The organism is Streptosporangium sp. NPDC000239, assembly GCF_040300765.1.
Classification (GTDB): domain Bacteria; phylum Actinomycetota; class Actinomycetes; order Streptosporangiales; family Streptosporangiaceae; genus Streptosporangium.
This window is the reverse complement of sequence record NZ_JBEPEI010000023.1, coordinates 57524-111867: the sequence shown is the minus strand read 5'-3', so window position 1 is coordinate 111867 and position 54344 is coordinate 57524. Positions and strand designations below refer to the sequence as shown.

Genomic DNA, 54344 nt, shown 5'->3' with positions numbered 1-54344 from the left:
AGGTCGCTGAGCCGATCGACGTCGCCAAGGGAGACGACGGTGCTGTCACCGTCAGCCGCCCCAACGACGAGAACAAGGTCCGTGCGCTGCACGGCCTGTCCCGCACGCTGATCGCCAACATGGTGACCGGTGTGACCCAGGGTTACTCCAAGACCCTGGAAATCGTGGGTGTCGGTTACCGCGTGCAGGCCAAGGGCCCGACTCAGCTTGAGTTCGCCCTCGGCTTCAGCCACCCGGTGATCGTGGACGCCCCCGAGGGTGTCACCTTCCGCGTCGAGAAGCCGACCCTGTTCCACGTGGACGGCATCGACAAGCAGAAGGTCGGCGAGGTCGCCGCGAACATCCGTAAGCTGCGCAAGCCCGACCCGTACAAGGGCAAGGGTGTGCGCTACCAGGGCGAGGTTGTCCGCCGCAAGGTCGGAAAGGCTGGTAAGTAGGCATGGCTGGCAAGACTGCGTTCGGCAAGCACACGGCCGCCCGCGCCGTCTCGCGGGCCCGCCGTCACGGCCGAGTCCGCAAGAAGGTGGTCGGTACGGCCGCGCGTCCGCGCCTGGTCGTCAACCGCTCGACGCGGCACCTGTTCGTGCAGATCGTCGACGACTCACAGGGCCACACGCTGGTGAGCGCCTCCACCATGGACGCCACCCTGCGCACGGTGACCGGTGACAAGACCGAGAAGGCGAAGCAGGTCGGCGAGCTTCTCGCTCAGCGGGCCAAGGCTGCCGGGATCACCGCGGTCGTCTTCGACCGTGGTGGAAACCGTTACGCGGGCCGCCTGGCGGCTCTCGCGGACAGCGCCCGCGAAGCCGGGCTGGAGTTCTGATGGCCCGTACTGACAAGAGCAACGAGAAGAGGAACCACTGATGGCTGGAGCTCCGCGTCGCGGTGGCGCCGCCGGTGGCGAGCGGCGTGACGGTCGTCGTGACGATCGCCGCGGTGGCAGCGCTGACAAGGGCGTCTCGTACATCGAGCGCGTAGTGAAGATCAACCGAGTGGCCAAGGTCGTGAAGGGTGGTCGTCGCTTCAGCTTCACCGCCCTCGTCATCGTCGGTGACGGCAACGGCATGGTCGGCGTCGGCTACGGCAAGGCCAAGGAAGTCCCCGCGGCCATCGCCAAGGGCGTCGAAGAGGCCAAGAAGCACTTCTTCCGGGTGCCGCGCATCCAGGGCACCATCCCGCACATCGTGCAGGGTGAGGAGGCCGCCGGCGTGGTCTTCCTGCGCCCGGCCTCGCCCGGTACCGGTGTCATCGCCGGTGGCCCGGTGCGCGCCGTACTGGAGTGCGCGGGCATCCACGACGTGCTGTCCAAGTCGCTGGGCTCGGACAACCCGATCAACATCGTGCACGCCACCGTGGCCGCTCTGAAGGGCCTCAGCCGCCCCGAGGAGATCGCGGCCCGCCGTGGCCTGCCCCTGGAGGACGTCGCTCCCAAGGCGATGCTCAAGGCTCGCGCCGAGGGTCTCGCTGAGGCCGCGGCGGCCAAGGCGGTGAGCTAACCGATGGCACGTCTGAAGATCACTCAGGTCCGCTCGAAGATCGGCGGCAAGCAGAATCAGCGTGATTCGCTGCGTTCGCTCGGTCTCAAGCGAATCGGCGACGTCGTCGTCAAGGAGGACCGCCCGGAGATCCGCGGCATGGTCTCCGTGGTGACGCACCTGGTCACCGTGGAAGAGGTCGACTAGACATGGCAGAGAACACTCCGCTCCGTATCCACCACCTGCGTCCGGCTCCTGGCGCCAACAAGGCCAAGGTCCGCAAGGGTCGTGGTGAGGGCTCCAAGGGCAAGACCGCCGGTCGTGGCACCAAGGGCACGCACGCGAGGACCGGGGTTCCCCTCGGTTTCGAGGGTGGCCAGGTTCCGCTGCAGCGTCGCCTGCCCAAGCTGAAGGGCTTCTCCAACGCCCTGTTCAAGACGACCTACCAGGTCGTCAACCTGGACAGGCTCGGCGAGTTGTTCCCCGAGGGTGGCGAGGTCACCGTCGAGGCCCTGGTCGCCAAGGGCGCGGTTCGCAAGAACCAGCTCGTGAAGGTCCTGGGCACCGGTGACATCTCCGTGGCGCTGAACGTGCAGGTGCACGCCTTCTCCGCCAGTGCCAAGGAGAAGATCGCCGCGGCCGGGGGCTCTGTCTCCGAGCTGTAGGACATGGAATTTCACGCATGAAAACGAGGCGCGGGGGCTCATTATGGGCCCCCGCGCCCGTAGTGCGTTAGAGTTCGCTGGACAGCGAGACTCAACTCGTTTCCGTGAGCTCGTTGACACGAGATAGCAAAGATGGACCACCCCCGCACCATCGCTGACCGACATCGCCTTTCAGGCGCGCAGGAGGGCCCGTGCTGACCGCGTTTACCCGAGCGTTCCGTACGCCGGACCTGCGCAATAAGTTGCTCTTCACCTTGGGCATCATCGCGCTGTTCCGGCTGGGTTCGGTGCTCCCGACCCCGGGTGTGAATACGGAGAACATCAGCCGCTGTCTCAGCCAGGCTCAGGCTGGGGATGCGGGCAACATCTACGGAATGGTACAGCTCTTCAGCGGTGGCGCCCTGCTGAAGCTGTCGGTGTTCGCGCTCGGCATCATGCCGTACATCACCGCGAGCATCATTCTGCAGCTCTTGGTCGTGGTGATCCCGCGCCTCGAAGCCCTCAAGAAGGAGGGCCAGGCGGGCCAGACCAAGATCACCCAGTATACGCGGTACCTCACGGTCGGTCTGGCTATTCTCCAGTCGACCGCCTTCATCGCCCTCGCGCGCACCGGCCAGCTGTTCCCGCAGTGCCGTGAGGAGATCCTGCTCGACAAGAACAACATCTTCTCGATCGTCACCATGGTGATCATCATGACCGCGGGCACCGCGGTCATCATGTGGCTGGGCGAGCTGGTCACCGACCGCGGCGTCGGCAACGGCATGTCCATCCTGATCTTCACCCAGGTGATCGCGGTCTTCCCGGTCGAGCTGATGACCATCGCCCGCACCCGCGGCATGTTCGTCTTCAGTGTGGTAATCATCACAGGCATCGCGATGATCGCCCTGGTCGTCATGGTCGAGCAGGCTCAGCGCCGGGTCCCGGTGCAGTACGCCAAGCGCATGGTCGGCCGCAGGATGTACGGCGGCACCTCCACCTACATCCCGCTGAAGGTGAACCAGGCCGGCATCATCCCGGTGATCTTCGCCTCCTCTCTGCTCTACCTTCCGCAGCTGGTCACGACCCTGTTCAGCAACGCTCAGGAAGAGCCGAACGCGGTCGTGCAGTGGATCCAGCAGAACCTGGTCACGGGCGACACCCCCGCCTACATGATCACGTTCTTCCTGTTGATCGTCTTCTTCACCTACTTCTACGTGTCCATTACCTTCAACCCCGTTGAAGTCGCCGACAACATGAAGAAGTACGGTGGGTTCATCCCGGGCATCCGTCCGGGCCGCCCGACGGCTGAGTACCTCAACTATGTGCTCACGCGACTCACCGCTCCTGGCTCGCTCTATCTGGGGCTGATCTCCATGGTGCCGATCGTCGCACTCGCCCTCGTCGGCGCGACCCAGAACTTCCCGTTCGGAGGGACGAGCATTCTGATCATGGTTGGTGTCGGCCTGGACACCGTGAAGCAGATTGAGAGCCAGCTGCAGCAGCGCAACTACGAAGGCTTCCTGAAGTAGTGCGTCTCGTCCTGGTCGGGCCCCCCGGAGCGGGTAAGGGGACACAGGCCCAGTTCATCGCATCGAACCTGTCCATCCCGAAGATCTCGACAGGTGACATCTTCCGCGCCAACGTCTCGGGCGGCACGGAACTCGGCAAGCTTGCCAAGGAGTACATGGACCGTGGCGACCTCGTGCCCGACGAGGTCACCATCGCGATGGTCCGCGACCGCCTCTCGGAGAGCGACGCGCAGGACGGTTTCCTGCTCGACGGCTTCCCCAGGAACGTGCCCCAGGCCGAGATCCTGAAGAAGATGCTTGAGGAGTTCGGCGTCGCGCTGGACATCGTCCTTGAGCTCGTGGTCGACGACGAGGAGGTCGTGCGCAGGCTCGCGGGCCGCCGGACCTGCAGCCAGTGCGGCCGCATCTGGCACGTCGACTTCGACGACAAGAAGGACGACGTCTGCGACGCCTGCGGCGGACGCCTCTACCAGCGCGACGACGACAAGGAGGAGACCATCAGGCACCGCCTGGAGGTCTACCAGGAGCAGACCGCTCCTCTGGTCTCCTTCTACGCCCAGGAGCGCATCCTGGTCGGAGTCGACGCCACCGGTCCGGTGGAAGAGGTCACCCAGCGCGCGATGGAGGCGCTGAGCCCGTACACCGACTAGGGACACTTGTCTCCCCGGCACGCCATCCATGGCAACCCCATGGGTGGCGTGCTGTCGTTTAGGGCACAATCGGGGGAATTGGGCTCCCCGACTGCCCGTTGAATCACCCCAGGGGGTGCACACGTGTTCAAGAAGAACAAGCATGGAATTCAGATCAAGTCGCCCGAGCAGCTGGAGAAGATGCGGGCAGCGGGCCTCGTGGTCGGCCGCACGCTGCAACTGCTCCGCGAGAACGTCCGGCCGGGCGTGACGCCGCTGGACCTCGACGGCATCGCGGAGAAGGCGATCCGGGACGAGGGTGCCATCCCCTCCTTCAAGGGCTACCAGGGTTTTCCCGCGACGATCTGCGCCTCCGTGAACCACGAGGTGGTCCACGGCATCCCGAGCGACCGGCGTCCGCTTCGCGAGGGCGACGTCATCTCCATCGACTGCGGCGCCATCCTGGACGGCTGGCACGGAGACTCGGCGATCACCGTCCCGGTCGGAGAGGTCGACCCCAAACTGACCGAACTGATGCGGGTCACGGAGGAGGCCATGTGGCGGGGCATCGCCGCGCTCACCGTCGGCCGCCATCTGTCCGACATCGGCCACCAGGTCGAGAAATACGTCCGTTCCCAGGGTCGTTATGGCATCCCCCAGGAGTACGGCGGGCACGGTATCGGCACCGAGATGCACATGGACCCCTGGGTGGCCAACCATGGCAAGCCGGGCAAGGGTCTGCGTTTCGAGCCGGGCATGTGCTTCGCGGTCGAACCGATGGTCAATCTCGGCACCGACAGGACCAGGGTGCTGGCCGACGACTGGACCGTCGTCACCGTCGACGGGAAGGCCTCGGCGCACTTCGAGCACAGCGTTGCCGTGACACATAATGGACCTTGGGTACTGACCGCTCTTGATGGCGGAAAAGAGCGGCTTGCCGAACTGTTGGGCGATGCGGGATAACACGTACCGCCCGCTGATGAGCGGATGTGGTCGACCATGATGCCTGGCCCGGAGATGCGAGCCTCTGACGGTGACCGCGACAAGGTCGCGGGAGTGCTGCGTGAGCACTACGCCCAGGGCAGGCTCACCGGCGAGGAGTTCGACGAGCGGCTCGAACGGCTCTACTCCAGCAGGACCTACGGAGAGCTGGCCAGGCTCACCTCCGATCTTCCCGACGTCGACCTGAGGCGGATGACCGCCGCCCCGGTCCCGGCGAATCCCTCGCGTGAGGCCCAGCGCAGGGGCGTGGCGGCGATGTGGGGCTCCTGGGCCGTGGCCAGCGGTGTCAACTGGGTGATCTGGCTCATCATCGGTGTCACGAACGGCCTCGACTTCCCCTACCCGTGGCCGCTGTGGGTCATGGGTCCGTGGGGCGTCATGCTGCTGGTCGCCACGGTCCTCGGCGGGCGGGGCGGCCACCCGAACCGGTGACGCCAGAGGTCCCATACGCGAAAAGCCCTCTCATGATCCGGTCATGAGAGGGCTTTTCGCGTTGTGTCAGTTCTTTACCGCCGGAGGCAGTTGAGGCTGGTGAGAAGGGGTAGGTGATCGTTGCCGGGGCACCGTCGTGAGGTGGGGGTGGATGATGGGCCTCAGACGAGACCCTGTGGCGGCGGTGAAGGTCCTCCTGGGCGCCGGAGCGGTGATCGTGTTCGCGGGAGGCGCCGCCGTACCGGCCGATGTGCGGGTCACGCCTTCGACGGTCACGCCCGGACAGTCGGTGGCCATAGCCGCGGGGGGCTGCGTCGCTCCGGCGACCGCCTACTCGGCCGCCTTCGCCTCGACCTCGGCGCGACTGAGGGGCAGGGCCGAGACGATGCGCGGGACCGCCCGTATCAACCCCCACGCCGCACCCGGTACCTACGCCGTCACCGTCCGCTGCGTCAGGGGCGGACCGTATGACGGCACCTTCGTCGTCGACGAGCCTCGCCCGGTCCTCGCTCCGGACACCGGGGGCGGCGGCCTGGCGATGCACGCCCCCGGCGGCGCCACCCGCACCGCCTGGCTCTTCGGAGCCCTGGCCATGGTCGTCACGGTCCTCGGATCGGCCCTGGTGCTGACGCGCGGGCACCGTGGACAGGGCGGCCACTAGACCTCCGTGCCCGTCCGGAACCGTCAGCGCGCGGCATCGGCGGGGCCGCGCCCCGGCCGGGCACGGATTCATCCACCGTTTCGTCCTGTTGTGGGCGCTGGCTCTCGCGGCGGGCTGCGGCTCCGTACCGGGAGGCGAGGCTGTGAGGGGTCCCGCGCGCTCTGTGGCGGCCCAGGCCGGGTCGCCGCCGGGGGAGCGGGCAATGGGCGGGCCGGGCTGGCCCGCGCCGATCACACGCCCGCTGGGCCGCGCGGAGCCGACGCGCGTGGTGATCCCGCGCATCGGGGTGGACGCCCCGCTCGTGGTGCTCGGCGTGGAGGGGGACGGCAGGCTCGCCGTACCGCCGCTCGACCACGCCGACGCGGCCGGCTGGTACGGCGGCGGCCCGGCCCCGGGGGAGTCCGGCTCCGCGGTCATCGTCGGCCATCTCGACACCAGGACGGGACCGGCGGTCTTCGCCAGGCTCGGCGAGCTGGACCCCGGGGACGCGGTCGGGGTGGTCCGTGCCGACGGCACCGTCGCGGTCTTCGCGGTCGAGCGCGTCGAACAGGCTCCGAAGGACCACTTCCCGGCCGAGCGGGTGTACGGCCCGACGGACGGGCGGCGGCTGAGACTGGTCACCTGCGGGGGCAGCTTTGACCAGGTGAGCCGCTCCTACGCCGACAACGTGATCGTCCACGCCCGGTACCGGGCGGGGTACCGCGCTTCGGATCTGCGGTATTCTGAGTAGCGGTTGTGTCAAGGTACCGGCCGTCTGTTTCGCATTTCATCGCCCGGTGCCGTACACTCCTTCTTCGGTTCACTATGACTCATTGCGCATCGACGGTGTCGCAACCGTCGCTCTCATCGAAGCGCTGGGTCGCGGCTGCGTAGTGTTCCAAGAGCCTCAGACGACCGATCAGTGAAACGCGAGGGACATGGCCAAGAAGGACGGCGCCATCGAGATCGAGGGCACTGTGGTTGAGTCGCTCCCGAACGCGATGTTCAGGGTGCAGCTCGACAACGGCCATAAGGTCCTGGCCCACATCAGCGGGCGGATGCGGATGCACTACATCCGAATCCTTCCTGACGACAGGGTTGTCGTCGAACTGAGCCCCTACGACCTCAGTCGTGGGCGGATCGTCTACCGATACAAGTAAGCGTCTGAGGGACGAATAAGGACTATGAAGGTCAAGCCGAGCGTCAAGAAGATCTGTGACAAGTGCAAGGTGATTCGCCGGCACGGTCGCGTCATGGTGATCTGCGACAACCTGCGCCACAAGCAGCGTCAGGGCTAGTCCAGAAAAGGCCCACACGGAGTCCGCTCATCAGTGGCGGACTCGACCCATGTCGGGCCACAAAGTAATCGCGCCCCACACTCGCGCAGGCGACCTTCGGGTCGTACCACGCGGGAGACCCCCGGTCGGAGGCCGGGGCCCTCACCCCGGGCATGGGGAGGGGAAGCGGGGCGTAGGACCTCCGCCACAACGAAGGAGAATGCCCGACCATGGCTCGCCTGGTTGGCGTCGACCTCCCCCGCGACAAGCGGCTGGAGATCGCTCTCACCTACATTTACGGAATCGGCCGCACCCGCGCGCTTGAGACCCTCAAGGCCACCGGCATCAACGGTGACCTGCGGGTCCACCAGCTCACCGACGAGGAACTGGTGCCGCTGCGCGACTACATCGAGGCCAACTTCAAGATCGAAGGTGACCTCCGCCGTGAGGTCCAGGCCGACATCCGTCGCAAGATCGAGATTCAGTGCTACCAGGGCATCCGGCACCGCCGTGGCCTCCCGGTGCACGGTCAGCGCACGCAGACCAACGCGCGCACCCGTAAGGGCAAGAAGAAGACCGTGGCCGGCAAGAAGAAGCCCGGTAAGAAGTAGTCCGCGTAGCCGCAGGACCGAACACCTCAGGAGTGAAGGCAAGCAATGCCTCCTAAGAGCCGCCAGGGTGCCCCGAAGAAGGTGCGCCGCAAGGAAAAGAAGAACGTCGCTCACGGGCACGCCCACATCAAGAGCACGTTCAACAACACGATCGTCTCGATCACCGACCCGAACGGGAACGTGATCTCCTGGGCCAGCGCCGGCCACGTCGGGTTCAAGGGCTCCCGTAAGTCCACCCCGTTCGCCGCGCAGATGGCCGCCGAGAACGCCGCCCGCCGCGCCATGGAGCACGGCATGCGCAAGGTCGACGTCTTCGTCAAGGGTCCCGGCTCCGGCCGTGAGACCGCGATTCGTTCGCTGCAGGCGACCGGCCTTGAGGTTGGCTCCATTCAGGATGTCACCCCGGTGCCGCACAACGGCTGCCGTCCGCCCAAGCGCCGTCGCGTCTGACGCCCAGGAGAAGATAGAAAATGGCTCGTTACACGGGTGCGGACTGCAAGCTCTGCCGCAGGGAGAAGACCAAGCTCTTCCTCAAGGGCAAGAAGTGCGAGTCCGCGAAGTGCCCCATCGAGATCCGTCCTTACCCGCCGGGTGAGCACGGCCGCGGCCGTCCGAAGGAGTCTGAGTACCAGCTCCAGCTTCGTGAGAAGCAGAAGACCCGCCGCATCTACGGCGTCCTCGAGAAGCAGTTCCACAACTACTACGAGGAAGCCAACCGCAAGTCCGGCAAGACCGGCGAGAACCTCCTCCAGATCCTGGAGAGCCGTCTCGACAACGTGGTCTACCGCGCCGGCTTCGCCGAGTCCCGCGACGCCGCCCGCCAGCAGGTGCGCCACGGCCACATCCTGGTGAACGGCAAGAAGGTCGACATCCCGTCGTACCGCGTGCGTGAGCACGACATCGTCGAGGTGCGCGAGAAGGCCCGCAACCTTCTGCCCTACGAGGTGGCCCGCGCCACCGCCGGTGACAAGACCTACCCGGCCTGGCTGGGTGTCGCTCCCGAGGCTCTGCGCGTGCTGGTCCACCAGCTCCCGGTCCGTCAGCAGATCGACACGCAGGTCCAGGAGCAGCTGATCGTCGAGCTCTACTCCAAGTAGTGGCTTCGAGGGTGCCGTACGGTTCGCCGTACGGCACCTATGCTGTTTATCCGAGCGACGTCAAATAGCGGGCGTCGCCATGCAGGGGGAGTTTCCACATGCTGATCGCTCAGCGTCCCACTCTCCTCGAGGAATCCCTTGAGGAGACCCGCTCCAAGTTCGTCATCGAGCCGCTGGAGCCGGGCTTCGGTTACACCATCGGCAACTCGCTGCGGCGCACGCTGCTGTCGTCCATCCCGGGCGCGGCCGTGACCAGCATCCGCATCGAGGGCGTGCTGCACGAGTTCTCCACGGTTCCCGGGGTCAAGGAGGATGTCACCGACATCATCCTGAACCTCAAGGAGCTGGTCGTCTCCTCCGAGCACGACGAGCCCGTGGTCATGTACCTGCGCAAGCAGGGCCCCGGTGACGTCACCGCCGCCGACATCGCGCCCCCGGCCGGTGTCGAGGTGCACAACCCCGAGCTGCGCATCGCCACGCTGAACGGCAAGGCGAAGCTGGAGATGGAGCTGACGGTCGAGCGTGGCCGTGGCTACGTCTCCGCCGCGCAGAACAAGCAGCCCGGCCAGGAGATCGGTCGCATCCCGATCGACTCCATCTACTCGCCGGTCCTCAAGGTCACCTACAAGGTCGAGGCGACCCGTGTCGAGCAGCGCACGGACTTCGACCGACTGATCCTGGACGTCGAGACCAAGCCCTGCATGAAGCCCCGCGACGCGGTGGCCTCCGCGGGCAAGACCCTCGTTGAGCTGTTCGGCCTGGCCAGGGAGCTCAACGTCGAGGCCGAGGGCATCGACATCGGCCCGTCGCCGACGGACGCGGCCCTGGCCGCCGACCTGGCGCTGCCGATCGAGGAGCTGAACCTCACCGTCCGCTCCTACAACTGCCTCAAGCGCGAGGGCATCCACACCGTGGGTGAGCTCGTGGCCCGCAGCGAGCAGGACCTCCTGGACATCCGCAACTTCGGTGCCAAGTCCATCGAAGAGGTCAAGCAGAAGCTGCACGAGATGTCGCTCGCGCTGAAGGACTCCCCGCCCGGATTCGACCCGAGCGCGGTGGCCGGTGGCGGCTACGACGATGACGACAGCGCCTACGTCGAGACCGAGCAGTACTGATTTTCATCTGACGGGGGCCGGCCGACCGGCCCCCGGCCTGACCGCGGTACCTCGTACGGCCGCGGCGGGTTAACTCTCAAGGAGAACGAAATGCCCAGGCCCACCAAGGGTGCCCGTCTCGGCGGCAGCCCGGCTCACGAGCGGCTGATCCTGGCGAACCTCGCCACCCAGCTGTTCCAGCACGGCCGGATCAAGACCACCGAGGCGAAGGCCAAGCGTCTGCGCCCGCTGGCGGAGAAGCTGATCACCAAGGCCAAGAAGGGCGACATGCACAACCGTCGCCAGGTGCTGACGGTCGTGCGTGACAAGAGCGTCGTGCACCACCTGTTCACCGAGATCGCGCCGACGTTCGCCGAGCGTCCCGGTGGCTACACCCGCATCACGAAGGTCGGCCTCCGTAAGGGCGACGCCGCCCCCATGGCCGTCATCGAGCTGGTGTCCGAGCCGCTGAACACGGTCACCACCACCCGCCAGGCCCCTCCCGCCGCTCCCGCCGCCACGGAGGAGCCGAAGGCCGAGGAGACCTCCGCGGTCGAGGCCGCCGAGGCTCAGGCGGAGGAGGCCCCCGCGGCCGAGGCTCCCGCCGAGGAGACCGAGGGCAAGAAGGACAACGCCTGATCTTCCAGGCTCTCCGGACGGGTCCGGCTTCCTCCACACCGGAGGTGCCGGGCCCGTTCTTCTTTTCCCGGGTCCTCCCGGGGTTCTTTCACCCGGGGTTCTCTCAGGAGGGACGACATCGTGGTACGGCTGCGCCTTGACCTCGCCTACGACGGCACCGGCTTCTCAGGCTGGGCTCGGCAGCCGGGGCGCAGGACGGTCCAGGGGGAGATCGAGGAAGCGCTCGGCAAGGTCTTCCGGTTGCCGGAGCCCCCGTCGCTGACCGTGGCGGGACGGACCGACGCCGGAGTGCACGCCAGAGGACAGGTGGCCCACGTCGATCTGGAGCCCGAGGTGTTCGGCGCGCTGGACAGCAGGCACCAGGCGGTTCCCCTTGAGGATCCGGTCGCCGACCGGCTGCCCGTCCTGATCAGGCGGCTGGCCGGGATCCTGCCCGCCGACGTCAGGGTCCACCGGGTCACCGTGGCCCCCGAGGGCTTCGACGCCCGCTTCTCCGCGATGTCGCGACGCTACGCCTACCGGGTCTGCGACGCCCCCGGCGGGGGCGACCCGCTGCGCCGTCACGAGGTCGTCTGGTATCCCCGCCCTCTCGACCTGGACCGGCTCAACGCCGCCGCGTCGGCGCTGCTGGGCGAGCACGACTTCGCGGCCTTCTGCAAGAAGCGCGAGGGCGCGACCACGATCCGCGAGCTCCAGCGGCTCGACTGGGTCAGGGAGGGGGACCTGCTGGTGGCGACGGTCGTCGCGGACGCCTTCTGCCACTCGATGGTCAGGGCGCTGGTCGGGTCGCTGCTGCCGGTCGGGGAGGGGCGCCTGCCGGTCGACTGGCCGGGGCAGGTGCTGACGCGTGCCGTACGGGACTCGGCGGTGCATGTCGCGCCCGCGCACGGTCTGTGCCTTGAGGAGGTGCGTTACCCGGAGGGGGAGGCGCTGGCGCGCCGGGCGGCGCTGACCCGGCGGGTGCGCACGCTCGGAGCCTCCGAGGCGTGATCCGGTCGCCCGGCCGTACGGCGGGCGCGATCTGGTCGGGGCCGTGAAGTCTCGGGTGAACCGCGTCGTTCGTCGCGGTCGGTCGCGGGGCCGGCGCCTGCGATCTGTTGACGGTGGGGACGTGATCGGCTCCGGTTGCGTTCGCCGTGGTCCGGTCGGCCGGGCCGGGTTCATCGACCGTCCCTCATGACCGCCCTGGGAAGCACCGGGCTCGCGTCGGTCCGGCCGGAGGCCGTCAGGGTGGTCCACGCGGTGACTTCGTCCCTGTCGCGATCGGAGAACCGTTGCTGTACGGCGGCAGCCGGTCGGACGTGCGGTCGCCGGCTTTCGCCCGCCTCAGGGACTCAGATGGTCCGGCGGCGAGGCGGAACCACGCGATGACGAGGTGATCTGTCATGGAGACTTCGGGCCGTGGAACATCGTCTGGCAGGGTGAACGCCCCGTGGGAATCCTGGACTGGGACTACGCCCGGCCCAGGCCGCGACTGCACGACATCGCCTACGCGCTGGAGTACGTCGCGCCGTTCCGCGACGACGCCGAATGCCTGCGCTGGCTGCGTTACCCCACGCCCCCCGACCGGCGTCACCGCCTGGAGCTTTTCGCCACGGCCTACGGCCTGACCTCGACCACGGGTCTGATCGATGCGGTCATCGACGTTCAACGAGACGTCATCGAGCAGGTACGCCGACCACCAACGGCTTCCTCGACGAGGCGGGCATACGGCTGGCATGGAGCCGAGCCAACCGCCACCTGCTCGAATAGCACGATCGACGACCGCAGCGCGGCCACGGCGCGGGGCGGCACCTGCCACCCGCGACCGTCCCGCGCGTGCTGCCTGGTCGTACGGCGGGCGCTGTCCTCAGGGGTGGCCCGCTCTTCAGGGGCGGTCTGCCGTGTGACCGGTGCCGGTCAGCTGGTTATACGGCGTTCGATGACCTTGGCGGTCTCGTCGCGGAAGGCGCCGCTGACCTTGCCCAGGTGCTTCTCCTTGGCCGTCGGGGTGTGGCCGTCGCTGAAGGTGGCGTAGCTGAAGACGATGTAGCGTCCCCAGACCAAGCCGGCGGCGTAGCCGCCCGCGATGCCGACGCGTTCGGCTCCGCTGCCCGAGCCTCCCGGCAGGCCACGGAACCACAGGTTGCTGCCCAGGTTCTTCGTCCGGTCGACCTCGACGGCCGACTGCAGGGTGGGCAGTACCGCGATTCCCGTGGTCACGGCGTACTTGCGTTTGCTGTCGACGTACGTGGCCCGAAGCACCTGGCGGCAGTCCTGGGTGGCCAACGTGTTGGCGAACCTGCCCGCCGCGGCCTCGTCACACTTGTCGGTCACCTCAGTCTTGACCCGGACGAATGTGGCACCGGCCAGGGTCACCTTCTTGGTGAAGGCGTCGGCCACGGTCATCTTGCCCGGGTCTGTCTTCTCGGAGTTGAGGATCTCGGTCTTGATCGGGTCAGGCTCGGGAGGGGCGTTCGGGTCGTCGGTGGGTTCGACGGGCGGGGCGGTGGGGGCCGGGGTCTCCGCGCTGGCCGACCGCCTGGCGTTGAACGACTGGTAGGCGAAGAAGGCCCCGGTGCCGGTACCGCCGACCACGACGGCGACCACGGCCGCGAGCAGGACGGTGTTGACGCGCTTGCGCGGCGGAGCGGTGGGGAGCGGCGGAATCTCCTGGACGACCGCGGACGGTGGGGTGAACGGCCCACGCTCGACCTCGGCCGGCGGGCGCGGGGCCGACGGCCTGCCAGAAGGGGGATTGCCCGCCGGGGCGGCGAGCGGCGCCGTGACCACCGGTATGCCCCTGGGCGGGGTCGGATGGTCGCCCTGCTCGGGAGGCGGGGCCGACGTCCTGTCGATCACACCGGGCGCGTCGGCCCCCAGGGGAACGGGAGCCTGGTCCGGCGCGGCGTTCTCCACCGGGGGCGGGCCTTCGAGGCCGGGGGCCTCCTGTTCCCGCCCCTGAACGGGAGGTTGGGGGGCGGCGTCCGGCCGGGGCGCCGGGGAGCCGGAGTTGTCCTGCGCGCGCCCACGACGCACGGGGAGCGGGGCCTGGTCGCTCTTGCGGACCCTGACGGTGCTCTCGTCGTCGGCGATTGCGCCCTGTGGCGTCTCGTTCTCGGCGCCCTCGGTCCAGACAGGCTCTCCGGAGGCCGCGGGCCACCGCGAGGCGTCGTTGGGGTCCTGTCCGGGGGAGGGCCACACCTGCATCCCCGCGGCGGCGGCCGTGAAGGCCGGAGGAGGCTGCCAGGACGGCGCGTCGGGCTCGACCGGCGCCGCCGTCGGCGGGCGGTCCTCCTGCTGGGGCTGCGGAGGCGCGCCGGGCGGGGTGCCCTGCGGGGACGTGTTGAACGGGGTGTTCTGCCAGGACTGCGGGGGCGTGTCGCGCGGAGCGTCCTGCCAAGGCTGGGAAGGGGCGTTGACGGGGCCGCTCTGCGGTGGCGTGCCCCAGGAGAGCGGCGGTCCCGCCGGTTCGGCCGGAGGAGCCCACGGTGTCTGGCCCTGTGGTTCTCCGGTCACGGGACCCCATGGCTGCGGCCCCGGCGGCGCGGGCGGCGCGGCGGGGACGGGAGAGGCCCCAGGCGGTGATTCAGGACGTGGTTCAGGCAGCGGTCCGGGCGGGGCCCACGGCTGGGCCGGAGGGCCACCGGGGACGGGCGGTGCCTGCCACGTGGGTCCCTGCTGGGCGGGCGGTGTGTTCCAGGGCGGTCCTGGAGGCTGGGCCGGCGCGGGCCCCGGCTGACCTGCGGGGGACCACGGCGCGGGACCGGCCTGGACGGGGGGCTGCCCCTGCGGCACGTACGGGGTGGGGGTCGGCCCCTGTGGTGTGTTCAGGACAGGGATCTGTCCCTGGGGGGCGATCTGAGCGGAGTGCTGTCCTTGCGGCGCGTTCGGGACGGGAGGCTGCCCCTGGAGGACAGGCCGGTCCTGCGGTCCTGATGGTTCCTGAGGTCCGGCCTGAGAGGGCGGCGGTCCTGGACGCGTGTCGGGAGCCGGGGGGGTCCAGGAAGGCGGGGCGCCCCACGACGGCGGAGCGGCCGGGCCGGACGGCTCACGGGAGGCGGCGGGGCCGCTCCATGGCCGGGTCGGCGGCTCTTCGGGGGAGTCGTTCCACGGTGGAGCGGGTTCCCCGGGGGCCGCCGACGGCTGCGGCGGCAGGCCGGAGGCACCGTTCGGGTCTCCCTGCCCGGGGTTCTCGGTCCAGGAGATGACGGCGGGCACCGCGGGGGAGACGTCCGGCCACGGCCGGGCCGGAGGCTCCCCGGTCCCCCCGGGAGGGGAGACGCCGGGGCCGTACGGCTGAGCGGTCCCGCCCGGGTGCCGTCCTTCCTGCCGGGCACCGGGCCACGGGGTGGGAAGGTCGTCCTCGGGGTCGGAGAACCAGTCGTAGGGCGTGTCGCCGTCGCCGGGCACCACCCATGGCTGGGCGGCTCCCGGCGAGGACTCCGGCCATGCCGGAGACTCGCGGAGCTGGTCGTCACCTGTGAGGTCTGTCCGCGGCACGTGCGGCGAAGGCTGACCGAAACTCGGCGGGGGCGTCGCCGGTGCGGCCGAACCGTCGGCTTCGCGCTTGTGCTCGGACCCGGATTCCTGGCCACGCATAGGTGGAAGAGTAGCGACAGCCAGAGATCATCATGTGGGTATGGGTGTTCCTGGCCGGATCGCCCGCCAGTTTTATCCGGGGAAGTTGCCGTATGAACCTTTGGTCAGGGGCGCTTTCCGGTCAGCGAACGGGATTCGAGGGCCGGGGTCACGGTGGCGTCCACGGTTCCGAAGGCCGCCTGGTTGAGCCGCTTGACCTCGGACTTCTTGGGCAGGTGGCCGTCCTTGAACTGGAACCAGACCATCACGGCGTAGTGCCCGTGCCGCCACCCTCCGGCGAACGCCTCGCCGGAGCCGAGAGATTTGGTGACCTTGTCCTTACCGGGCAGCGCCTTGAGGTACTCCTTGCGCGACTTGCCCGCCCCCGCCGAGACGACCTTGGCAGCCGCGGCCGACGTCTTGAGGTTGGCGACGCCCACGGTTCCGATGATCTTCCCGGAGGCGTCGCGGAAGCTGGCCCGCAGCAGCTGGGTGCACTTGCCCGCCGCCAGCGCCTTCTGGAGCTTGTCGCCGACCACGGCGTCCTTGCACTTCTTGTCCACCCTGCGGACCGTCATCAGATAGCTGCGGCCGCCGTAGGAGACCTTCTTGCGAGGGAACAGCTCGTTGAGCGTGAGCGCGTACGGATCGGTCTTTCGGGCGGCCGCGAAGCCGAACTTGCCGCCGGGAGGCTGGGGGACGACCGGGGCGCTTGAGCTCCGTGTGGGGGCGGCCGTGCCGGGGGAGGGCGTGGAGTCGGAGTTCACGAGCATGGTGAGGCCGACGCCACCCGCGACGAGCACGGCGAGCGCGCCCAGCACGACGTACAGCGGCCGCCGCGAGCGCGGACCCTCGTCGTACGGGCTCCACATCTTCTGCCCCCGCGACATCTTCTGGCCCCGTTCCGGGGGCTCGGGGGCGGAGGGGCCGGAGGCGTCGGGGGCCGGTGCGGGAGGCCGTGCCCCCGGAAGGGGGCCCGGCACGGTGCCGGGGGCGGAGGTGCGTCCGGGGGCCGTGCCGTACGGCGGCGTCTCGGCGGGGCGCTCTCCCGTGCCGGGGCCCTGCGGAGCGGGGTCGAACCAGTGCTCTCCCCGTGCGGGCGGGACCTGAGCCTCAGGGCCATCAGGCTGGACGTACGGCTGGCGGCGCGGCGGTTCCCCGGGAAAACCCATGCCGCAGAGACTAGCCCGCTCCCCGGGCCGGTTCACTCAGGAGTAGCCGAAGTCCTGAGTCCACCAGGGGCCGCTGATACCGCCCATCACGCCCACCCCGGTCGCCTTGAGCGAGCAGTTGAGGATGTTGCCCCGGTGGCTGGTGCTGGCCAGCCAGCCCCGTACCGCGTCGGCGGCCGTGGCGAAGCCCCGGCCGATGTTCTCCGCGCCTCCGTTGCGGTAGCCCGCGTCCTCCATCCGCTGCCAGGGCGAACGTCCGTCGGGGGAGGCGTGGGAGAAGACGTCGCTGGCGGCCATCTCGGCGGAGTGGGCCCTGGCCGACTGGACGAGCCGCCTGTCGACCCGGAACGGCGCGCATCCTGCCCGCCTGCGCTGGACGTTGACGAGCCTGACGAACTCCCTCTCCAGGGAGCTCAGCGGGGCGGCGGAGGTGACGGTGTTCTCCCTGCCGCCGATGTTCTGGTTGTCCCCGCCGATGATGTAGCGAGGGCCGTTGTCGGTGCCGAGGTCGTCGAGGGGGGCCCGGGGCAGGTTGGTGGCGCGGGGACTCGGGGACGTGTTCGGCCTCGCGGGAGAGGGGGTGGGACGGATGACCCGCCCGAGAAGGGGACGGCCGGCGGAGTATCCCTGTTCGGCGGCGACCGTCTGCGTCGGTCGTGCCGGTCCCGCGTTGTTCAGATAGATCTTCGGGGTTTCCTCGTCACGGCTTCCCCGCCCGATGAGATACCCCAGGAGCAGCACCGTCATCAGGCAGGCGAACAGCCCCATACGGCGCAGACCGGTCCGCTGGGTGTCGCGAAGGTGAGGGAGCTGCCACATTCCGCTGCCAAAGATAGAGATGTTTGTGCTGAGGAAGAAGAGAATGTCAAGAACGTGTTGGAACCGTTCTATGAAGAACGAGAAGACCGATCGTGGCGGTGGTCCGGCGGGGTGACGCCGTACGGGTAGACTGCTCGGGGACACCGGTGGGACGCGGCCTGGTTTTGACCCGTGCTCGTCCGCGCCGGTACCCTGCTAGTTCGTTGTGTGCGAATTGGTCCCCTCGGTGGACCGATGCGCGGCGCGTCCGGCGTCATCTCCTGCGTCTTGGGAGACGGAAGGTCCGGGCTGTCGTGTGCCCGCACCTACCGACCATGTTGCTGTCATCTCCGACAGCGCCGAAGACGCGAGCAAAGAAGGCATACGACCGTGCGCACGTACACACCCAAGCCTGCCGAAGTCGAGCGTCAGTGGTTCATCATCGACGCCACCGACATCGTGCTTGGCCGGCTGGCCAGCCACGTCGCGATCCTGCTCCGCGGTAAGCACAAGCCGATCTTCGCCAACCACGTCGACACCGGTGACTTCGTCATCGTCATCAACGCCGACAAGGTCGCGCTGACCGGCAACAAGCTTGAGCAGAAGAAGGCGTACCGTCACTCGGGCTACCCCGGTGGCCTGCGTTCGATGACCTACGGCGAGCTCATGGAGAAGCGTCCCGACCGCGCCATCGAGAAGGCCGTCAAGGGCATGCTCCCCAAGAACGCCCTCGGCCGGAAGATGATCAAGAAGCTCAAGGTCTACTCGGGTTCCGAGCACCCGCACCAGGCTCAGCGCCCGACCCCCTTCGAGCTCACCCAGATCGCCCAGTAGCCACCGGCTGACTATCGCCAGCAGCGTTGGCCGGACGGCCTGCGCCAAGAAGGAAAGTAAGAGGAGAACCGTGGCTGAGCCCACCGGTGTCGAGACGCCCATCGAGGGCGAGCAGGAAACGTACTCCACGGAGGAGTTCCCCTCCGAGTACACCTCCGAGTCCACTGTCAGCGGCGAGGCCGCCGTCCGTAAGCCCATCACCACGGGCAACTCCTACGGCACCGGCCGCCGCAAGGAGGCCGTCGCCCGTGTCCGCATCGTGCCGGGCACCGGCAAGTGGACGATCAACGGCCGTCCGCTCGACGTCTACTTCCCGAACAAGGTCCACCAGCAGATCGTCAACGAGCCCTTCGTGACGCTCGGCGCCGAGGACCAGTTCGACGTCATCGCCCGCATCGACGGCGGCGGCGTCACCGGCCAGGCCGGTGCCCTGCGCATGGGCCTGGCCCGCGCGCTGGCCATCCTGGACGTCGAGGTCAACCGCGCCCCGCTGAAGAAGGCCGGCTTCCTGACCCGTGACGCCCGCGCCACCGAGCGCAAGAAGTACGGCCTCAAGAAGGCCCGTAAGGCTCCGCAGTACAGCAAGCGTTAAGTTGGGGCGCCTTTTCGGCACCGACGGGGTACGTGGGGTCGCGGGTCGCGACCTCACGGCCGAGCTCGCCATGGACCTGTCCGTGGCGGCCGCTCATGCCCTCGGCGATGCCGGGGCGTTCAACGCCAGCGTCGGGCGGCGTGGCCGCCCGGTCGCCGTCGTGGGCCGGGACCCGCGGGCTTCAGGAGAGTTCCTGGAGGCCGCTGTGGTCGCCGGCCTTGCGTCGTCTGGCGTGGATGTTCTCCGGCTCGGCGTGCTGCCAACCCCGGCGGTCGCGTATCTGACCACGGCTCTCGGAGCCGACATGGGCGTGATGATCTCCGCCTCCCACAATCCCGCTCCGGACAACGGGATCAAGTTCCTCACCCGCGGCGGCTACAAGCTGCCCGACGCGGTGGAGAACGAGATCGAGGAACGGCTCGGCGAGAAGTGGGACCGCCCCGTCGGCTCGGACGTCGGCCGTGTCCGCGAGGCGTACGGCGAGGCCGACCGTTACGTCTCCCACCTGCTGTCCACGGTCTCCGGCCGGTTGGACGGCCTGAACATCGTCCTCGACTGCGCGCACGGGGCCGCCCACATGGTGGCGCCCGAGGCACTGCGCAGAGCCGGGGCGACCGTCGAGACCATCGGGACCCGTCCTGACGGTCTCAACATCAACGCGGGCTGCGGTTCGACCCACCTGGACAAGCTCCAGCAGGTCGTGGTCTCCAGAGGGGCGGACCTCGGTATCGCCTACGACGGGGACGCCGACCGCTGCCTGGCGGTCTCGCACACCGGAGAGGTCGTCGACGGCGACCAGATCATGGCGGTCCTCGCCACCTTCATGCACGCGGAGGGCAAGCTGGTCGGCGACACCGTGGTGGCCACGGTGATGTCCAACCTGGGCTTCAAGATCGCGATGCGGAACGCGGGCATCGACGTGATCGAGACGGCCGTCGGTGACCGTTACGTGCTCGAAGCCATGCGGGCCGGTGGTTACAACCTCGGTGGGGAGCAGTCGGGACACGTCCTGCTGCTCGACCACGCCACCACGGGGGACGGTCTGCTGACCTCACTCCACCTGCTGTCGGTCGTGGCCCGTACGGGCAGGCCGTTGGCCGAGCTCGCCTCGGTGATGACCCGGCTCCCGCAGATCCTGGTCAACGTCAAGGATGTGGACCGCGCCAAGGCCTCCGCGCCCGAGTTGTCCGCGGCGGTCGCCGCGGTCGAACTGGAGCTGGGGGAGAACGGACGGGTGCTGATCCGTCCGAGCGGCACGGAACCCATGATCCGCGTCATGGTCGAGGCCTCCTCCGCGGAGCAGGCCGAGCGGATGGCGGGCCATCTGGCCGACGTCGTCCGTACGGCCTGCGTCTGAGGGATGTGACGGCCGGTCCGTGAGGGCCGGAGCCGTGGCGATCGTCGCCCGGCGCGCCTGGCGCGCCGGGCGTTTCGCCGTTCACGGGGGTGCGCCGCCGGATCGCCGTGCCGTCCGGGGCTCTTTCGCGGACTTTCTTGTTTCGCTTTCCCAAGGGCCGTGTTCCGGTACTTGAGGTGTTCCGTGGCACGCCATGGGACTGGTTTTTCGGTTCATCGCTGATATGTCATCGATGGATTCCGCGATTGTCGTTGGCGATTTCTGCGCCTTCGGGTCACGGCCACGCCACGGCCCGTTCGGACGATGAGCGGTGGCCGATCGGGGAGACGCCGTAGGCGGCGCGGAAGGCACGGCTGAAGTGGGCGCTGCTGGCGAAGCCCCAGCGGGCGGCGATGAGGTGGATCGGCTGGGAGCGCAGGGCGGGATCGGCCAGGTCGCGGTGGCAGTGCTCCAGGCGGCGTTGGCGGATCCAGGCGGCCACGGTCAGGCCCTGTTCCTGGAAGAGCTGGTACAGGTGGCGCACGGAGATCTGGTGGGCGGAGGCGATGGCCTCGGCGCCCAGCGTGGGATCACCGAGGTTGCGCTGGATGAAGGCGTGGATGCGCTTCTGCAGCACCTGCCGGTCGGTCTCCGGCGGCAGGACGGTGTCGAGGTGGTGGGCGCACACTGCGGCGAACAGGTCCACGGTGACGGCAGAAAGGCGGGTGGTGTCGGCTGCGGTGTAGCCGGAGGTGTGCTGTACCAGCGCCTCCAGGTGGTGGCGTAGCAGGGCGCCGACACCGTCACGGGCGGGCAGCAGGGTGGCGGCGAGAGAGGTGAGCCTGTCGGCGGGTAACGGGAGCACGGCCTTGGGGATCTGCAGGACGACGCCCTCGAAGCTGCCGGTGTGGTCGGCGACGATACGGCCGTGATAGGGGTGCGAGGTGTCGCAGAACGACATCTCCCAGGGGCCGGCGGTCGTCTGCCTGTCGAACTGGGTCGTCTGTGTCGCGCCACGCCGGGCGAACGAAAGGCAGTACGTTTCGGGGTCGGACCGGCGGACCAGCGCGGAGGTGCGGTACAGACGCAGGGGCGGGCAGGTCATCACGTGCACCTGCACCGGGCCGAGGGCGAGCACGTGTGTGGTGGCGCGGAAGTCGGCCTCCTGGTCGCTGCGCGCCAGGACGGGCACCAGGGCCCGCGACGTCGTCTCGTGCCACCGGGCGAACCGGTCGGAGGCGGGGAGCTCCTCGGTGCGGAGCACGGTCCCGATCATCGCCGGTTCTCCGCGTGGCGTTTCGTACCTGTCGAAAGAAGTGTTACCGGTCCCTCGTTTTCACCGATGTACACGAAACAGGCCCCTTCGCATCTCAGATTCTGCGGGTTACCACACTGGTTGGATGCGGGCGACCGATGGATTGTTGGGAGAACCGGAACATCCGGGCCTGCCCGGCCTCTGCGGCGGCGTGATGACACGGAGAGAAGGGCCCCACTCGTGGACCGTCCCGGGACGGCTCACAAGTGGGGCCCGGTTGTGCGTCAGGGACCCTGGCCCGTCGACGGTTCCGGCAGGCCTCGCAGGGGTCGCCTACTCGTCGCCGGTCAGGGAGAAGGAGCGTAGGCGTTGGCCCGCCCAGAGGACGGCTCCGGCGGTGATCAGCAGGAGGGCGGTCGCGGCGAAGCCGATGGTGAGGTCGCTGGACAGGAACGACGAGGACGAGACCTGGTCGGCGACGGTCTGCGCCCACTGCTGGATGGAGTATCTCCTGGCACCGGGGACGAAGTTGCCGACCACGCCCTCCCAGATGAGCGCGTAGGCGATGCCGACCGTCACCGCGTGCCTGGTCAGGACGCCGAGCAGCATGAACAGCGCCGCGTAGGCGAAGCCCCCGGCCAGGGCGCCGATCGCGAAGCCGAACGCGATGCCGGACTCGAAGCCGACCAGCAGGTAGGCCGCGACGAGGGTCGGCACGGCGGCGAACACCGCCAGGACCGAGGCGGCGACGAGGAACTTGGTCCGCGCGACGGCCGGGCGGGAGATCGGCTTGGACAGCAGGTGGACGATCGTTCCGTCGTCGATCTCGGGGGCGATCACACCGGTCCCGGCGATCAGGCCGAGCAGGGGCAGGATGGCGCCGAGGGCGAACTTCTGCATGAACTCGACCGCGATCCGCTCGCTTCCGCCGCTGATCATCCGCAGCAGTACGGCCAGGGCGATCAGCAGGACCGGCAGCAGGACCAGCAGCCAGATCCTTCTGCGGCCGAGCAGCGCGCGGTAGGAGATTCCGGCGATGACAGCGTTCATGGGTCAGCTGCTCCTGTTGATCAGGTAGGAGAAGACGCTCTCCAGGTCTTCGTCGGCGGGGGAGATCTGCCAGATCCGCACGTCCGCGTCCCTGGCGACCCTGGGCAGCAGCCAGGTGAACCGCCGGAAGTCGACCGCCTGCACCTCAAGGCCCGTCTGGGTGAGGGAGACCGAACTGGAGGAACCGTCGGCGATGAGGGCCGAGGCCAGCCGTCTGTCGTCGCTCGACCGGACCCGGAACACGTGGGGCCGGTCGGTCATCCTGCGGCGGATCTCACGGAAGTCGCCGGTGGCCGCGTGGCGGCCCGCGACCAGCACCTCGATGTGCTGGGCGACCCGCTCGACCTCCTCCAGGATGTGCGAGCTGAACAGGATGGTCTTGCCCGCGGCGCCCATGGCGCGCACCAGGTCCATCAGGTGCATGCGCTGACGTGGGTCCATGCCGTTGAACGGCTCGTCGAGCAGCAGCACCTGGGGGTCGTGCACGAGCGCGGCGGCGACCTTGATCCGCTGGCGCATGCCCTTGGAGTAGGTCTCGATCCTGCGTTCGGCGGCGGTCTCCATCTCGACCGTGGCGACGGCCTTGCGGGCGGCGCCCTCGGGGTCGGACAGCCGGTGAAGCCTGGCGCTGGACAGCACGAACTCCCAGCCGGTCAGGAAGCCGTAGGCGGCCTCGCGCTCGGGGACCAGGCCGATGGAGCGGTAGACCTCGTGGTTACGCCAGATCTTGACGCCGTCGAGGGTCACGGTGCCGCCGGAGGGGGCCAGGAATCCGGCCATCATGTGCAGCAGCGTGGACTTGCCCGCCCCGTTGGGGCCGAGCAGGCCGGTGACGCCGGGACCGACGGTCATGGTGACGTCGTTGACGGCCACCACGTTGCCGTACCAGCGGGAGACCTGGGCCAGTTCGATGTTCATCGCGCGGCCGCCTTCCGGTAGCGGGTGACCAGGGCGATCACGGACAGGGCGATCAGCGCGACCACCACCAGCGACTGCAGCGCGACGGCGCCGCCACCGCTCGGGTAGACGACGGGGGAGGAGGGGGCGGCACCGAAGATTCCGACGTGCACCGCCGCGTCGACCAGGAAGAACGGGTTGATCATCAACGCCCAGCCGGAGGCGGTGTAGTTGTTCACCGACTCCATGGTCGCCGAGACGAGGGTCGAGACCGCCGAGGTGAGCAGGTAGAACGCGATGACGGAGGCCACCCCGAGGCCGCGGCGCGGGGTGAAGGAGGCGATGGCCACGCCGACACAGGACAGCAGCAGCGCGTAGACGAACGCCCCGGCCATGGCCGTCAGGTAGTTGCCGGTGGGCGAGGAGTCCGGCATGTCGACGACCAGCTCACCGATGTAGAGCACGGTCAGCGGTACGGCCAGCAGCAGGAACATCGCCGTGACCATCGCCGCGAGCTTCGCGCCGACGTAGTCCCACAGCGTCACCGGGCGGGACAGGTAGAGCGGCAGCACCCGGAAGCGCAGGTCGGGCGCCACGGCGTACGGCGACTGCGAGGCCAGGAAGACCGCCAGCACCGCCTGCATGGTGACGCCGTAGGAGGTGTAGGTCATCACGCTCTGCCGCAGCAGTGCCATGACCGCGATGGAGACGACCGCGGGCAGCATCATGGCGCCCACGATGAGGAAGGGGATGATCTTCGCCCGTGCGGTACGGCCGAGGCCGAACACCCCGCGCAGGCTGTGCACGGCCAGCGCCACGGTGGCGTGCCTGCGGCCGAGCCGTACCCCGTCGTAGTGGCGGTATCCGATGTCGTGGATGACACCCGTCGGCTCAGACATCGGCGGACTCCCTGCTGACCGGCTCTCTGAAGACGTCCTCGATGCGCTGGCGTCCCTGCTCCATGCGGACCAGGCACAGGTCGAGGTCGCAGACGGCGTCGCGGAGCGTGTCGAAGGTCTCCGGCGCGCGGACCTGGACCAGGAGGGCCCGGCCGTGTTCGGCGACGGTCTCGCCCAGCTCGGTCAGGCGGGCGGCCAGCGCCTGGCGGCCCTCCTCGACCTCGACCGTGACCGTCTGGGTGGTCTGGGTGAACTCCTCGATCGAGGAGGAGCGCAGCAGCCTGCCGCCGTCGATCACGATGACGTGGTCGCAGACGCGTTCGAGTTCGCCCAGCAGGTGGGAGGTCACCAGCACGCTGATGCCGAACTCGGTGCCGATCCTGCGGATCAGCGCGAGCATCTCGTCGCGGCCCTGGGGGTCGAGACCGTTGGTCGGTTCGTCGAGGAAGACCAGGCGGGGGTCGTGCACCAGCGCCTGGGCCAGCTTGACCCGCTGCTTCATGCCGGTCGAGTAGCCACCCATCACGCGGTAGCGCTCCTCGTACAGGCCCACGTGGCGCAGCACGTCGGCGGCGCGCTCTCTGGCGGCCGTACGCGGCAGGCCGGACATCTGCCCCATGTGCACCGTGAACTCGGTGGCGGACACGTCGGGGGGCAGGCAGTCGTGCTCCGGCATGTAACCGACGACCCGGCGGATCTCGGCGCCCTGGGTCGTGGCGTCCATGCCGAGCACCTGCGCCCTCCCCGCGGAGGGGTCGAGCAGGCCCAGCAGGATCTTGATGAGAGTGGACTTGCCCGCGCCGTTGGCGCCGACCAGGCCGGTGACGCCGGGACCCACGCTCACGGTGAGCTGGTCGAGCGCCGTCACCCGGGGAAAGCGTCTGGTTAGTCCCTCGGTGGCGAGGATGGTCATGCTCGGACCCTACCTAGCGGATGGGGGTAATTCCTCACCCACACGGACGAGTGGCGCATCGTCCGAAAGTTCGGTCGGGACGTCTGTCTCTCAGGGCTTTTCCCAGGGTGTCCCCCGGCGGGGCCGTGCGGGCAGCCGTACTCCGAACCTCGCCCAGTAGGCCCGCTGGGCGAGGAGCGTGGCCGTACCGGCGATGATCATGCCCGCGATGTTCACCGCGAGCTGGATGACGGAGGCGGTCATGTCGTCCCAGCGGGCCAGGGAGGCGGCGACCGCGAAGTATCCGGCGGCCGGGACGGTGGTGACCGAGATGAAGACGCCGACCAGGGCGGACGACTTGCCCGCGGTGACCGAGAGCACCCCGGCCGCGCCCGCCAGCAGCGCCACGATGAACGACCACCGGTCGGGTTTGACGATGAACTCGATCTCGTCGTGCCGGCTGAGGCTGGACGGCCCGATCCAGCCGAGTCCCCGGGAGACCAGGGCGCAGGCGAGGGTGACCGCGATGGCGAAGGCGAAGCCGACGGCCAGCGCGCGCAGGGCTCCGGCGATCAGCCGTCCGTCACGGCGCAGCAGGCCGAAGCAGATGGCGGCGACGGCGCCGAACTCGGGACCGAGGACCATCGCGCCGACGATGAGGATCGGTGAGTCGGTGACGACGCCGATGCCCGCGAGTTGGGTGGCGATCGCGAGGAAGGCGAGGAAGGCCCAGGTGATCCTGGACTCGGCGGCGACCCGGGTGGCGAGCTCCGACCAGATCACGGCGTCGTCGCTCTCGCCGGGGGCCTCCTGTTCGGCGCGGTCGGCCGCCTCGGAGATGGACAGGTCGATCTGCTCGGCGGAGATCGAGCCCTCCGCGCGCAGGCCGAGGTGCTGGAGGTGTTCGATCACCTCGTTGGCGGCCTCCCTGGCGACGTCGAACTGGACCAGGTCGCCCCTGGGGGAACGGGCCACACCGGGCAGCACGACGAGGTTGGTCACCCCGACGGCGTCGTCGAGCAGCCCGAGCACGTCCTCGGTGTGTCCAGGGGGACTGATCACGCGCAAATGCAGCACGGGGCAACCCTAGTGCGGGCGCCGCGTACCCTCTCGGCACCGTGGTCACGAGGCGCGTAGGGCGGGACGGCGGGCCCAGGTGATCCATCGCCACAGCCACTCGACCGGTCCCTGGCGGTAGTGGCTGAGCCAGAGCGCCGACCACACCCACTGGACGGCGATGATGACGCCCGCGATCGCCAGGACCGTGGCCGTCGACCACTCCTGCGGAACCCCGCCAACCAGACGGGTGGCCGCCAGGACGAGCACGGTGGCGGTCAGGTAGTTGGTCAGCGCCATCCGTCCCAGCGGCGCGAAGACGCTCTCCAGTACGGCCCGCAGCGGCGTCCTGAGCAGCACGAGCGTCCCGCAGACGTACACGCCCGCGATCAGCAGACCCGCCAGCGCCAGGGTGAGGGTGAACCGTACCTCCCTGACCTGCAGCCACACCACGGGCACCGCGAGCACGGCCAGGAGGAGGCCGAGCGCCGCGGGGACCCGGGTCGAGCGCTCGATCCGGTCGGTCACCCCGTACCGGGTCAGCGCGGAACCCAGCAGGAAGAGTCCCGGCACCAGCGAGAACGGCCCACCGGCCAGGGCCAGCGCGCCCGTGAGGAGTACGGCCGCGAGCCCCGCCACCGCCCACCGGGGCAACCAGGTCGAGGGCAGCAGCACCACCAGTCCGACGAGGGCGTAGACGGCCAGGATGTCGCCCTCCCAGAGGAGCAGATGGTGCGCCACCCCCATGGCGAGCAGGGCCAGCAACCTGCGCGTCAGCAGGAGCCGGGGCCGGGCGGTTCGCTCCCCGGCCGAGTTCAGCAGCAGCGAGAACCCGACGCCGAACAGCAGCGAGAAGATCGGATAGAAGCGCTGCTCGACGAACAGACCCAGCCAGAGGTCCGTGGGACTCGCCTGTCCCTCCAGGATGACCGTTCTGCCCGCGTTGGCGATCGGCTGGACGTTGGCCAGCAGGATCCCGCACAGCGCGAATCCGCGGATCACGTCCAGCGCCGCGATCCGCGGACGTCGCTGACGGAGTTCATATGACATGGGGCCTCATCCTGCGGACCACGACCCGCCTCTCACATCGGCGCAAAGCAGGGCCGGAACGGTACTTTCGGCCGGTACCGGCCAGGTGACCCCCTCTCCTAGCCTTGGACACCGTGCAGGCACCCGATCGGCTCAGGACGTTGGCCGGCGCCGGGCTCGGCACTGTGTTCGGCATCGTGTTCGCGGCGGCCGTCGCCTTCCAGGCGTACCGGATCGCCGACAGCTGGGGCGCGGGGCACTGGCCGTTGGACGCGGTCACCGGCGCGTCGGTGTGCGCGCTCGCCCTGGCCCGCCGCCGCGACCCGCTCAGGACCGTCGTCGCGGGCCTGACCGTGGCGGCGCTCGCCGTCCTCGTCAGCGGGCTCGTCCACCTGCCGGCGGAACCCGGTCCCGCCGTCTCCCTCGGTCTGGCGGTGCTCGCCGGCTCCGCGGTCAGGACGCTCCCCGTCCGTACGGCCTGCGGTGTCGCCGTCGGGGGCCTGGCCGTGGTGGCGGGCGGTCTCCTGGCCCATCCCGGCTCGGCCGTACCGGTGCTGGGTGGCCTGGTCTGGTTCACCGGCCTGGCGACCGGCCTGACCTTCCGGCTGCTCGCCGTCCGCCGCCGTGCCGTCGTCGAGCGGATACGGCGTGCCGAGCGCCTTGAGCTGGCCAGGGAGCTGCACGACGTCGCCGCCCACCACATCGCCGGCATCGTGCTCCAGGCTCAGGCGGCCCGGCTCGTCACCCGCAAGCACCCGGAGAGGACGGATGGCTCCCTCGCCGACATCGAGACCGCGGGTTCCGAGGCCCTGGCGGCGACCCGCCGCGTGGTCGGCCTCCTGCGCGACGGCGCTCCCGTCGGCCACGAACGGCTCGACGAACTGGTCGAGGGCTTCGAGGGCCTCAAGGGCCGGGTGCGTCTGCGGCTGGAGGCCGAGCCGTCCGGCTGGCCGCCCGAGGTGAGCGGCACCGTGTACCGGGTCGTACGGGAGTCGCTGACCAACGTCGCCCGGCACGCCCGGCACGCGGGCACGGTCGCCGTCGACATCACCCAGGCGGACGCCGTCGTCACCGTCGAGGTCACGGACGACGCCTCACGGGCGCCCGCCCGCCTCCGTCGTGCCGGGTACGGCCTCATCGGGATGCGCGAACGCCTCGAAGCCGTCGGCGGCACCCTGACCGTGGGTCCCCGCCCGGGGCCGGGCTGGTCCGTCCGTGCCACCGTTCCCACGGGTGGACGCCGATGACGTCACCCGCGCCCTCGAAGCCGCCCGCGTTCCCGAGGCCGGCCGCGCTCTCGAAGCGGCTCGCGTTCCCGAGGTCGGCTGCGCTCCTGGAGCCGGCTCTCTCGGAAGGGCGTCCATGACCATCCGGGTGCTGCTGGCCGACGACCAGCCGATGATCCGGGCCAGTCTGCGGATCATCCTTGAGGATCAGCCCGACATCACCGTGGTCGCCGAGGCGGGCGACGGCGTCGAGGCGATCGAGCGGGCCCGCAGGACGCGCCCTGACGTGTGCCTGGTGGACGTCCAGATGCCCCGCCTCGACGGGATCGAGGTGGCCCGCGCCCTGGCCGAGGCCCCGCCCAGGGTGGTCATGGTCACCACGTTCGACCTGGACGAGTACGTCCACGGCGCGTTGCGCTGCGGCGCGGCGGGGTTCGTGCTGAAGGACGCCGGTCCGTCCCTGCTGGTCGAGGCGGTGCGGGCCGCGTACGCCGGGGACGCGCTCATCTCACCGTCGATCACACTGCGGCTGCTGCGTCACCTCGCCACCCGGGGCGCCCGGATCACGACCGGGGCGTCTCCGGCGCACTCCCTGACCGCGCGGGAGGTCGAGGTCGTGCGGGCGATCGCCAGGGGGCGCACCAACCAGGAGATCGCCGACGAACTGTTCATCGCGCTGAGCACCGTCAAGGGACACGTGTCAGGCGTCCAGACCAAACTGGGCGTACGCAACCGGGTGGGGATCCTGGCCTGGGCCTGGGAGAACCACCTGACAGGCCAGGAGTGAGCCTCAGATGCGGCGTAGCCGTACGCGGCGGACGGAGTGGTTGGGGCCCTTGTAGAGGACCAGGCCCGCGCGGCCTCTGGTGGGGGCGATGTTCTCGACCAGGTTGCGTTCGTTGATGTCGCGCCAGATGTCCTTGGCGAAGGCGGTCGCCTCCTCCTCGGACAGCTCGGCCAGGTGCCTGAAGTAGGACTTGGGGTCCTCGAAGGCCGTACGGCGCAGCTTGTGGAAGCGGTCGACGTACCAGTCACGGATGTGCTCGACCTTGGCGTCCACGTAGATGGAGAAGTCGAAGTAGTCGTTGACGGCCAGCGCCGTCGGAGGAGCCGGTTGCAGGACGTTGAGACCCTCGACGATGAGGATGTCCGGCCTGCGCACGGTCTGCACCGCGCCGGGGACGATGTCGTACTCAAGGTGGCTGTAGACCGGGGCGCTGACCTCGGGCAGACCGGCCTTGACGTCGGCGACGAAGCGCACCAGGGCCCGCCGGTCGTAGCTCTCGGGGAAGCCCTTCCTGTGCATGATGTCCCGCTCGGTGAGCACCGTGTTCGGGTACAGGAAGCTGTCGGTGGTGACCAGGTCGACCCTGGGGTGCTCGGGCCAGCGGGCCAGCAGGGTGTGCAGCAGCCTGGCGGTGGTCGACTTGCCGACCGCGACACTGCCCGCGATGCCCAGGATGTACGGCGAGGGCCGCTGCCCGGCGCCGAGGAAGGTGCTGACCGCCGCGCCGCGCTGCCTGGCCCCGGTGAAGTGGAGGTTGAGCAGCCGGGTGAGCGGCAGGTAGATGTCGGTGACCTCGGCCAGGTCGATCGGGTCGTCGACGCCGCGCAGCTCCGCGAGCTCCTCCTCGGTGAGCGTCAGCGGCGTGTTCTTGCGGAGCTCGCCCCACTGCTTGCGGCTCAGCTCCACATACGGCGTGCCGTCCAACCCGTTGGCCATAGCTCCGAAGCCTACTGATCGGTCAAAAGTGCCTTTCGGTGGGGACGGCTTTGCCCGATACCGGGCGGGAATTCCGAGCCTGCGGGCACGTTCTCCCTATCTCGTTCGGACGAAAGGGGGATCCCATGTGCGGAATCGTGGGGTACGTCGGCGGGCGGCGGGCCGTCGACGTGGTCGTCGAGGGGCTGGGGCGGTTGGAGTACCGGGGATACGACTCCTCGGGGATCGCCCTCGTCGGGACCGACGGGGAGCTCACCGTCGAGAAGCGGGCGGGCAAGCTGGCCAACCTGCGCTCCAGCCTGGCGGGGTACCCGGTGCCGCCGGTGACGACCGGGATCGGGCACACCAGGTGGGCCACCCACGGCGCGCCGACCGATCGCAACGCCCACCCGCACACCGACTGCCACGAGCGGATCGCGGTCATCCACAACGGCATCGTCGAGAACTTCGCCGAGCTGCGGGCCGAGCTTGAGGACAACGGCCACAAGATCGACTCGGAGACCGACACCGAGGTGGTCGCGCACATGCTGGAGGAGTTCGCCGACCTGGGGCTGGCCGAGGCGATGCGCCGTACCTGCCGGCGTCTTGAGGGGGCCTTCACGCTGCTGGCCGTCTCGGTCGACGAGCCGGACACGGTGGTCGGCGCCCGCCGCAACTCACCGCTGGTCGTCGGGCGCGGTGAGGGGGAGAACTTCATCGGCTCCGACGTGGCGGCCTTCATCGCCCACACCCGGGAGGCGATCGAGCTCGGCCAGGACCAGGTGGTACGGCTGCGCGCCAACGAGATCACGGTCACCGACTTCGAGGGCCGTCCCGTCCCGACGCGGGACTACCACGTGAACTGGGACGCCTCGGCGGCGGAGAAGGGCGGCTACGACCACTTCATGCTGAAGGAGATCGCCGAGCAGCCCCGGGCGGTCGCGAACACGCTGCTGGGCAGGATCGATGTGGACGGGCTGCTGACGCTGGACGAGGTACGGCTGTCCGCCGAGGAGCTGCGGGAGATCAACAAGATCATTGTGATCGCGTGCGGCACCTCCTACCACGCCGGACTTATCGCGAAATATGCCATCGAACACTGGGCGGGCATCCCGTGCGAGGTCGAGCTGGCCAGCGAGTTCAGATACCGCGACCCGATCCTCACCCGCGACACGCTGATCATCGTGATCAGCCAGTCCGGGGAGACGATGGACAGCCTGATGGCCGTACGGCACGCCCGCGAGCAGCGCTCCCGGGTGCTGGCCATCTGCAACGTGAACGGGTCCACGATCCCGCGTGAGGCGGACGCCGTCCTCTACACCCACGCGGGCCCGGAGATCGCCGTCGCCTCGACCAAGGCCTTCCTCACCCAGCTCGTGGCCTGCTACCTGGTCGCGCTCTACCTCGCCCAGGTCAGGGGGACCAAGTTCGGCGACGAGATCTCCCAGATCGTCGCGAGGCTGTGGGAGATGCCCGCGCGGGTCGAGGAGGTGCTCTCCACGATGGAGCCGGTCAGGGAGCTGGCCCGTTCCCTGGCCGACGAGCGCTGCGTGCTCTTCCTGGGCCGTCACGTCGGCTTCCCCGTCGCCCTTGAGGGGGCGCTGAAGCTCAAGGAACTCGCCTACATGCACGCCGAGGGCTTCGCGGCCGGAGAGCTCAAGCACGGGCCGATCGCGCTGATCGAGCGGGGGCTGCCCGTCGTGGTCGTGGTGCCCTCGCCGTCCGGTCAGCGGGTGACCCACGAGAAGATCGTCTCCAACATCCAGGAGATCAGGGCCAGGGGGGCCAAGACCATCGTCGTCGCCGAGGAGGGCGACACCTCGGTCGAGCCGTACGCCGACACGCTGATCCGTGTCCCGGCGGTGCCGACCCTGCTGCAGCCGCTGGTGGCCACCGTGCCGTTGCAGGTCTTCGCCTGCGAGCTGGCCACGGCCAAGGGTCATGACGTGGACCAGCCCCGCAACCTGGCCAAGTCCGTCACGGTCGAGTAGCCGGGGGCCCCACGGTGATCGCCCACTGCCGGGTGCCCGTGAGGAAGGCGCCGACCACCAGGGGCAGGCCCACGACGCCCACCGGCAGGTCGCCCCAGGCGGTCATGGGGACGTCGACCAGGCCCCAGGCGTAGGCGAAGACCGCGTTGCCCGTGGCCAGCGTGTGGGCCGACCGGGACCGGGTGGCGAGCACGGCCGCGACCACGTCGGCCGGGGCCGCCGGGATCGGGCGCAGCCGCAGGGAGCGGACCAGGAGCAGCGTTCCACCCGTGACGGCGGCGCCGACCCCCGTCCAGGGCAGGGCGGGGGAGGGGGCTCCCGTGAGGGCGACGCCGATCCCGATCAGCAGGCTCGCCGCGCTCAGTGCGGCGCCGCCGTACAGGAAGGCGCGGGCCTGGGGGGACAGCAGCCGGGGCGGGGCGGTGACGGCCGCGACCGGCCCCGGATCCCGTCTGGAGCCGATCGCCAGCTCGGCCCCGAGCACCCCGAGGAACCAGCCGCTGAACGGGTCGATCGACATCCCGAACGGCAGGCCCAGATCGATGAAGGGAATCATGGGCATCGTGAGGAAGAGCCCCGCGACCAGTCCCGGGGCCCGCCACACGCGGGTGGTCCGCAGGTAGTGCCGGACGACCGGTTCGGCGCCGGGGGTGATCGCCAGCGCGTGGCGCCTGGCGAACGCCGTGATCCGCTGCGGATGGACCGGACCCGACCAGTAACGGGCCGCGAAGGCCATCAGGACGGCCACGACGGCCAGCGAGAGCATGTGATCACCTTAGAAGCGGAGACCGACATATCTGGCCATGGAGGATGTGTCCACAACCTGTGGATAACATCCATGGATTGCCGGGGCGGGAAAGTGGGTACCGGGGACAGACCCTAGCCTGGAACCGTGATCGTAGGCATCGGGGTCGACGTCGTGGACGTCGCGCGGTTCGCGGCGTCGCTCGAAAGGACGCCCTCCCTGCGGGCCAGGTTGTTCACCGAGGCCGAGCGCGGGCTGGCCGTACGGTCCCTGGCGGCGCGGTTCGCGGCCAAGGAGGCCGTCGCCAAGGCCCTCGGCGCCCCTCCGGGGCTGAGCCACCTCGACGCCGAGGTGCTCTCCGGCGCGTACGGCAGGCCGGAGCTGCGCGTCCACGGCGCGGTCGCCGAGGTCGCCGTGGCCCTGGGCGTCGTCCGGTGGCACGTGTCGCTGACGCACGACGGGGGCGTGGCCGTCGCCTACGTGATCGCCGAGGGCTGACCGTACGGCCTCACGGTGTGGCGCGGGCCGGACGGGATACCGTCGGATCATGCTCAGCGCTCACACCTCCGATCAGGTCAGGACGGCCGAGGCGGCCCTGATGGCGAAGCTGCCCCACGGCACGCTCATGGACCGGGCCGCGACCGGCCTCGCCGTGACCTGCGCGGCGCTGCTCGGCGGCGTGTACGGCTCGCGGGTCGTGCTGCTGGTCGGCTCGGGGGACAACGGGGGCGACGCCCTGTTCGCCGGGGCCCGCCTGGCGGCCAGGGGCGCCAGGGTCGAGGCGGTCCTGGCCGGGACCCGGGTCCACGAGGCCGGCCTGGCGGCCCTGCGCCGCGCCGGGGGACGCGTCCTCGACATCAGGGCGGCCCGGGACGGGTGGCGGGAGCGGGCGCGCGCGCTGCTCGGGGCGGCCGACCTGGTCATGGACGGCCTGCTCGGCATCGGCGGAACGGGGGCGCCGCGTGAGCCGTACTCGACGCTGGCCGGGCTGACCCGGGAGGCCTCGGGGCGGGCCGCGGGCGACGGGCCCCTGGTCGTCGCCGTGGACGTGCCGAGCGGGGTCGACGCCACCACGGGGCGGGTCGAGGGGGAGGCGGTCGAGGCGGACGTCACGGTCACCTTCGGCACCTACAAGCCCGGGCTGCTCGTCAGCCCGGGGGCGCGTCACGCGGGACGGGTGGAGTTCGTCGACATCGGGCTCGGGCCGTACGCACCGGAGCCCGAGGTGACCGCGCTGACCGGGGCCGACGTGGCCGCGCTGCTGCCCAGGCCGGACGCCACGTCCGACAAGTACCGCAGGGGGGTGGTCGGCGTCGCGGCGGGGAGCCACGGCTACACCGGGGCCGCGGTGCTGGCCGTCGGCGGGGCCGTCAGGTCGGGAGCGGGCATGGTCCGCTACGCCGGGGTCGCCGAGCCGGTGGCGCAGGTGCGCGCCCGCTGGCCGGAGGCGGTGATCACAGAGCTGAGGCCGGGGCAGGGGATCGGCGAGGTCGGCCGGGTGCAGGCGTGGGTGCTCGGTCCCGGCCTCGGGACGGGACCGGAGTCGCTGGAGGTCGTCCGCGCCGTGCTGGCGAGCGAGGTGCCCGTGCTCGTCGACGCCGACGCGCTGACGCTGGTCGCCCAGGACAGGTCGCTGCTGCGCCGTACGGCCCCGGTGCTGGTCACCCCACACGCGGGGGAGCTGTCGCGGCTGCTCGGCGTGCCCAGGGAGCGGATCGAGGCCGACCCCCTGGACCACGTACGGCGGGCGGTGGCGGAGCTGGGTGTGACCGTGCTGCTCAAGGGCTCGACCACGCTCGTGGCGCGGGACGGCCTGCCGGTCAGGGTGAACCTCACCGGCAGCCCGTGGCTGGCGACCGCGGGCACCGGGGACGTGCTCGCCGGGATCGCGGGGACGCTGCTGGCCGCCGGACTCGACCCCTACGACGCGGCCTCGTGCGCCGCCCATCTGCACGGCCTGGCGGGCGCGGACGGCCCCCTGTCGGCCTGGGACGTTCTTGAGGCCGTCCAGGGCGTGCTGCGGTCTCTCCTCGAACCCGGTTTCCGGTCGAGATAGGCGGGGGTTTCGGACAGGGTCGGGAGGGCAGGTGAACACCTCGTCCCGGCCCCCTGCCGGGGCGATGATGCGTCGCCGGAAACGTCCCAAAAGAGGTGCCTTTGGCATAGGTTAGACCGCTGACCTGGGAGACTGGGGGAATGAGCATGCCGATGACCCCTGCCGAGGCGAGGGTGAACCTCTCCGCCATCAGGGAAAACGTGGCCTTGCTGAGGGAGCGCTCTCAGGGTGCGGAGACCATGGCCGTGGTCAAGTCCGACGGTTACGGCCACGGCCTCGCAGCCTCCGCCAGGGCCAGTCTCGCGGGGGGCGCGACCCGCCTCGGCACCGCCTACATCCGTGAGGCGCTGGCACTGCGGGCCGAGGGGATCACGGCGCCGGTCATGGCGTGGATCATCCCGCCGGGCGAGCCCCTTGAGGAGGCGATCGTCCAGGGGATCGACCTGTCGGCGGGCGCCGTGTGGCTGGTGGACGCCATCGCCGAGGCCGCGGGCCGTACGGGCAGGACGGCCAGGGTGCACCTGAAGGTGGACACCGGCATCCGCAGGGGCGGCGCGTCCGGCGCCGAGTGGCCGACGCTCGTGGAGCGTGCCATGAAACGACAGGTCGAGGGCACCGTCGAGGTCGTCGGACTCTGGTCGCACCTCGCCTGCGCCGACATGCCCGGCCATCCGTCCATCGACATCCAGCTTGACGCCTTCGACGACGCCGTGGCGGTCGCGAAGCGGGCGGGCATCGGCGGCTCGCACGTGATCCGGCACCTGGCCAACTCCGCGGCGGTGCTGACGCTGCCCAGGGCGCGTTACGACATGGTCCGCCCCGGCCTGGCGGTCTTCGGGCTGAGCCCCATCCCCGAGATGGGCGACTTCGGGCTGCGGCCCGCGATGACCCTGGTCGCGCGGATCGCGATGGCCAAGCGGGTGCCCGCGGGCGCCGGGGTCTCCTACGGCCACACCTACCTCACCGGGCGCGAGACCACGCTCGGCCTGGTCCCCCTCGGCTACGCCGACGGCATCATGCGGCACGCGGGCAACCTCGCGGAGGTGTTCGCGGGCGGCAGGCGGCACCGGGTCGCCGGGCGGGTCTGCATGGACCAGTTCGTCATCGACGTCGGGGACGACCCGCTGACCGAGGGCGACGAGGTCATCGTCTTCGGTGACGGGTCGCTGGGCGAGCCGACCCTGCAGGAGTGGGCGGATTCCCTTGGCACGATCACACATGAGATCGTGACCAGGATCGGATCGCGGGTTCCGCGCGTTTACCACTGAAAGGCACGGCTGGGGGTCGCATGAGCAACACCGCACGGCGCAGGGTCGGCATCGCGGGAGCCGTCGTCGGCGCCGCGTCCGCCGGGGTGGCCGCCGCGGCCCTCGCCAAGCGGTACGCGGTCGGGCGCATCAGGCTCCGCCCCGACCTGGAGATGAGCGAGCCCCTCGGCGAGCTGCGCGGTGAGCCGGTCGGGGTCACCACCTCCGACGGCGTCGGCCTCTACGCCGAGGTGGACGGCGTCGAGGACTCCCCGCTCACCGTGGTGCTCTGCCACGGCTACACGCTCAACCTGGACTCCTGGCACTACCAGCGGCGTGACCTGCGCGACTCCCACCGTCTGGTCCTGTGGGACCAGCGCGCGCACGGGCGCTCGCCGCACGCGGGCGCCGAGGGGTGCACGATCGACCGGCTCGGCGACGACCTGGCCGAGGTGATCGAGGAGCTGGTGCCCGGCCCGTGCGTCCTGGTCGGCCACTCCATGGGCGGGATGACCGTCATGGCGCTCGCAGAACGCCACCCCGAGCTGTTCGGCGACAAGGTCAGGGGTGTCGCGCTGATCTCCACCTCGGCGGGCAAGCTGGCCGAGATCTCCCTGGGGCTTCCCGCGCTGCTGTCGAGGGCGGTGCACAGGGTCACCCCCGGCACGGTCGCCCTGCTCGGCAGGGGCGGCGCGCTGGTCGACAAGGGGAGGCAGGCGGGCAACGACGTGGCCTTCCTGCTGCTGCGTCACCTGGGCTTCGGCGACCCGAAGAACGTCAGCCCGACGGTGGTCGACTTCGCCGAGTCGATGATCCGCTCGACGCCGTTCGAGGTGATCGCCGACTTCTACCCCGCGCTGATGTCGCACGACAAACTGGGCGCGCTCGGCGTCCTGGACGACGTGCCGACCTCCATCATCGTGGGGGACAAGGACTGGCTGACGCCGATCGAGCACAGCAGGGCCATCGCCGCCGCGCTGCCACGGGCCCAGCTCACCGAGGTTCCCGGAACCTCGCACCTGATCCAGCTCGAACGGCCTACCGTCGTCAACGACGCGCTGCGCGACCTGCTCAAGCGGGCGGCGGCCGAACCAGGGGGCACGGAGCCCGCGGACACAGAGGAGACGAACCGGTGAGAGTCGTGGCGACCGCGGAGGAGATGCGCGAGCTGGGCGTCGAACTGGCCGGGCTGTTGCGCGCGGGAGACCTCGCGGTGCTGTCCGGGCCGCTGGGCGCGGGCAAGACGACCCTGGTCCAGGGGATCGCGGAGGGGCTGAAGGTGCGCGGGCCGATCACCTCCCCGACCTTCGTCATCGCCAGGGTCCACCCCTCGCTGTCCGGCGGCCCCGCGCTGGTGCACGCCGACGCCTACCGTCTCGGCGGGAACCTGGAGGTCGACGACCTCGACCTGGACGCCTCCCTCGAAGACTCGGTGACGGTCGTCGAGTGGGGTGAGGGCCTGGTCGAGGGACTGACCGAGGACCGCCTTGAGATCAGCGTCGAGCGCGCCGAGGCCGCGGGCGAGACCGAGGAACGGACCGTACGGCTGCGCGGCGTCGGCGCCCGCTGGGAGGGCGTTGTCTGATTCACCCCCGTAGGCCCGGGAATCCTGGCACTCTGGCATCACATCCCACTTGGGATAGATGATCGGGACCGAAGATCGACCATGCGGTTATGTCCATGTTTAATGGGGATCAGGCGGGAAGTTAAGCCGAGCCAGGGTCGTCGGCCGGACTGCGAAGTGGAGTGCGACGGGTGCCAAGGGTGAAGCGTGTCGCGGTTCTGGGGGCTGCCGCCCTCTTCGGAGTGGCCGGATGCTCGGCCCAGCCCACCACGGAGGGCACGAACGGGAACACCTCACCCGTGGCGGATCGGACCACGATCAGCAGGCAGGACATCGAGGTCCAGCTCCAGCCCGCCCGCGCCAAGGCCGGGCAGAAGGTGTGGGTGCTGGCCAACTGCCCCATCCCCGAGGGCGGCCCGGAACACCGGGGAACCGCCTCCGCCGAGGTCTTCAGCGCCGCGATCACCCTTGAGCCGATCCTGGCGACTCCGAGCCCCTCCGCCTCCGCGACCGGCACGCCCGCCGCGCGCCCCTGGGTCCGCGGCCAGGCCACCGTCGCCGACGGCGCCAAGACGGGTGTCTACGACGTCAACACCCGGTGCGAGGGCACCAACGACACCGGCAAGGCCAGCCTGAGGATCGTCTCCGACGGAGAGTCGAGCTCGAAGCCGACCTCGCGCCCGAAGCCGACCCGCACGATCATCTCGACCCACGGCCCGGCGACCGGCGGCGGAGGCACCGCCGCGGGCGGTCCGGACGACGGCTCGGGCATGCCGCTCGGCACGACCGGGGCCCTGCTCGCCGTCGCCCTGGCCGGCGGAGCGGGCTACCTCGTCGTACGGCGTCGCCGCTCGTAGCGGTAACCGATGGCCTCCTCCCGCTGGACCCGGATCGTCGTCGCCGGGCTCGTCACCGGTTTCGTCATGGTCGCGATCAACAGGGGCGACCGGGACGAGACCCCCGCCCGTGCCGCGGTCGTGCCCAAGCGCCTCGACATCCCCTCGCTGGGCATCGAGGCGCCCCTGATGAAACTCGGCGTCACGGACGGCCAGATCGACCTGCCGCCGTTCGACAGGCCGGACGAGGCCGGATGGCTCAAGGAGAGCGCCGTCCCCGGCGACCCCGGTTCGGCGGTGATCCTCGGGCACGTCGACACCAAGACCGACCCGGCCGTCTTCTACAAGCTCAAGCAGATGCGGGCCGGGCAGGCGATCAAGGTCGTGCGCAGCGACGGCAAGGTCGCCCAGTACCGTGTGGACTCCATCGAGCAGACCAGCAAGGACCGTTTCCCCGCGGACAAGGTCTATCTGGAGGACGGCCTGAGGCTCATCACCTGCGGCGGCACCTTCGACTGGGACAAGCACGAGTACCGCGACAACGTCATCGTCTACGCCACCCTCGTCAAGGCGAAGACCTGATCCGGGACGGAGCGACCGGCCAGGCCGGCGCGCGGATCGACGCGCGCTCGTCGAAGCGAGGACCTGACCCGATCCGAGACGGACTAGGCTAACTGTTCGTGCTGGTCCTGGCCTTTGATACCGCGACCCCCGCCGTCACCGCAGCGCTGCACGACGGCGAGAGGGTCCTGGCCGAGTCGACGACGGTTGACGCCCGTCGGCACGGCGAGCTGCTCGTTCCCACGATCGAGACGGTCCTGCGGGAGGCCGGTGTCGTCCTCGCCGACGTCACGGCCGTCGTCGCGGGCTCCGGCCCCGGTCCCTACACCGGGCTGCGGGTCGGCCTGGTCACCGCCCAGGCCCTGGCGACCTCGCTGGGCGTGCCCGCCTACGGCCTGTGCACGCTCGACGCCGTGGCCTACGGCAGCGGGCTCGAAGAGCCCTTCCTCGTGGCCACGGACGCCCGCCGCAAGGAGGTCTTCTGGGGTCACTACGAGGACCGGCGGACCCGTCTGTCCGGCCCCGCCGTGGACAAACCCCAGGACCTGCCCGCGGACCTGCCGCTCGTCGGCGCGGGCGCGCGGATGTACGCCGAGGTCGTCGGCGCCTCCCGGCTGCTCGACGCGCCCGAGTACCCCTTCGCCGGGGCGATGGCGGCGCTGGCCGCCGAACAGCTCGGCCGGCCCGACGTCGCGGAGGTCGTGGAGAGCGGCACGCACCCCGTGCTGAGCCTGCCCAGGCCGATCTACCTGCGCCGTCCCGACGCCCAGGTGCCCGCGCCGCCGAAGAGGGTCTCCGCGTGAGCGTGGTCCTGCGCCCGATGACCCACGACGACCTGCCCGAGGTGATGAAGGTCGAGCGGGAGACCTTCCCGCTGGACGCCTGGAGCGAGGGCATGCTCCGCGGCGAGCTGGACGACCAGCCCAGGACCAGGCACTACGTGGTCGCCGTCGTCGGCGAGGAGATCGTCGGCTACGCCGGGCTCTACGCGGCGGGGGACCAGGCGGACGTGCAGACCATCGCCGTCTCCGAGGGCCACCGCCGGGCCGGGATCGGCGGGGCCATGCTGACCGAGCTGCTCACCGAGGCCGTACGGCGTGGCGCCACGTCGGTCTTCCTTGAGGTGCGCGCGGACAACTCCGGCGCCCAGGCCGTCTACGAGAGGTTCGGATTCGAGCGGATCGGCCTGCGCCGCCGCTACTACGAGGACGGCACCGACGCGATCATGATGAAGAAGGACCTCAATGCGTGACGAACCCCTGGTGCTGGGCATCGAGACCTCCTGCGACGAGACCGGGATCGGCATCGTCAGGGGGCACACCCTGCTGGCCAACACGATCGCCTCAAGCGTCGAGCAGCACGCCCGGTTCGGCGGCGTCGTGCCCGAGGTCGCCTCACGGGCCCACCTTGAGGCGATGACCCCGACCATCGAGCGCGCCCTCGACCAGGCGGGTCTGCGTCTGACCGACATCGACGCGATCGCGGTGACCGCGGGCCCGGGCCTGGCGGGCGCCCTGCTCGTCGGCGTCGCCGCCGCCAAGGCCTACTCGCTCGGACTTGGCGTGCCCCTGTACGGCGTGAACCACCTGGCCGCCCACGTGGCGGTCGACCAGCTCGAACACGGCGCCCTGCCCAAGCCCTGCATCGCGATGCTGGTCTCCGGCGGTCACTCCTCGCTGCTGCTGGTGCCCGACGTCGCCAAGGAGGTCATCCCGCTGGGCTCGACCGTCGACGACGCCGCCGGAGAGGCCTTCGACAAGGTGGCCCGGGTGCTCGGCCTGCCCTTCCCCGGAGGTCCCCACATCGACCGGGTGGCGGGCGGCGGCTCGGGTACGGCCATCGCCTTCCCCAGGGGCAAGCACGACGACGGGACACTCGACTTCTCCTTCTCCGGGCTGAAGACCGCCGTCGCCCGCTGGGTCGAGGCCAGGGAGCGCGCCGGTGAGACGATCCACGTGCCGGACGTGGCCGCCTCCTTCCAGGAGGCCGTGGTCGACGTGCTGACCCACAAGGCCCTGCTGGCCTGCCGGGAGCACGGCGTGCGCGACCTGCTGATCGGCGGTGGCGTGGCCGCCAACTCCCGGCTGCGGGCCCTGGCCCAGGAGCGCTGCGACGCCGCGGGTGTACGGCTGCGCGTCCCCCGGCCCGGCCTGTGCACCGACAACGGGGCGATGGTGGCCACGCTCGGCTCCGACCTGGTCGCGGCCGGGATCTCCCCCTCCCCGCTGGACATCCCCGCAGACTCCTCGCTGCCGATCACCACGGTCCACGTGTGACGGAGGGCCGTCAGGCCGGGTGCAGGGCGAGCGCCGGGTAGTCGGTGTAGCCGGTGTGGTCGCCGCCGAAGGCCTTGGAGAGGTCGGGCTCGTTCAGCGGCGCGCCGAGGCGCAGGCGCACCGGCAGGTCGGGGTTGGCCAGGAACGACTTGCCCAGGGAGACCAGGTCGGCGCCCTGGGCGAGCCAGTGGGCGACGGAGTCGGAGGGGTCGTTCCTCGCGGGGTCGTTGACGATGAGCGCGTTCGGCCACAGCGCGCGGACCCGCCCGTCGAACTCCGCCGAGCCGCCCGCCAGGTGGTGCAGGTAGACCAGGCCGATGTCGGCCAGCTCGGCCAGCAGCGCCGGGTAGACCTCGTTCGCGTCCTCCTCGGCCAGGTCGTGGATGCCGGTGGCGGGGGAGATCCTGATGCCGACCCGGTGCGCGCCGATCGCGTCCGTGACGGCCCGCGCGGTCTCGACGGCGAAGCGGATGCGGTTCTCGACGGAGCCGCCGAAGCGGTCCTGACGCAGGTTGGCGTTCTGCGACAGGAACTGGTGGATGAGGTAGCCGTTCGCCCCGTGCAGCTCGACCCCGTCGAACCCGGCGTCGATCGCGCGACGGGCGGCGTCGGCGAAGTCGCCGACGGTCGCCTCGACCTCCTCGGTGGTCAGTTCGACGGGGATCGGCGTGTCCTGCGGGCCGTTCGGGGTGAAGATCTGGCCGCTCGACCGTACGGCCGACGGGGCGACGGGGATCGCACCGGTGTTGTCCGGGTGGCCGACCCGGCCCGCGTGCATGAGCTGCGCGAAGATCCGGCCACCCGCCGCGTGGACGGCGTCGGTCACCTCACGCCATCCGGCGACCTGGTGGTCGGTGTGCAGACCCGGCGTGTCCATGTATCCCTTGCCCGCCGCGCTCGGCTGCACCCCCTCGGAGACGATCAGACCGGCCGAGGCGCGCTGCGCGTAGTACAGGGCGGTCAGCGTGGAGGGGATGCCGTCCACGTAGGCACGGGAACGGGTCATGGGGGCCATGACCAGGCGGTTTGGCAGTTCCAGGGCACCGAGCCTGAACGGGGAGAACGGCATGGCTGATCCCTTCGGGATTCTAATATGGTCGGCTAACTTGGGCGACCAACTTGGTCGGCCAAGAGTTAGTTCTACAACTTGGGCGACCAACTTGCAAGGAGTAGGCTGGAGTCGAACAGGAGGACGAGATGACGCTTCCACGGCTTGACGAGGAACCGGCGGGGGTCGAAGCCTGGGAGGAAAGCCCTGACAGCCTGAACTGCCTGATGATCCAGGCCGCCCGAGGGCACCGCACGCTTATGGCCGGTCTCCTGGCCGAACTCGACCTCTACCCGGGCCAGGAACGCACCCTGACCCTGCTCTGGGAGTACGGCCCGCAGCCGCAGAACGTGCTCGCCAGGCTCATCGGCATCGACATGTCCACGATGACCAAGACCCTCCAGCGCCTCGAACGCAGCGGCTTCGTCAGCCGCGCGCCCAGTCCCGCCAACCGCCGCGTCAGCATCGTCAGCAGCACTCCGAAGGGCGACGCCCTGCGTCCCGAGGTCGAACGCGTCCTGGCGGAGGTCCACCGCCGGATGACCGGCGGCCTGAGCCCGGAGCAGGCGGGGGAGCTGACCCTGCTGCTGAAGGTGGTCAGGAACAACCTGTGCGGTGAGGAGGCGTGCGACACCTCCCCCTGCCTACCGGGCGACACCATGTGCTGAAAGCGTCAGTCCCCGTTGCCGTGGGGCCGGCACAGCAGGGCCTCGGCGAGGACCAGCACGGTCTCCTCAAGCGCGCCGAGCCTGTCGGCCGGGCCTGCGCCGGCGGGCTCGACGGCCCGGGTCAGCGCCTCGGTGAGCCGCTCGCGGCCCGGCTGGGCGCGCAGCGTGTCGCCCAGGGGGGCGAGAGCCGCGCGGGCCTGGGCGACGCGCTCCTCGAACGGGTCAAGGCGCCGCTGCTCCCGGGTCTGCAGCAGGCCCTTCAGCCGCTTCCCGGCCCCGGTGACGTGCGCCTGCACGTCCTCCGGCCGCCCGGTGTGGCCGTCGAGCGTCCGCAGCCGGGCGTCGACGGCCTCGATCCTGTTGAGGGTCCGCCCCTCGACGTCGTCCAGACGCTCGTCGAGGGCGTCGAACCGCGCCTCGTGACGGGCGGCGATCTCACCGAGCCGCTCGTTCGTCTCCGTCATCCGCCGCTCAAGCGCGGCCAGCCGCCTGTCCAGGTCGCTCAGACAGTCTCCGACGTCCTCGGTCAGGCCGTCGAGCCTGACCATGATCATGTCGATCTTGCCGCTCACCTGCTCGACGGCGTCCGACAGACGGCGGGTCGCCTCGGCGACGACCCCCTGGAAGCCCGCCGACAGCTCGGGCAGGCCCTTCTCAAGGGACCCCGTACGCCGGACCAGCTCACCCAGCCCCTTGTCCAGCCGGGTGAACCGGCCCGCGGCCGCGTCCATGCCCGTCTGGAGACGGCCGAGCCGCTCGGTGGTCTCGCCGTTGTCCTGGGTCTTGCCGGTGAGCACCCGGAGCCGGGTGAGCGCCTCGTCGGTCTTCTCGCTCACGGCGCTGAGATCGGCCCACAGGCGCGGCAGCCCGTCCAGGGGGACGATCTGCGCGCCGACCGACTTGACCTCCCGGGTCAGGAAGCCGACCCGTGCGCCGACCGAGTCCACGTGGTCGCGGACCGCCTCGACGTGCTGGGCGAGCCCCTGGACCCAGGCGGGCGGGCGGGTCAGGGCCTTGTCGAGGCGGCCGGTCACGGACTCGAGCGTGCCGTTCAGCCCGCTCTCCCGATCCCTGGCCTCCCGCAGCAGCCACTCCACGCCGTCGAGGCGCTGACGGATCTCGTCGAGCCCGGTGCCCTGGGGGCGCTGGTCGTACACGGGCGCGGGGGAGAGCTTCTCGTACACGGGCGTCTGGGGGCACTGGTCGTAAATGGGCGCGGGGGGGAGCTGCTCGTAGACGGAGCTCTGCGGGCGCTGCTCGTACGCGGGCCCCTGCGGGAGCTGCTCGCGCACGGGGTCCTGGGCGGCGTGCGCCAGCAGTTCGCGCATCCGGTCGAAGATCGGGCTCTGCTCGTCCGCGTGGAACAGGGTGTGGCCGGAACGATCCACGGAAAACCCCTTTCCCCACCGACGGTCGGCCACGCGGCGGGTTTTAATGTTTCTTTAAGGACTTTGTTTTTAATTTACCGAGGAATGTAGGCCGAGTTTTCCCCGGAAATCCATGCGTGAGTAACCCTAGCCCCTGAGACATGTGTCCTCCGTGTCAAATTTAAAAAAGACAGATCGCCGGTTAATTGCTTGATGTACCGTTTTGCCAGTTCAGGAAGGGGTGCATATCAGGGCGAAAGGCCTTTCCTCGATCCTGGTGAGAATAACGACCGCGGATTCGCCCCCGGTCAGGCGAAGGTCCTTTCTGAGGCGATCGACGTCGACCGCGGAGCCCCTCTTTTTGATCGTCACGTTTCCCACTCCACGCTCACGCAGCGCCGCCCTCAGCCGTTTGAGCGAGAACGGCAGAGTCTCGTGGACCTCGTACCGCGCCGCCCACGGCGTCCGCTCCGTCCCGTTCCCCGTGATGTAGGCGATGCGCGGGTCGAGCAGGTGCCCGCCGACCGCGTCGGCGACCTCCGCCACGAGGTGGGCCCTGATCGCCGCCCCGTCCGGCTCGTGGACGTAGCGCCCGACCGGGCCGTGCCCGGCCGTACCGAGCTTGGGGTCGGGGGTCAGCGTCGCGCCGGACGGCAGCATCGTGGCCCTGCGCTCGACCTCGCCTGCCAGGGCGCCGCACCAGATCGCGGCCTCCTTGACCTCGCCCCGGTGGGAGACCCACTCGGCCTCCGCCCCCGGCGGGATGAACGCGTAGTCGATCCCCGGGGCGACCTTCAGGCACGCGGCCCTCGCCTGGCGCGCCATCTCCACCACCTGGGGCCACGGTGGTGAGTAGGCCATCGGATCGAAGGTCCTGCCCCGGGCCGTACGGCGGGCGGGGTCGGCGAACAGGACGTCGAAGCCGGACGGGTCGACCGTGGCGGCGTCGGCCGCCCGGACCGTGACCCGGTCGCCGAACCCCAGCGCGTCGGCGTTGGCCTGGGCGACCGCGGCGGTGAGCGGGTCGGCGTCGACCGCCTCGACCACGCATCCGGCCCTGGCCAGGGCCAGGGTGTCCCCGCCGATGCCGCAGCAGACGTCGGCGACCCGGGAGCCCAAGGGGACGCGCCGGGCGCGGTGGTCGGCTACCTCGCGGCGGGTCGACTGCTCAAGGCCGTTCGGCGTGAAGTACATCACCCCGGCGTCGGCGCCGAACTTCTCCACGGCGCGGCGTCTGAGCCCCGCCTGGGTGAGCGCCGCGGAGGTCAGGTCGGCGTCGTAGGTCTTCCTGAGCCGGGTGACCGCCGCGACCGGGTCGTCTCCCGCGGCTCCGGCGGCGGCCAGGGCCTCCTGGCCTCGGGGTGTCAACAGCTCCAGGAACGAGTCAAGCTCCACACCGCCCGACGCTACCGCCTCGGACGGATGGAGCCTCTCCTCAGCCCAGCAGGGCGGTCAGGTCGATCGTGGCGGGGAAGGGGACCTGGACCGAGAGCTTGTCACGGTGGATGCCGGTGGGAACGTAGGCACGCGTCGCGGAGTCGAGCTCGTAGACGTACACGGCGGGAACGCCGTTCTCAGCCTCGACCCGCCAGAAGTGGGTGATGCCGGCGGCCGCGTAGCGCCTGGGTTTGACCTCCCGGTCGCGGAACTCGGATTCGGGCGAGACCACCTCCACGACCAGGTGGACCTCCTCGGGAACGTAGGCGGTGCGGTCGTGCTCGCGGTCCAGGGCGGCGTCGATGAGCAGAACGTCGGGACACGGGCGTTGTCTCACGCCGAGTACGACGTCCATCTGGGTCGCCACCGCGAGGTGCTCGGGCGCCTGGGCTTCGAGACTGTTCGCGAGCCTGCGGATCACGACATCGTGGAAACGCTTCTGGGGGGACATGAAGATGAGGGCTCCATCGACGAGTTCGACGTGCTTGAAGAAGTCCGGCTCGCCGTGGGGGCCCTCCTGGGGAAGCCGGTCGAGGTCGTCGGCCGTCCATCCGCCGGGCGGCGGATAGGGCCAGTTGGCGAGAAGCTCGCCGACCTCGCGCGTTGCGCTCGTCTCCTCGCTCAGCGTGCTGGTCACATCGCTCACCGTAGCGTCTTTCCCGTCACCGTTCGTAGCCATCGGGTCGCGTTCCCCCCCGGTGCTCGCTCGTATGTTCCCGAAGTCGTATGTTCCCCGATGAGCGTCCCGGTGTCGCCCCGAAGCGCGGGAATCGGGGTGAAGGTCCTCAGGCGTCCGCGGCGCGGTAGGCCACGAGGGCGTCGACGAACCTCCTGCGCAGCGCCGGGACCCGGCCGACCGCGCGGAAGAACGTCCGGTTGGCCGCCAGGACCGCCCGGCCGACGACCGGCCTGTGCAGCAGGTCGTCGCCGTTGGTGCCGTTCTGGGCGAGGGAGTCGGCGACGCGGGCGAAGCCGTACGGGATCATCTCCGCCTCGTAGGCGGCGACGGCGTCCAGCAGCGGGGCGCCGTCACGGACGGTGATGAGCCGCCTGGTCAGGAGCATCGCGTCGCGCAGGGCGGTGTTGGCGCCGACGCCCCGCCCGGGGGTCATGGTGTGCACGGCGTCGCCGAGCAGGGTGACGTTGGTGGTCTCCCACGGGTCCACCGGCTCGGAGGTGCGGATGGCGATGGGGAAGCAGCTGCCCGGGTCGGCGGCCCGGAACAGCGCGCGCAGGTCCGGATGCCAATTGGGCGTCATGTCCAGGACCACCCGTTTGAGGTCCTCGCCGCGCAGGTCCATCACCCCGGGCGGGAACCTGCGGGCCGAGGCGGAGAAGCCCCAGTTGATGTAGTCGCGGGTGTTGTCGTACAGCAGGCCGGGCCAGCGCGCGATCAGCTCCGCGTCGTTGCCGCCGACGCCGTGCTTGACCTCGCCGTCGCGGTCCCACTTGAACTCCATGACGTGCCAGATGCAGAACTGGCCCTTCGGGGCGAAGGTGGCGGAGATCCCGTTGAAGACCTCCTCGGGCAGCAGCGCCCTGGTCTCCGGGGTCACCGCGACCTTGGCGGAGACCGCGATCACCCCGGTGTCCCTGACCTTCGCGTGCGGGAGGTACTGCCTGCGGACCCTGGAGCCGGTGCCGTCGGCGGCGACGAGCAGGTCGCCGGTGGCCGAGGTGCCGTCGTCGAAGAAGGCGGTCACGGTGCCGTCGGCGCCGTGCTCGTAGTGGGTGAAGGTCTTGCCGAAGCGCACGACGTCGTCCATCCCGGTGAGCAGCACCTGGCGCAGGGTCATCCGGGAGACCGAGCGTTCGCTGTGGACCGGGTCGGTGCTCTCCGGCAGCCGGAAGGAGGCGACCGTCCTGCGCCGTTCGGTCAGCACGTTGAAGTGGGCGGGCGTCCTGGCGCAGGTGGCGGTGTAGGTGTCGAACAGCTCGGGGGGCAGGCACTCGCGGAGCGCCTGGTTGCCCGTCGGGTCGATGCCGACGCGGTAGCCGTGCACGCCGTCGGCGCGGGTGCGGTCGCGTTCGTAGACCGCGACCGAGATCCCGGCGCGCCGCAGGCCGTGGGCCAGGCACATTCCGCCGGTGCCCGCACCGATGACGATCACGTGGAGAGGGGACACGGGTCTCCCTTGGAGGACGGGTCTGGACAGGGGTGTTCTTCTCGAACGCCATGTATCTTGATGTTCGAGGCATATTTAGCTTGATGGTCGAGAGGCTTGAATGTCAAGGGAAAATGGTCCCGCGCATGGGGACGGCGCTCTCAGGGCGGAGCTGGGGCAGGAGGTCCAGGCGGGTCAGACGGCCGTCGACGCCTTCGACGAGGCGGTCGCGATCCACCTCGGGGTGAACAGGACCGACCTGCGCTGCCTGGAGATCCTGGTGCGCGAGGGGTCTGAGGGGAACGTCACACCCAGCGTCCTCGGGACGGGCCTGGGGCTCACCACGGGCAGCGTCACCGCGATGCTCGACCGCCTCGAACGGGCCGGATACCTGACGCGCTCCCCCGATCCCGGGGACCGCAGGAAGGTGGTCGTGCGCGCCACCCCCGAGACCCTCGCGAAGGTCGAGGAGCTGTACGGTCCCGTCGTCGAACGGGGGAGGCGGCTGATCTCGGGTTACTCCGACGAGGAGATCCGTTTCGTGCTGGGTTTCCTGCGCGGTTCGCGGGAGCTGTACGAGACCGAGATCGCGCGGGTCAGAGGCCTGCCCGCGGCGGGGCGGCGCAGGGTTTGAGGTTCGCGTACCCAGTGCGGAGGCGGTTCGTGTTGACTGTCAAGGCCTCCTTGCATACTGTTCCGTATTGGCACTCTCCCGGTGAGAGTGCCAAACATACGCGACGAGGCAGGTCTGACACCCGCGACGGCAGACCGCTGGTCGCCTCTTCTAGATCATTCAAATCTGAAGGGGAGGTCCGACGTGACGACCGCCACCAAGGTTCCCGTTAAGCCGCTCGGCGACCGCATCGTGGTCCAGCCGCTTGAGGCCGAGCAGACCACTGCTTCCGGTCTCGTCATCCCGGACACCGCCAAGGAGAAGCCGCAGGAGGGCAAGGTCCTCGCTGTCGGCCCTGGCAACTGGGACGAGGACGGCGACAAGCGCATTCCGCTCGACGTCAAGGAGGGCGACGTCGTCCTCTACAGCAAGTACGGCGGCACCGAGGTGAAGTACGGCGGCGAGGAGTACCTCGTGCTCTCCGCCCGTGACGTGCTCGCCATCATCGAGAAGTAACCGACACTTCGCAGAGATGACGTATCGAGCCCCGGGTCGCGCGAGCGCCCGGGGCTTTGATGCGCCGACGTGCTTTCAGAGAGGACCACAATGCCCAAGATCCTGTCCTTCGAGGAGGACGCGCGCCGCGCTCTTGAGCGTGGTGTCAACGCCCTCGCCGACGCGGTCAAGGTGACCCTCGGCCCCCGTGGCCGCAATGTCGTCATCGACAAGAAGTTCGGCGCGCCGACCATCACCAACGACGGTGTCACCATCGCGCGTGAGGTCGAGCTGGAGAAGCCGTACGAGAACCTCGGCGCCCAGCTCGCCAAGGAGGTCGCGACCAAGACCAACGACGTCGCCGGTGACGGCACGACCACCGCGACCGTTCTCGCCCAGGCGATGGTCCGCGAGGGCCTGCGCAACGTCGCGGCCGGCGCCCAGCCGCTGTCCCTCAAGCGCGGCATCGACCTGGCCGCCAAGGCCGTCAGCGACAAGCTGATCGACTCGGCCAGGCCGGTCGAGGACAAGAAGGAGATCGCCCACGTGGCGACGATCTCCGCGCAGGACGCCAAGATCGGTGAGCTGATCGCCGAGGCGTTCGACAAGGTCGGCAAGGACGGCGTCATCACCGTCGAAGAGTCCAACACCATGGGCCTCGAACTGGAGTTCACCGAGGGTCTCCAGTTCGACAAGGGTTACCTTTCGCCCTACATGGTGACCGACCAGGAGCGGATGGAGGCGGTTCTCGAAGACCCCTACATCCTGATCAACCAGAACAAGATCGCTTCGGTCGCGGACTTCCTGCCGCTGCTGGAGAAGGTCGCGCAGACCAAGAAGGCGCTGCTCGTCATCGCCGAGGACGTCGAGGGCGAGGCCCTGGCCGTCCTGGTCACCAACAAGATCCGCGGCACCTTCACCTCGGTCGCGGTCAAGGCCCCCGGCTTCGGTGACCGCCGCAAGGCCATGCTGCAGGACATCGCCATCCTCACCGGTGGCGAGGTCGTCAGCGAGGAGGTCGGCCTCAAGCTGGAGCACGTCGGCCTGGAGGTCCTCGGCACGGCCCGCCGTGTCGTGATCACCAAGGACAGCACCACGGTCGTGGACGGCGCGGGCGACGCGCAGGCCATCGCCGACCGCGTCAAGGAGATCAAGCTCGCCATCGAGCAGTCCGACTCCGACTGGGACCGTGAGAAGCTCCAGGAGCGTCTGGCCAAGCTCTCCGGCGGTGTCTGCGTGCTGAAGGTCGGCGCGGCCACCGAGGTCGAGCTCAAGGAGAAGAAGCACCGCCTTGAGGACGCCATCTCCGCGACGCGCGCCGCGATCGAGGAGGGCATCGTCTCCGGCGGTGGCTCCGCGCTCATCCACGTCTCCAAGGTCCTCGACGACCTGGGCCTGTCCGGTGACGAGGCGACCGGTGTCGCCGTGGTCCGCAAGGCGCTCATCGAGCCCGCCCGCTGGATCGCGGAGAACGCCGGCCTTGAGGGCTACGTCGTGACGACCAAGGTCTCCGAGCTCCCCGTCGGTCAGGGCCTCAACGCCGCCACCGGCGAGTACGGCGACCTGATCTCCCAGGGCGTCATCGACCCGGTCAAGGTCACCCGCTCGGCCGTCCAGAACGCCGCCTCCATCGCCGGCATGCTGCTGACGACCGAGGCCCTCGTGGTGGACAAGCCCGAGGAGGAGGCTCCGGCCGCCGCCGGGCACGGCCACGGTCACGGCCACGGCCACTGATCCGCTTTCGCCGTACGGCCCGCATCTCTCACCGGATGCGGGCCGTTTCGTTTTCCGGTAAACCGAAACGTGCCTCAAAGCGTCATGCGAGGATGCGCGTAAGGAGTAAACTTTCATGTGACCAATGGCCGACATAATCAGCGGTCCAATGAAATATTCCTTCAGGTGCAAAGCCTTACTGTGGTCGATTGATTACGCCCCGTTATCACCCTCTCAATGTGACCAATCCGTAGCCGTTCGCCATGACGACAGGCTCGATCGGGGCGGGCATCATGCCTAACGTGACCGAGGGATGCGTCGCCGACGCCAAAAGTGGGGTAAGGCTTGCGACGAGATCTGAAGGGGTCCCCCACAGGGACGATCTCAAGGATCTGACGAGCCTCGCCGTTCAGGGAGATCGCACCGCGATCGAATCTCTGATCGCGCAGTTACGGCCAATGGTCGTCCGATATTGCCGTGCTCGCCTCGGGCGGGTTTCCGGTCAGTACCACATCGCGGACGACGTGGCGCAGGAGGTGTGCATCGCGGTTCTGTCCGCCCTGCCGCGTTATCGCGACATGGGCAGACCCTTCGCGTCCTTCGTCTTCGGCATCGCCTCCCACAAGGTGGCCGACGCGCTGCGCAGTTCGGTGCGCTCCGCCGTACCCACCCAGGACCTTCCCGACGGTCCTGACGAGGGGCCGGGGCCCGAGGAGACCGTGGTGCGCTACATCGAGGCCGAGCACGCCCGCAGGCTGCTCTCCAGGCTCCCGGACAACCAGCGTGAACTGCTCATGCTCCGCGTGGTCTCGGGGTTGTCGGCCGAGGAGACGGGTAACGTGCTCGGCATGTCACCAGGCGCGGTCCGGGTCGCGCAGCACCGGGCGCTCGCGCGGTTGCGCGCGATGGCGGAGCTGGAGTCGACGGCTTGACCGCGGACCAGCCGGGCCGGATCCGTCGGCGCCGCCGGGAAGCATGGAGTGGGTCTCGCCGGTCCGGTGAGACCCGTTGGCGGGTGAGCCCATGACGGCGGTCCACCCCAGGCGTCCCGTCCGGAGATACGGCCCTGAGGAGGAACGGGGCGTCACCGAGACCGACCGCCTTCTCGACGGGCTCTCCCGGCGTGAGCCCGCCTCGTCCTCGGACGTCGCCGTCGGTCTACTGGCCGCGCTGATCGACGACGTCGATCAGCGGTGCCCCTCGGTGTCGGTCACCCCGTCGACGTAACCCCTGGCGTACTCCCAGGTCACATAGTTCGTGGGGTCGGGCTGGTAGGCGGGTTCGTGAACCTGCGGCCTGCCGTTGTCGATCATCTGCCGCAGGTTGCCGCGCAGCAGCTCCCAGTCGAAGTAGTGCTGTTCCCCGCACTCGGGGCAGTCGAGCACCAGCCCGAGCACCCCCTGGGGCTCAAGGAGAGACCGGAAGACCTCGACGTCGGCGAGGTCCGTCATGGCCTCGTCGCGTTCGGCGGAGGTCAGCGACTGGGGGGAGTCCGTCTCACCCAGTGCCGCCGCCGGGTCGTCGGGGTCGTCCGCGAACGGGTCGCGGGGGACGTCGTCGAGCACGATCCCACCTTATGGCCTTGATATGACCTTGATGTGCGGCAGGTCCAACCGGCGGCCCACGGGCACGCGGAGCGACGCGCAGGCGCGCAAAGAGGCCTTCACGTCAGCCAGCCGCGCCGGGCGGCCTCCGCGCCCGCCTGGAAGCGGGACTGGGCGCCGAGCTCGGCCATGGCGTCGGCGAAGCGGGCCCGCACCGTGCGCACCGAGACCCCGAGCTGCCTGGCGATCATCTCGTCGGAGACGCCCTGGGCGGCGAGCCGCAGCACCTGGATCATCCCGTCGCCCCGGCGCGGCCAGGGCAGCGGCGCCGCGCGAGCCCACAGCTCGTCGAAGAGGGAACGCAGCGCGTCCACCACGACGGGGGTTCTGACCAGGTGGAAGTTGTAGGCGCTCTCCGCCAGCGTGCCGCCCCACCGGGCGGGCACACCCGCGGCGTCCGTCCCGGCGATCAGGAACCAGCTCGGCACCGTGTCCAGGGTGCGGACGCGGGCCCCGGCCTGCTGGAACTGGCTCAGCTTCTCCCGCAGCGCGGGGATCTCCAGGGTCTGGACCGGGATGATGTTCCTGGTGGACAGCAGGCCCGCGCGCTGCGCCCCAATCCACTGGTCGGCGTAGCGGTGCGCGAAGTCGTTCATCGTGCGCCGGTCGGGGATGACCGAGAGCAGTTCGAGCGGCGGCGCCTGTACGGCCATGCCGATCACGCTCTCGTACAGCTCGTCCGCCCCGCCGACCAGGTCGACGGAGAACCGGCCCGCCTGGTAGTCGCGGCCCGCGTCGTACTCGTGGATGAGGTCGCGGATCGACCCGACGACGGTGTCGATCCTGCGGCTCTCCGCGGCGAGCCGGTCGAGCCGGTCGGCGAGCAGGTGGCCCAGGGCCGTCGCGGGGTGACGGGCGAGGTACTCGCCGCCCTGCTCGTGGACCACGCCCAGCTTCACCAGGGTGGCCAGCTCGCGGCTCAGCCGCTCAGGCGAGCCGTCCAGGGCGTCGGCGAGTTCGGCGCAGGTTGCGCGGTGCAGGCGTAGCACCGCGTTGTAGAGAGAGATCTGGGCCGAGGTGAAGCCCAGACTCTCAAGCGGCGGTGTGTCGGTACGCATCGGCGAGAGGCTCCAGAGATGGCACGGCGTTCCGCGAGAATAACGTCCCGAAATCACCGGTGTCCGGGCGTTGCGTCTTCTGGGCCTCTTCCGGTCTCGTGGACGACTCGTCCCGAGCCGTCGCCGATCGGGGAACCCGGTCCTTCCTGGGCGGTCGGGTGCAGCTTCGTGCAACTGCACGTCCGTACATTGCGTGTGAACGGAAGGTAACGCAGACTTTACCCAGCGTCGGCGAGGGGCGTGGGCGTAGTGGCCGTTCGGACGCGGAGGGGGGTCCGGCGGCGTGCGGTGTCCCCGCGCCTCCCGCCGGTGACCGGGGAGCCGGGCGGGTCACCGACCGCTCGGTTCCCCAAACCCCGGCCGGGACCGGGCGGTCCGTCGGCCGCCCGGCTCCCGTCCTTCAGGGAGGGGAACCGGACGCTCACCGGCCGTCCGGTTCCCCACCTTCCCCGGTGTCCTCCGGGTTTGGCGCCAGACTCTAAACTGTGACCCGGGGGCCGGCGCCTTCCCCACTCCACTTGAGAGCGCCGTGGCAGGAGGGTCGCAGATGGCAAGGTTCACCGAGACCGGGCTCACGTTCGACGACGTGCTCC

Annotated in this window: 63 protein-coding genes (2 of these 63 running past the window's edge); 44 read left to right on the top strand and 19 right to left on the bottom strand. The window is 69.9% G+C overall.

Annotated features, from left to right (window positions below):
- The 20 genes from rplF to ABT340_RS37060 all read left to right on the top strand — a co-directional run.
- On the top strand, window positions 1-437 hold the 3' portion of the coding sequence (gene rplF / locus ABT340_RS37155; RefSeq protein WP_352015601.1) for a 50S ribosomal protein L6. 106 nt of this gene lie to the left of the window's left edge; 437 of the gene's 543 nt are visible here — the last part of the coding sequence; its start codon lies off the left edge, out of view; its stop codon occupies window positions 435-437.
- A gap of 2 nt (window positions 438-439) precedes the next feature.
- A complete protein-coding gene (gene rplR / locus ABT340_RS37150) occupies window positions 440-823 on the top strand; it encodes a 50S ribosomal protein L18 (RefSeq protein ID WP_352015600.1) in 384 nt (127 codons plus the stop codon).
- A gap of 40 nt (window positions 824-863) precedes the next feature.
- Window positions 864-1496, top strand: coding sequence for a 30S ribosomal protein S5 (rpsE, locus tag ABT340_RS37145; RefSeq protein ID WP_352015599.1), 633 nt, complete (start codon window positions 864-866; stop codon window positions 1494-1496).
- Window positions 1497-1499: 3 nt separating this feature from the next.
- Window positions 1500-1682 carry a 50S ribosomal protein L30 gene (gene rpmD / locus ABT340_RS37140; RefSeq protein ID WP_068896549.1) on the top strand — a complete coding sequence of 61 codons (183 nt, stop codon included), beginning with the start codon at window positions 1500-1502 and terminating at the stop codon, window positions 1680-1682.
- Between the two features lie 2 nt (window positions 1683-1684).
- Window positions 1685-2140: a 50S ribosomal protein L15 gene (gene rplO / locus ABT340_RS37135; protein ID WP_352015598.1), complete on the top strand. Its 456-nt coding sequence runs from the start codon at window positions 1685-1687 to the stop codon at window positions 2138-2140.
- Window positions 2141-2331: 191 nt separating this feature from the next.
- On the top strand, window positions 2332-3648 hold the full coding sequence (secY, locus tag ABT340_RS37130; RefSeq protein ID WP_352015597.1) for a preprotein translocase subunit SecY: 1317 nt from the start codon (window positions 2332-2334) through the stop codon (window positions 3646-3648).
- The gene (locus ABT340_RS37125; protein WP_352015596.1) at window positions 3648-4298 is read left to right on the top strand and encodes an adenylate kinase; all 651 of its coding nucleotides are present in this window, start codon (window positions 3648-3650) and stop codon (window positions 4296-4298) included. The genes secY and ABT340_RS37125 overlap by 1 nt, the downstream gene beginning before the upstream one ends.
- A 123-nt stretch (window positions 4299-4421) precedes the next feature.
- Complete coding sequence (gene map / locus ABT340_RS37120; RefSeq protein WP_352015595.1) at window positions 4422-5240, top strand: type I methionyl aminopeptidase; 819 nt, start codon at window positions 4422-4424, stop codon at window positions 5238-5240.
- Window positions 5241-5294: 54 nt separating this feature from the next.
- Entirely contained in the window at window positions 5295-5711 is a 417-nt protein-coding gene (locus tag ABT340_RS37115; RefSeq protein ID WP_352015594.1) for a DUF1707 SHOCT-like domain-containing protein, read from the top strand.
- A gap of 175 nt (window positions 5712-5886) precedes the next feature.
- A complete protein-coding gene (locus ABT340_RS37110; RefSeq protein ID WP_352015593.1) occupies window positions 5887-6372 on the top strand; it encodes a hypothetical protein in 486 nt (161 codons plus the stop codon).
- A gap of 142 nt (window positions 6373-6514) precedes the next feature.
- A complete protein-coding gene (locus ABT340_RS37105; RefSeq protein WP_352015592.1) occupies window positions 6515-7102 on the top strand; it encodes a class F sortase in 588 nt (195 codons plus the stop codon).
- 187 nt (window positions 7103-7289) lie between these two features.
- Complete coding sequence (gene infA / locus ABT340_RS37100) at window positions 7290-7511, top strand: translation initiation factor IF-1 (RefSeq protein ID WP_012887858.1); 222 nt, start codon at window positions 7290-7292, stop codon at window positions 7509-7511.
- A 24-nt stretch (window positions 7512-7535) separates the two neighbouring features.
- Window positions 7536-7649 (top strand): 50S ribosomal protein L36, encoded by a 114-nt coding sequence (gene rpmJ / locus ABT340_RS37095; RefSeq protein ID WP_003956441.1) that lies wholly within the window; start codon window positions 7536-7538, stop codon window positions 7647-7649.
- 209 nt (window positions 7650-7858) lie between these two features.
- Window positions 7859-8239 carry a 30S ribosomal protein S13 gene (gene rpsM, locus ABT340_RS37090; RefSeq protein ID WP_184712621.1) on the top strand — a complete coding sequence of 127 codons (381 nt, stop codon included), beginning with the start codon at window positions 7859-7861 and terminating at the stop codon, window positions 8237-8239.
- Between the two features lie 45 nt (window positions 8240-8284).
- On the top strand, window positions 8285-8689 hold the full coding sequence (rpsK, locus tag ABT340_RS37085) for a 30S ribosomal protein S11 (RefSeq protein ID WP_020542285.1): 405 nt from the start codon (window positions 8285-8287) through the stop codon (window positions 8687-8689).
- A gap of 20 nt (window positions 8690-8709) precedes the next feature.
- Complete coding sequence (gene rpsD / locus ABT340_RS37080) at window positions 8710-9336, top strand: 30S ribosomal protein S4 (protein WP_352015591.1); 627 nt, start codon at window positions 8710-8712, stop codon at window positions 9334-9336.
- 98 nt (window positions 9337-9434) lie between these two features.
- Window positions 9435-10451 (top strand): DNA-directed RNA polymerase subunit alpha, encoded by a 1017-nt coding sequence (locus tag ABT340_RS37075; RefSeq protein ID WP_189246821.1) that lies wholly within the window; start codon window positions 9435-9437, stop codon window positions 10449-10451.
- Between the two features lie 90 nt (window positions 10452-10541).
- On the top strand, window positions 10542-11069 hold the full coding sequence (gene rplQ, locus ABT340_RS37070) for a 50S ribosomal protein L17 (protein WP_352015590.1): 528 nt from the start codon (window positions 10542-10544) through the stop codon (window positions 11067-11069).
- Window positions 11070-11189: 120 nt separating this feature from the next.
- On the top strand, window positions 11190-12059 hold the full coding sequence (gene truA / locus ABT340_RS37065) for a tRNA pseudouridine(38-40) synthase TruA (RefSeq protein WP_352015589.1): 870 nt from the start codon (window positions 11190-11192) through the stop codon (window positions 12057-12059).
- A 385-nt stretch (window positions 12060-12444) separates the two neighbouring features.
- Window positions 12445-13086: a phosphotransferase gene (locus tag ABT340_RS37060; RefSeq protein ID WP_352015588.1), complete on the top strand. Its 642-nt coding sequence runs from the start codon at window positions 12445-12447 to the stop codon at window positions 13084-13086.
- Here ABT340_RS37060 and ABT340_RS37055 read toward each other — a convergent pair.
- Complete coding sequence (locus ABT340_RS37055; protein WP_352015587.1) at window positions 12969-14567, bottom strand: hypothetical protein; 1599 nt, start codon at window positions 14565-14567, stop codon at window positions 12969-12971. The genes ABT340_RS37060 and ABT340_RS37055 overlap by 118 nt on opposite strands.
- A 463-nt stretch (window positions 14568-15030) precedes the next feature.
- Here ABT340_RS37055 and ABT340_RS37050 point away from each other — a divergent pair, with 463 nt between their 5' ends.
- Complete coding sequence (locus ABT340_RS37050) at window positions 15031-15351, top strand: hypothetical protein (RefSeq protein ID WP_352015586.1); 321 nt, start codon at window positions 15031-15033, stop codon at window positions 15349-15351.
- A 403-nt stretch (window positions 15352-15754) separates the two neighbouring features.
- Here ABT340_RS37050 and ABT340_RS37045 read toward each other — a convergent pair whose 3' ends face one another.
- Window positions 15755-16801, bottom strand: a complete 1047-nt coding sequence (locus tag ABT340_RS37045; protein WP_352015585.1) for a hypothetical protein — start codon at window positions 16799-16801, stop codon at window positions 15755-15757.
- Between the two features lie 36 nt (window positions 16802-16837).
- Window positions 16838-17620: a CAP domain-containing protein gene (locus ABT340_RS37040; RefSeq protein WP_352015584.1), complete on the bottom strand. Its 783-nt coding sequence runs from the start codon at window positions 17618-17620 to the stop codon at window positions 16838-16840.
- Window positions 17621-17989: 369 nt separating this feature from the next.
- Between ABT340_RS37040 and rplM the strand changes: the two genes are divergently transcribed.
- The 3 genes from rplM (at window position 17990) to glmM (ending at window position 20382) form a co-directional block, all read left to right on the top strand.
- Window positions 17990-18433 (top strand): 50S ribosomal protein L13, encoded by a 444-nt coding sequence (rplM, locus tag ABT340_RS37035; RefSeq protein WP_352015583.1) that lies wholly within the window; start codon window positions 17990-17992, stop codon window positions 18431-18433.
- A 70-nt stretch (window positions 18434-18503) separates the two neighbouring features.
- Complete coding sequence (gene rpsI, locus ABT340_RS37030) at window positions 18504-19025, top strand: 30S ribosomal protein S9 (protein WP_352015582.1); 522 nt, start codon at window positions 18504-18506, stop codon at window positions 19023-19025.
- Between the two features lies 1 nt (window position 19026).
- A complete protein-coding gene (gene glmM, locus ABT340_RS37025) occupies window positions 19027-20382 on the top strand; it encodes a phosphoglucosamine mutase (protein WP_352015581.1) in 1356 nt (451 codons plus the stop codon).
- 274 nt (window positions 20383-20656) lie between these two features.
- Here glmM and ABT340_RS37020 read toward each other — a convergent pair whose 3' ends face one another.
- From ABT340_RS37020 to ABT340_RS36990, 7 genes are all read right to left on the bottom strand, one after another.
- Window positions 20657-21637, bottom strand: a complete 981-nt coding sequence (locus ABT340_RS37020) for an AraC-like ligand-binding domain-containing protein (protein ID WP_352015580.1) — start codon at window positions 21635-21637, stop codon at window positions 20657-20659.
- Between the two features lie 312 nt (window positions 21638-21949).
- Entirely contained in the window at window positions 21950-22666 is a 717-nt protein-coding gene (locus ABT340_RS37015) for an ABC transporter permease (protein WP_352015579.1), read from the bottom strand.
- 3 nt (window positions 22667-22669) lie between these two features.
- Window positions 22670-23584 (bottom strand): ABC transporter ATP-binding protein, encoded by a 915-nt coding sequence (locus tag ABT340_RS37010; protein ID WP_352015578.1) that lies wholly within the window; start codon window positions 23582-23584, stop codon window positions 22670-22672.
- The gene (locus ABT340_RS37005) at window positions 23581-24462 is read right to left on the bottom strand and encodes an ABC transporter permease (RefSeq protein WP_352015577.1); all 882 of its coding nucleotides are present in this window, start codon (window positions 24460-24462) and stop codon (window positions 23581-23583) included. Before ABT340_RS37005 ends, ABT340_RS37010 begins: the two co-directional genes overlap by 4 nt.
- Window positions 24455-25375, bottom strand: a complete 921-nt coding sequence (locus tag ABT340_RS37000; protein WP_352015576.1) for an ABC transporter ATP-binding protein — start codon at window positions 25373-25375, stop codon at window positions 24455-24457. Before ABT340_RS37000 ends, ABT340_RS37005 begins: the two co-directional genes overlap by 8 nt.
- A 90-nt stretch (window positions 25376-25465) precedes the next feature.
- On the bottom strand, window positions 25466-26431 hold the full coding sequence (locus tag ABT340_RS36995; RefSeq protein WP_352015575.1) for a DUF389 domain-containing protein: 966 nt from the start codon (window positions 26429-26431) through the stop codon (window positions 25466-25468).
- Window positions 26432-26476: 45 nt separating this feature from the next.
- Window positions 26477-27460, bottom strand: a complete 984-nt coding sequence (locus ABT340_RS36990; RefSeq protein ID WP_352015574.1) for a DUF418 domain-containing protein — start codon at window positions 27458-27460, stop codon at window positions 26477-26479.
- A gap of 113 nt (window positions 27461-27573) precedes the next feature.
- Between ABT340_RS36990 and ABT340_RS36985 the strand changes: the two genes are divergently transcribed.
- Together ABT340_RS36985 and ABT340_RS36980 are read left to right on the top strand one after the other, a co-directional pair.
- Complete coding sequence (locus tag ABT340_RS36985) at window positions 27574-28686, top strand: sensor histidine kinase (protein ID WP_352015573.1); 1113 nt, start codon at window positions 27574-27576, stop codon at window positions 28684-28686.
- A 115-nt stretch (window positions 28687-28801) separates the two neighbouring features.
- On the top strand, window positions 28802-29452 hold the full coding sequence (locus ABT340_RS36980; RefSeq protein ID WP_352015617.1) for a response regulator: 651 nt from the start codon (window positions 28802-28804) through the stop codon (window positions 29450-29452).
- Between the two features lie 3 nt (window positions 29453-29455).
- Here the strand turns inward: ABT340_RS36980 and coaA are convergent, their stop codons facing one another.
- Window positions 29456-30358 carry a type I pantothenate kinase gene (gene coaA / locus ABT340_RS36975; RefSeq protein ID WP_352015616.1) on the bottom strand — a complete coding sequence of 301 codons (903 nt, stop codon included), beginning with the start codon at window positions 30356-30358 and terminating at the stop codon, window positions 29456-29458.
- Window positions 30359-30513: 155 nt separating this feature from the next.
- Here coaA and glmS point away from each other — a divergent pair, with 155 nt between their 5' ends.
- Window positions 30514-32358, top strand: coding sequence for a glutamine--fructose-6-phosphate transaminase (isomerizing) (gene glmS / locus ABT340_RS36970; protein ID WP_352015572.1), 1845 nt, complete (start codon window positions 30514-30516; stop codon window positions 32356-32358).
- Here glmS and ABT340_RS36965 read toward each other — a convergent pair.
- Window positions 32345-33124 (bottom strand): hypothetical protein, encoded by a 780-nt coding sequence (locus tag ABT340_RS36965; RefSeq protein ID WP_352015571.1) that lies wholly within the window; start codon window positions 33122-33124, stop codon window positions 32345-32347. The genes glmS and ABT340_RS36965 overlap by 14 nt on opposite strands.
- A gap of 126 nt (window positions 33125-33250) precedes the next feature.
- Here ABT340_RS36965 and ABT340_RS36960 point away from each other — a divergent pair, with 126 nt between their 5' ends.
- From ABT340_RS36960 to tsaD, 10 genes are all read left to right on the top strand, one after another.
- Complete coding sequence (locus tag ABT340_RS36960) at window positions 33251-33601, top strand: holo-ACP synthase (RefSeq protein ID WP_352015570.1); 351 nt, start codon at window positions 33251-33253, stop codon at window positions 33599-33601.
- Between the two features lie 49 nt (window positions 33602-33650).
- Window positions 33651-35159 (top strand): NAD(P)H-hydrate dehydratase, encoded by a 1509-nt coding sequence (locus ABT340_RS36955; protein WP_352015569.1) that lies wholly within the window; start codon window positions 33651-33653, stop codon window positions 35157-35159.
- A 146-nt stretch (window positions 35160-35305) separates the two neighbouring features.
- Window positions 35306-36427 carry an alanine racemase gene (alr, locus tag ABT340_RS36950; RefSeq protein WP_352015568.1) on the top strand — a complete coding sequence of 374 codons (1122 nt, stop codon included), beginning with the start codon at window positions 35306-35308 and terminating at the stop codon, window positions 36425-36427.
- 20 nt (window positions 36428-36447) lie between these two features.
- Entirely contained in the window at window positions 36448-37542 is a 1095-nt protein-coding gene (locus ABT340_RS36945; RefSeq protein WP_352015567.1) for an alpha/beta fold hydrolase, read from the top strand.
- Window positions 37539-37991: a tRNA (adenosine(37)-N6)-threonylcarbamoyltransferase complex ATPase subunit type 1 TsaE gene (gene tsaE, locus ABT340_RS36940; protein ID WP_352015566.1), complete on the top strand. Its 453-nt coding sequence runs from the start codon at window positions 37539-37541 to the stop codon at window positions 37989-37991. Before ABT340_RS36945 ends, tsaE begins: the two co-directional genes overlap by 4 nt.
- 179 nt (window positions 37992-38170) lie before the next feature.
- A complete protein-coding gene (locus tag ABT340_RS36935; RefSeq protein WP_352015565.1) occupies window positions 38171-38827 on the top strand; it encodes a hypothetical protein in 657 nt (218 codons plus the stop codon).
- 9 nt (window positions 38828-38836) lie between these two features.
- Window positions 38837-39388: a class F sortase gene (locus tag ABT340_RS36930; RefSeq protein ID WP_352015564.1), complete on the top strand. Its 552-nt coding sequence runs from the start codon at window positions 38837-38839 to the stop codon at window positions 39386-39388.
- A gap of 98 nt (window positions 39389-39486) precedes the next feature.
- Window positions 39487-40170, top strand: a complete 684-nt coding sequence (gene tsaB, locus ABT340_RS36925; protein WP_352015563.1) for a tRNA (adenosine(37)-N6)-threonylcarbamoyltransferase complex dimerization subunit type 1 TsaB — start codon at window positions 39487-39489, stop codon at window positions 40168-40170.
- Complete coding sequence (gene rimI, locus ABT340_RS36920) at window positions 40167-40619, top strand: ribosomal protein S18-alanine N-acetyltransferase (RefSeq protein ID WP_352015562.1); 453 nt, start codon at window positions 40167-40169, stop codon at window positions 40617-40619. Before tsaB ends, rimI begins: the two co-directional genes overlap by 4 nt.
- Window positions 40612-41643 (top strand): tRNA (adenosine(37)-N6)-threonylcarbamoyltransferase complex transferase subunit TsaD, encoded by a 1032-nt coding sequence (gene tsaD, locus ABT340_RS36915; protein WP_352015561.1) that lies wholly within the window; start codon window positions 40612-40614, stop codon window positions 41641-41643. The genes rimI and tsaD overlap by 8 nt, the downstream gene beginning before the upstream one ends.
- A 10-nt stretch (window positions 41644-41653) precedes the next feature.
- Here the strand turns inward: tsaD and ABT340_RS36910 are convergent, their stop codons facing one another.
- Window positions 41654-42712 carry an alkene reductase gene (locus ABT340_RS36910; RefSeq protein ID WP_352015560.1) on the bottom strand — a complete coding sequence of 353 codons (1059 nt, stop codon included), beginning with the start codon at window positions 42710-42712 and terminating at the stop codon, window positions 41654-41656.
- Between the two features lie 128 nt (window positions 42713-42840).
- Between ABT340_RS36910 and ABT340_RS36905 the strand changes: the two genes are divergently transcribed.
- Window positions 42841-43359, top strand: a complete 519-nt coding sequence (locus tag ABT340_RS36905; protein ID WP_352015559.1) for a MarR family winged helix-turn-helix transcriptional regulator — start codon at window positions 42841-42843, stop codon at window positions 43357-43359.
- Between the two features lie 5 nt (window positions 43360-43364).
- Here ABT340_RS36905 and ABT340_RS36900 read toward each other — a convergent pair whose 3' ends face one another.
- From ABT340_RS36900 to ABT340_RS36885, 4 genes are all read right to left on the bottom strand, one after another.
- Window positions 43365-44747, bottom strand: a complete 1383-nt coding sequence (locus tag ABT340_RS36900) for a hypothetical protein (RefSeq protein ID WP_352015558.1) — start codon at window positions 44745-44747, stop codon at window positions 43365-43367.
- Window positions 44748-44957: 210 nt separating this feature from the next.
- Window positions 44958-46121, bottom strand: coding sequence for a class I SAM-dependent methyltransferase (locus ABT340_RS36895; protein ID WP_352015557.1), 1164 nt, complete (start codon window positions 46119-46121; stop codon window positions 44958-44960).
- 40 nt (window positions 46122-46161) lie between these two features.
- Entirely contained in the window at window positions 46162-46800 is a 639-nt protein-coding gene (locus ABT340_RS36890; protein ID WP_502992583.1) for a Uma2 family endonuclease, read from the bottom strand.
- Window positions 46801-46948: 148 nt separating this feature from the next.
- A complete protein-coding gene (locus ABT340_RS36885) occupies window positions 46949-48289 on the bottom strand; it encodes an FAD-dependent oxidoreductase (RefSeq protein WP_352015555.1) in 1341 nt (446 codons plus the stop codon).
- A gap of 100 nt (window positions 48290-48389) precedes the next feature.
- Here ABT340_RS36885 and ABT340_RS36880 point away from each other — a divergent pair, with 100 nt between their 5' ends.
- The 5 genes from ABT340_RS36880 (at window position 48390) to ABT340_RS36860 (ending at window position 52316) form a co-directional block, all read left to right on the top strand.
- A complete protein-coding gene (locus ABT340_RS36880) occupies window positions 48390-48902 on the top strand; it encodes a MarR family transcriptional regulator (RefSeq protein WP_352015554.1) in 513 nt (170 codons plus the stop codon).
- Between the two features lie 183 nt (window positions 48903-49085).
- Window positions 49086-49397, top strand: a complete 312-nt coding sequence (gene groES / locus ABT340_RS36875; protein WP_184712660.1) for a co-chaperone GroES — start codon at window positions 49086-49088, stop codon at window positions 49395-49397.
- Window positions 49398-49487: 90 nt separating this feature from the next.
- Window positions 49488-51110, top strand: coding sequence for a chaperonin GroEL (groL, locus tag ABT340_RS36870; protein ID WP_352015553.1), 1623 nt, complete (start codon window positions 49488-49490; stop codon window positions 51108-51110).
- A gap of 272 nt (window positions 51111-51382) precedes the next feature.
- Complete coding sequence (locus ABT340_RS36865) at window positions 51383-52021, top strand: sigma-70 family RNA polymerase sigma factor (RefSeq protein ID WP_352015615.1); 639 nt, start codon at window positions 51383-51385, stop codon at window positions 52019-52021.
- 91 nt (window positions 52022-52112) lie between these two features.
- Window positions 52113-52316: a hypothetical protein gene (locus ABT340_RS36860; RefSeq protein WP_352015552.1), complete on the top strand. Its 204-nt coding sequence runs from the start codon at window positions 52113-52115 to the stop codon at window positions 52314-52316.
- Here ABT340_RS36860 and ABT340_RS36855 read toward each other — a convergent pair.
- Window positions 52277-52654 carry a DUF5319 family protein gene (locus ABT340_RS36855; protein ID WP_352015551.1) on the bottom strand — a complete coding sequence of 126 codons (378 nt, stop codon included), beginning with the start codon at window positions 52652-52654 and terminating at the stop codon, window positions 52277-52279. The two genes, ABT340_RS36860 and ABT340_RS36855, sit on opposite strands and share 40 nt — an antisense overlap.
- A 98-nt stretch (window positions 52655-52752) precedes the next feature.
- A complete protein-coding gene (locus ABT340_RS36850; RefSeq protein WP_352015550.1) occupies window positions 52753-53751 on the bottom strand; it encodes a helix-turn-helix transcriptional regulator in 999 nt (332 codons plus the stop codon).
- Between the two features lie 547 nt (window positions 53752-54298).
- Between ABT340_RS36850 and guaB the strand changes: the two genes are divergently transcribed.
- A protein-coding gene (gene guaB / locus ABT340_RS36845; protein WP_352015549.1) for an IMP dehydrogenase crosses the window boundary here: on the top strand, window positions 54299-54344 show its 5' end (the start). Its footprint extends 1436 nt past the window's final position; 46 of the gene's 1482 nt are visible here — the first part of the coding sequence; it begins with the start codon at window positions 54299-54301; its stop codon lies off the right edge, out of view.

Bases quoted from the DNA above. Each gene is read 5' to 3' on its own strand.
- rplR (WP_352015600.1), top strand. From the start codon at position 440: ATGGCTGGCAAGACTGCGTTCGGCAAGCACACGGCCGCCCGCGCCGTC.
- rpsE (WP_352015599.1), top strand. From the start codon at position 864: ATGGCTGGAGCTCCGCGTCGCGGTGGCGCCGCCGGTGGCGAGCGGCGT.
- rpmD (WP_068896549.1), top strand. From the start codon at position 1,500: ATGGCACGTCTGAAGATCACTCAGGTCCGCTCGAAGATCGGCGGCAAG.
- rplO (WP_352015598.1), top strand. From the start codon at position 1,685: ATGGCAGAGAACACTCCGCTCCGTATCCACCACCTGCGTCCGGCTCCT.
- ABT340_RS37115 (WP_352015594.1), top strand. From the start codon at position 5,295: ATGCGAGCCTCTGACGGTGACCGCGACAAGGTCGCGGGAGTGCTGCGT.
- infA (WP_012887858.1), top strand. From the start codon at position 7,290: ATGGCCAAGAAGGACGGCGCCATCGAGATCGAGGGCACTGTGGTTGAG.
- rpmJ (WP_003956441.1), top strand. From the start codon at position 7,536: ATGAAGGTCAAGCCGAGCGTCAAGAAGATCTGTGACAAGTGCAAGGTG.
- rpsM (WP_184712621.1), top strand. From the start codon at position 7,859: ATGGCTCGCCTGGTTGGCGTCGACCTCCCCCGCGACAAGCGGCTGGAG.
- rpsK (WP_020542285.1), top strand. From the start codon at position 8,285: ATGCCTCCTAAGAGCCGCCAGGGTGCCCCGAAGAAGGTGCGCCGCAAG.
- rpsD (WP_352015591.1), top strand. From the start codon at position 8,710: ATGGCTCGTTACACGGGTGCGGACTGCAAGCTCTGCCGCAGGGAGAAG.
- ABT340_RS37075 (WP_189246821.1), top strand. From the start codon at position 9,435: ATGCTGATCGCTCAGCGTCCCACTCTCCTCGAGGAATCCCTTGAGGAG.
- rplQ (WP_352015590.1), top strand. From the start codon at position 10,542: ATGCCCAGGCCCACCAAGGGTGCCCGTCTCGGCGGCAGCCCGGCTCAC.
- ABT340_RS37045 (WP_352015585.1), bottom strand. From the start codon at position 16,801: ATGGGTTTTCCCGGGGAACCGCCGCGCCGCCAGCCGTACGTCCAGCCT.
- ABT340_RS37040 (WP_352015584.1), bottom strand. From the start codon at position 17,620: ATGTGGCAGCTCCCTCACCTTCGCGACACCCAGCGGACCGGTCTGCGC.
- ABT340_RS37020 (WP_352015580.1), bottom strand. From the start codon at position 21,637: ATGATCGGGACCGTGCTCCGCACCGAGGAGCTCCCCGCCTCCGACCGG.
- ABT340_RS37015 (WP_352015579.1), bottom strand. From the start codon at position 22,666: ATGAACGCTGTCATCGCCGGAATCTCCTACCGCGCGCTGCTCGGCCGC.
- ABT340_RS37010 (WP_352015578.1), bottom strand. From the start codon at position 23,584: ATGAACATCGAACTGGCCCAGGTCTCCCGCTGGTACGGCAACGTGGTG.
- ABT340_RS37005 (WP_352015577.1), bottom strand. From the start codon at position 24,462: ATGTCTGAGCCGACGGGTGTCATCCACGACATCGGATACCGCCACTAC.
- ABT340_RS37000 (WP_352015576.1), bottom strand. From the start codon at position 25,375: ATGACCATCCTCGCCACCGAGGGACTAACCAGACGCTTTCCCCGGGTG.
- ABT340_RS36990 (WP_352015574.1), bottom strand. From the start codon at position 27,460: ATGTCATATGAACTCCGTCAGCGACGTCCGCGGATCGCGGCGCTGGAC.
- ABT340_RS36980 (WP_352015617.1), top strand. From the start codon at position 28,802: ATGACCATCCGGGTGCTGCTGGCCGACGACCAGCCGATGATCCGGGCC.
- glmS (WP_352015572.1), top strand. From the start codon at position 30,514: ATGTGCGGAATCGTGGGGTACGTCGGCGGGCGGCGGGCCGTCGACGTG.
- ABT340_RS36965 (WP_352015571.1), bottom strand. From the start codon at position 33,124: ATGCTCTCGCTGGCCGTCGTGGCCGTCCTGATGGCCTTCGCGGCCCGT.
- ABT340_RS36955 (WP_352015569.1), top strand. From the start codon at position 33,651: ATGCTCAGCGCTCACACCTCCGATCAGGTCAGGACGGCCGAGGCGGCC.
- alr (WP_352015568.1), top strand. From the start codon at position 35,306: ATGCCGATGACCCCTGCCGAGGCGAGGGTGAACCTCTCCGCCATCAGG.
- ABT340_RS36945 (WP_352015567.1), top strand. From the start codon at position 36,448: ATGAGCAACACCGCACGGCGCAGGGTCGGCATCGCGGGAGCCGTCGTC.
- ABT340_RS36930 (WP_352015564.1), top strand. From the start codon at position 38,837: ATGGCCTCCTCCCGCTGGACCCGGATCGTCGTCGCCGGGCTCGTCACC.
- tsaD (WP_352015561.1), top strand. From the start codon at position 40,612: ATGCGTGACGAACCCCTGGTGCTGGGCATCGAGACCTCCTGCGACGAG.
- ABT340_RS36910 (WP_352015560.1), bottom strand. From the start codon at position 42,712: ATGCCGTTCTCCCCGTTCAGGCTCGGTGCCCTGGAACTGCCAAACCGC.
- ABT340_RS36905 (WP_352015559.1), top strand. From the start codon at position 42,841: ATGACGCTTCCACGGCTTGACGAGGAACCGGCGGGGGTCGAAGCCTGG.
- ABT340_RS36880 (WP_352015554.1), top strand. From the start codon at position 48,390: ATGTCAAGGGAAAATGGTCCCGCGCATGGGGACGGCGCTCTCAGGGCG.
- groL (WP_352015553.1), top strand. From the start codon at position 49,488: ATGCCCAAGATCCTGTCCTTCGAGGAGGACGCGCGCCGCGCTCTTGAG.
- ABT340_RS36865 (WP_352015615.1), top strand. From the start codon at position 51,383: ATGCCTAACGTGACCGAGGGATGCGTCGCCGACGCCAAAAGTGGGGTA.
- ABT340_RS36860 (WP_352015552.1), top strand. From the start codon at position 52,113: ATGACGGCGGTCCACCCCAGGCGTCCCGTCCGGAGATACGGCCCTGAG.
- ABT340_RS36850 (WP_352015550.1), bottom strand. From the start codon at position 53,751: ATGCGTACCGACACACCGCCGCTTGAGAGTCTGGGCTTCACCTCGGCC.